Genomic DNA, 57,223 nt, shown 5'->3' with positions numbered 1-57,223 from the left:
ACATATATCGGCAGCTATCTTCATAGCCTTTTTTGCAATCTCCTCTATTGATATTCCTTCAACGTCAATCAAAGCTTTTGCTGCAGATAAAGCAAAATTTCCTCCAGAGCCAATGGCTGCAATGCCATCTTCAGGTTCAAGAACATCACCCGTTCCTGTAATGACCAATGAAATGGACTTGTCTGCCACGATCATCATAGCTTCTAATTTTCTTAGATATTTATCCATTCTCCAGTCTTTTGCAAGTTCAACACATGCCCTCATTAACTGTCCTGGGTGCTTATCAAGTTTAGATTCTAGCCTTTCGAAGAGAGTAAATGCATCAGCTGTTGCTCCAGCAAAACCGGCAATTACGGAATCACCAGAAAGACGCCTAACTTTTTTTGCTCCAGATTTTATAACGGTATGGCCTAGCGAGACTTGCCCATCACCTATTACTACTACATTTTTGTCTCTTCTAATTGACAGTATAGTAGTACCATACATTTTACTGCTGTCATGATGAATCATTTTTTTGTTATTTTAATTCGTTATATTATATTAAGATTATAACTTATAATATAGTACTTTTCTTATAACATTTAAAGTGTAGATGCAAAACATAATTCATCCAAATCTGGAAAAAGATATAAATAATTGGTTCAAAACAAAATTTAATGGTTTTACATTACCATTTTATAGCTCCATAGATCTTAGGAATTCAGGCTACAAAATTGCTCCAGTAGACGCCAATTTATTTCCTGCAGGGTTTAATAACCTAAGTGAAGTATCAAAAGCGATAGCAGCAAAATTGATAAAAAGCTACTTCGAAACAAAACAATATAAAAAGGCCCTTATAATACCGGAGAATCACACACGAAATAAAATGTATATAGAAAATGTATTTGCTATAGAAAAGGTACTGCAACTCGCAGGTTTTGAAACTAGAATTGGCCTCTTTCATAATGAAACGTACAATTTAATAGAACAGTATGAAACTGTTGTGAAAGAAAACTCTTTGCTGAAGACAACTTCAGGATTTGTGCCTGATATTATTATACTGAATCGTGATATGACGAGCCACATTCCAGACACGTTAGAAAACGTAAAACAAGAGATAGTGCCAAGTCCATTATATGGCTGGCACAGTAGGCAGAAATTTCAATATTTTGAAATCTATCAAAAATTAGTGTCCGAATTTTGTGGCGAATTTAAAATGGACCCATGGCTTATTTCTGTGCTTACAGAAAGCTGTAATGGAGTTGACTTTAATGATGATTCATCACTAGGAGCAGTAGCGACTAAAGTTGACCAAATATTATCTCTAGTGCAAAAAAAATATGAGGAATATGAAATAAAAACACAACCTTACGTTTTTATCAAAGCAAGCAATGGCACATATGGAATGGGCATTATAACAGCAACAAGTGGAAAGGAAATATTAAATCTCAATAAAAAAAAGCGTCATAAAATGAAAAAGATAAAAGAAGGAATAGCAATCAATAGTGTTATTATACAAGAAGGTGTACCAACTATTGACATATTTAAAAGTAGTTCTGCAGAACCGCTAATATACTATATAGGAGATACTCCAACATGTTACTTATACCGATGTAATAGCAGGAAAGATGTATATTCTAGCTTGAATTCCACTGACTGTGAATTTTATGACATCAGCCAAGAAAATAAAACTTTGCCACTTTGGAATATTGTTAGCAAATTAGCAGTGCTAGCATTGGCAGTAGAAATTAAGTCTTTTCATCTCTAATAATTAATTTCTACAATGCTGCCATTATGCTGAATATGGTGAGCGTCATCAAGTCCAGTAGAAGGATCAGTACCATTATTAGGTTGATTGACAAACTTATCGATGTTTGATACTAGATATGCTATGCTTAGTATCAAACTGACCGTAACAGTTAAGTTGAAATTATAGATTATGCCACCACCCAAGTCTATTGGTATGGTTGGAAGTTCCATTCTTTTTAATATGAAGCTTAACAAGCCCAATGACAAAGCGAATGTGCTAAAAATAACTTCTTTGCCATATTTAGCAGACTTTTCAGAATCCTTATTATCTAGATACTTCTTCCATGTATAATAACAGTTTATGCATTCTGAAAATAGAAATAGAACTGCTGATGTTAAGCTAATATAACTTATTACATCCTTGTTGTTTCTAGCTAAGAAATGAATGATTTTTGTCTGCATCAATATTCCTATGACACAGTTTGCCAAGAAGGCTAAGCTACCCACAACCTGTATTGGTTTTTCAGGTTCATTTCCCCCTTTACCATTCTGAAGTTTTTTAGATTTATATCCAGCTAAATTGAGACCAAAGTGAAGAGCAAATATTATTGATGTTGGTAGTTTTATGAACTTAGAAATATCTAATATAGTACAAATATTGGATCTGTTGTTATCAATAAACTCGCAACAGAATTGCAATGAAATTTTACACAATATGCCTGTTAAACCTACTGCAATACAATACATCTTTCTAATATCATGATTGTGAGCATCATGTATACTTTCTATAAATGTATTTGGCTTACCTTTTGGCATAAGTAGATAATAAAATAATAACTTTTTAATATTATACTATAAAAATCTAAAAAGAAAAGTGCTATAAATCAGTACTTTGAGAGTGATCTAAACATAAATCGGCCAAGCACTTGATAAATAAGAGATCAGTACTGAGAGTTGGTACGCGAAAGTAATATCCGTCTTTGATAATTGCTTTATACTCTATATCAAGTTCAACCAGTGTTTCAGAATGCTCAGAAACAAAAGATATAGGTGATAAAACTACAGGTATATTATCGTCTTTTGCGCGTGATAGCTCACTTTCAGTGCTAGGCTCCAACCATTTTACAGGGCCAACCTTACTCTGATAACATATTCCCCAATCAAGATCTTCAATATTCAATTTTTTTACTATTAATTTTACTGTTTTTTCTATCTGTGAAGCGTAAGGGTCGCCTTTTTTAATGATACTAAGAGGTAAGCTATGAGCCGAGAATAGGACTCTTGGCTTACCGATTTTGCTAGCTAATTTATAATATTTAGACGTCAGATTAACATGAGCTTTAATAAAGTCTTCATTGTCATAATAATGGTGAATTGTTTTTGTGTTACATTCCAGTTTGGCATTTTTTTGCCAATTCTCTATGGATGATAGAGTTGTGGTGGTTGAATATTGCGGATATAGTGGTAACAGAATGATTTCGTCAGGGTTGAATTGCTTTACGCTTTTAACAACTTCATCAGCAAATGGATGCCAATAACGCATGCAGATGAATATCTTATACACATGGTTTCCATCTTCATTTAATTTTAGTTCTAAAGCATCAGCTTGTGCTTTTGTATTCTCCAAGATTGGCGATTTACCTCCAATGTGCTCGTATATTTCTTGTGCAGTACTTTCTCGCCTTTTGGAGATAAACTTTGCTAAAAGGAAGCGAAAAGGATTTGGTAGATTTATTATTCTTTTATCGTAAAAAAGATTAAATAAGAAAGGACGGACCGCACTTAGTGAATCAGGTCCGCCTAGGTTAAATAAGATTACTGCCTTCTTCACTGACAGCACCTTTCTTCAGGTTTGCCTATAAAATCAGCTACACACTCATCAAGTTTAGTTACAGGCACTAAATTTCTTACACTGGCATACAATAGATGAGCAGATCTCTTCATGTTACTCTGTGTAGATGCAAAGCCTCTATCGAAAACCACATCAACACAAAAACTTGGCACTGCTTCAAGAAGTTCAACAGCAGCCAAAGATATCATTATGCAGCTTTGTAGAGCCTTCAGAAAAATCGTAAGGGGGAAAAGTAAAACCTTAACAAAAAGAGAGGGAGGACTTTCATTCATTAGTTGTCCTGGATTAGGAGAATTATATTCAATATGCTGTCTGTTTTTATCAAAGATAGGAAATTTTATAGTGTCTTTCTTAAATTCCTGCTCTATTTGTTCCTCGGTATAATTTTCATTATTAGTCATTTTTTTCAATAACTTTTCACGCAAGTAAAAGGTTCTCACAACAAAACATGTTGCAACCATCAGTGCAGCACATATAAGCGCACAATGCATGAGGTTCATCCCACCTATCATAGATGGTAATGCAAGACAAACAAATGGCACTATGATAGCCATTTCAAAAAATGGAATAGTATTCCTTTTTATTGCAAAAACAGCGCCTTCTTTTAATTTTGTATTATTGTGTAAGCTATACTCTAAATAACTCAAAAATGCCAAATTAAAAGTTAAAAATCCTTTTGTCCCACAAAAAATTGATGACTTGAATTGATTAACCCATTCTTTAGCAGTAAGTGTAGTTTCAATTGATTGTTTAACATTAGGATCGACTGGTTTGTTGTTTTTTTTATTACAACACCCCATAAAACACCTCCTTGATGGTTTATTCTTAACTATAAGTGAAAAATTGCTTTTATCAAATCAAAGTTTATAATAAAATAAATCTATAAATATACGATCTTAATATAAGGGAATGATATGGCAATTGAGAGAACACTTTCGATATTAAAACCTGATGCAGTAAAAAATAATATTACAGGCAGTATAAATTCTTATATTGAAAAATCTGGACTAAAAATTATAGCACAAAGAATGATGATGCTGACAAAAAAACAAGCAGAGCTGTTTTATGAAATTCATAAGGATAGGCCTTTTTTTGGAGAGTTGGTGGAATTTATGACTTCTGGGTCTGTGATAGTTCAAGTTTTAATCGGTGAAAATGCAGTCAGTAAATACAGGCAAATCATGGGTGCTACAGATCCAAAGCAGGCAGATAAAGGTACAATTAGGGGTGATTTTGCTGATGATATTAGTGAAAATAGAGTGCATGGTTCTGATAGTCTAGAGAATGCTCATAGAGAAATAGCTTTCTTTTTTGCTGAATGTGAATTGGTGTAGTTTTACTTTTTTACATATTAAATTTCTGAATTTTATGTTGAACTGTATAATATTAGCCCAATTTTTAGTTTAAGCAATATTAAGGGAAAGCTTTTTCATGCACAGTATAGATAATATTTAAAATGGATCATGTTGTTAACGCTTATAATAGATCTGAAGCTTCTATAGTTAGAGGAGAAGGAGTATATCTCTTCGATAAGGATGGTAAAAAATATTTAGACTTTGCTGCAGGAATTTCTACAACCTCTCTAGGGCATTGTCATCCATACATTACAGATAAACTGAAGGAGCAACTGGATTCATTATGGCACTGCTCTAATATTTTTACTATTCCTCAGCAGGAAAGGCTTGCTCAGCGTTTAACAGAACTTACCTTTGCCGATAAAGTTTTTTTCTGCTCAAGTGGACTTGAAGCAACAGAAGCTGCAATTAAATTTATTCGCCGCTATTTCTACTTAAATGGACAAGAAAAGCGCAGTCACATCATTACAATTGAAGGAGGTTTTCATGGCCGCAGTATTGCTGCAATTTCAGCTGGGGGAAATGAAAAATCACGCGAAGGTTTTGCTCCACTCCTTTCTGGTTTTGATAAAGTTCCACGAAATAACATTGAAGCATTAGAAAAGAAAATCAATAGCGAAACAGCTGCCATATTTTTAGAGCCCATACAAAGTGAAGGCGGAGTACATCCATTGGACGTAGAGTATCTTAAAAAAGTAAGAGAGATAACAAAAGCTCAAGGAATAATTTTATGCTTTGATGAAGTGCAATGCGGATATGGACGGATTGGCTCTCTATTTTACTATCAAAATATAGGAGTTGAACCTGATATGCTCACTTGTGCGAAGGCTATGGGTAATGGATTTCCTCTGGCTGCATGTTTAGTAAAAGATTATATAGCAGAAGCAATCACTCCAGGAACTCATGGGTCAACTTATGGAGGTAATCCACTTGCCATGACTGTTGGTAATGCAGTACTCGATGTAATGCTAAAGGAAGGCTTTTTTGACCATGTTAAGAAGGTCAGTAAATATCTAAAAGAAAAGTTGTTGCCTTTGACTGAAGAATTTCCGAAGATCGTTTCAGAAGTTCGTGGGGAGGGTTTATTGATAGGGATAGAGCTTAGAGTACCTTTGGCTGATAAAATTGTTAAACAATCTCTTGACAAAGGCTTAATAATGACTAAAATTTTAAATAATAGGGTAATAAGAATAACTCCTCCACTTGTTGTTGAGAATATGCATGTGAATGCAGTGTGTGATATATTTCATGATTTATTTTTTTATATTAAAGATATATAGACTTGCAAATGCTTCTTACAACATATAAAATCAACTCTGTTTCTATATCGCAATAACATCATACTTTAATGGATTGGTTATTGATTTCAGTATTGTCAGCAATTTTTTTCTTATTGATTTTATCGTTTTTGTTCTCAGGAGCAGAAATAGGGTTAACCTCAATTAGCCGATCCCGAGTGAATAAACTAAAGCTAGAAGGTAACAAAAAAGCCAAGATAATAGAGCTTTTGTTAGGTAAAAAAGAATTAACAATAGGAACAATATTACTGTGTAATACAATTATTAACATTACTTGCTCTGCTTTATTTACAGTAATATTTATAAATTCTTTTGGGAGTGAGGGCATATTTCTTTCAACATTCATGATGACGTTTTGTATTTTGCTATTTTGTGAAGTTTTACCAAAAACTTACGCCATGCAAAATCCTGAAAAATTTACATTACTTTCTGCTTATTTTATGCTGTTTTTTGTCAAGGTTCTTTCTCCATTGACATTAGGCATTCAGTTTATTGTCAATATCATTCTGAAGTTATGTGGGCTTCATAAGAATAGGGAGGTAATATCTGCAGCAGATGCAATGCGTAATATGATTACTCTTCACCGCAGTGAGGGCACTATGTTACAACAGGATTTAGATATGCTAAATAGTATACTTGATTTGGCTGAGACAGAAATATCACAAATTATGACCCACAGGAGAAACTTATTTTCTCTTGATATAGATCGAAACAAAGAAGAGTTAATAAGAGAGATTTTAACCAGTAGCCATAGCAGAGTACCTTTATGGCAAAAAGAACCAGATAATATTGTTGGAGTGGTTCACGTGAAAAATCTAATAAATGCCTTGCGTGAAAAGGATAATAAAATAGAGATTGCCAAAGTTATGTCAAAGCCTTGGTTTATACCAGAAAGTACGCCACTCAGTGTACAACTTCACAACTTCCGTAAAAACAGGAAACACCTTGCATTTGTTATTGATGAGTATGGAGCACTACAGGGAATCGTAACTCTTGAGGATATACTGGAAGAAATAGTTGGAGAAATTTCAGATGAACATGATTTGATCACAGAGAATTTTATAAAAAAGATATCCGATAATATGTATCACATAGAAGGAAAATCTACTATTAGGGATATTAATAGACAGTTACATTGGGATCTTCCTGATGAAGAAGCTACAACTCTAGCAGGTGTGATTGTAAACGAGATAGAGCGCATTCCTGAAGAAAATGAAGAGTTTTCCATGTACGGTTTTTACTTTAAGATTTTAAAAAAAGATAAAAATATTATTACTATGATTGAAGTACAAGTAAAAACTGATAATACTGTAGTAGCAATTAATTAGTTGGGTTCTATGGAAGATACAGTAAAAATAACGGCTGAAGATTTGAAGAGCTATATAGAGAGAATCGAAAAACTTGAACAAGAAAAGAGGGATGTGCAAGATCACATTCGTGATGTATATGCAAAAGCTGCAGATGAAGGTTGGGATATAAAAGTGATGAAACAGATTATTAGGCTAAGAAAGATGGATGATGATGACAGGGAGGAACAGGAAATATTACTTTATACCTACAAACGTGCATTGGGAATGAATTACGAAGGTGAATAGTAGGATTGTAATTGGAATAAGTGGAGCATCTGGTTCTATTTACGGTGTACGGATTCTAGAGGCACTAAAAAATACCAATCATGAAACTCATTTAGTGATCAGCAGTGCTGGAAAAATAACTATAGCTCATGAGATTAAAGAAAAACTTGAAGATATTATATCGCTTGCAGATTTTTACTATTCTGAAGAAAAAATAGGAGAAAAAATAGCAAGCGGCTCATTTAAAACCTCAGGTATGGTTATTGCTCCATGTTCTATGAAAACAATGTCTGAAATAGCATCGGGGGTGACTTCCAATCTATTAACAAGGGCTGCAGATGTAACTCTAAAAGAAAGAAGAAAATTAGTTCTTATGGTGCGAGAATCTCCACTACATCTTGGACATCTCCGAAATATGTTAAAACTAACGGAGATGGGAGCAATTATTGCTCCGCCGATGCCTGCTTTTTATATTAAACCAAAATCTTTGGATGATATTGTAAATCATGCTGTTGGTAAAGTATTGAATTTATTTGATATCGCATTACCTGACTTCAAGGAGTGGCAAGGAAATGTCAATTATTATTAACGGTAAAAAAATAGCAAATGATCTCTGTGAGGAGCTATCAAAAAAAATTGATATTTTAAAGAAAGAGTATAATGTTTTTCCTTGTCTTAAAGTAATTCTTGTGGGTAGCAATCCAGCAAGTCAGGTCTACGTTCGTAATAAACAAAGAAAAGCAGAATCAATAGGCATAAGTTCTGAAACTATTGTTTTGCCTGATAGTATCTCAGAAGATGAATTGATTGAAAAAGTTAATACATTAAATGAAGATTCATCTGTGCATGGAATTTTAGTTCAGTTACCTTTACCAAAGCACATCAGTGCAAGCAGAATAATTAATACAGTAAGTGTTGAAAAAGATGTAGATGGCTTTCATGATGAGAATGTTGGCAGGTTAGTTAAAGGTGAAAAAAATTGTCTGATACCTTGTACTCCCAAAGGTTCTTTGCATTTAATTCAGTCAGTTGAAAATAATCTGTCCGGTAAAAATGTGGTAATCATTGGCAGATCAAATATTGTGGGTAAGCCAATGTTTCACCTATTGTTGCAAGAAAATTGCACTGTTACCATCTTGCATTCACAAAGTAGGGATTTAGCTGATTATTGCTCTAAAGCGGATATAGTAGTTGCAGCAGTTGGAAAGCCAAATTTTGTTCAAGCAGATTGGATAAAAAAAGGTGCAATAGTGATCGATGTTGGCATAAATAGCGTTAACTTGGGAAATCAAAGTAAGCTTGTGGGTGATGTTGACTTTGAGGGAGTAAAAGAAAAAGTCAAGGCTATTACTCCAGTACCCGGGGGTGTTGGCCCAATGACAATAGCATTTCTTATGATGAACACTGTAATTGCTGCTTGCTTGCAGCGGGGAGTTGATGCTTCTGATTTCATTAATTGAGGGCATAAGAAAAATAGATACCCGTCTCTAGATAATAACATCGAATTTTTATCCAAATAGCAAACCTCTTTGCAGGATTATCTTATTCACTACAAGAAATATGCAATTTAGAACATTAAAAATTATAACGTATGCCTACTTCTATGATTGCATCTGGTATTTGTACTGGTGGCTTGAAGGCACTTAGTTGCCCACTTGCAGCAATAGCAACTGTAGCAACTATCTGCTGAGTAATTTCACAATCAACACCGACCTTCAGTTTATAGGAAATAGAACTCAGTATTTTGTCTACTAAAGATGAGTCAGTCTTTAGTTCGCTTGCTTCAACAGCTAGTAGAGCTGGAGCTTCTTGACTCTTTTCTTCCTCTTCCCTTTTATTATCGTTTTTTGTACCATCTCTATCCACAATGTTACCTGAATCACCGCTATCTGCAACATTTTTGCCTGTAGTTTCACCTGTACTACTGCCACCGAAGCCAAAAGAAGGCAATACTTGGATATATCCACCCAGTCCTATACTGGCATATAATTTAATGGGATCAATGTCAAAATCAGGGTAATAACGGTAATTTGCCAACAAACTAGTTCCTACTTTTCTTTTTACTTTATCAGTTATATCACTTATGTTAGCAAGAACCTCAAGTTCAAACTTAGAATTTTTGTCATAATTATAACCAAAAACAACGCTAGGTTTCATTTTAAAAATATCACCCCATCCAGCACCAAAGTTTAAACCTACATAGTACTGATCTTCGTACCGATCTTCGTACCGATCTTCTAACTCACTTGCACTACTACTAGCTGTACTTGCTAAAGATGAAGCAAGCAATATAGCAAACAATTTTTTCATTTTCATATTACTCATATGTAACATTCCTTAAAACATACTAAAATAAGTGTTCAAACATGCTAGCAGCAAGTTTTGAGCATTGCTTATGGTTACACCTAAACATGTACACAATGCCATCCAGCATTAAAAACTATGACGTACTCCTACTTCCAGCATCGCATCTGGTATTTGTTTTGCTTTTAAACCACTCAGTTGCCCGCCTACGGTTAAAGCAGCTGTACCAACTATCTGTGGAGCAACTTCATAATCAACACCAACCTTCAGTTTGTACGAAATAGCACCCAGTATTTTATCTAGTGTTTCAGTGCCAACAATGTCAAAAGGATATACTTGTAGATGTCCTCCTAAACCTCCACTGACATATAGTTTCACAGGATCAATGTCAACGTCAGGATAATAACGGTAATGTGCTAATAAACTAGCTCCCATTTTCTTGGTTGCCTTACCAAACATATCACTTACGTCGGTGAGAATCTCAAGTTCAAACTTAGAGCTTTTATCATAATTATAACCAAAAACTAAGCCAGGTTTTATTTTTAATCCAGTGCCCCATCCACCACCAAAGTTTAAACCTGCGTAGTACTGCTCTTTTGCACTATTACTAGCTGCTTTATTACTAGCTGCACCTGCTAGAGATGAAGTGAGCAAAACAGCTAAAACACACAATCCTTTTATTTTCATATAACTACCCATACAAAAAAATATATAATGCACAAGTATATATCCTTTATATTAAAAAAGATATAACCTCATATCAAAAAAAGTATACCTACGAAATTAGGGACATGCTACTCAAAATTTTTATATAACTATGTTTACTACCTTATTTGGTACAGCATATATAGTGCGAATTTTGCTTTGATCGATTTTGTTAGATACAGAACCTGTTGCTATTTTCTTCAATTCTTCTTGAGGTAAATCAGTTTCTACTTTGATAGTCGCACGCAACTTTCCATTAATCTGTACTGCCACAGTTACCATATTATCAATTAGTAGTGATTCATCAGCTTGTGGCCAAGGCTTTAGATATAGCATACCTTCGCCTCCTATTTTTTGCCATAAATTTTCAGCCAGGTGTGGCATGAATGGCTCAATTACTCTGATTAGTATGCATATACCTTCATCAATAAGAGATTTTCCAGTTTTTACGTCTATTTCAGCTATTAAATTTGTCATTTCACGAAACTTTGCTACCACACAGTTTAATCTGCAGTTTTCCAAGTCATCTGTAAGCCCTTGCAATAGTTTATGGATTTTTTTTCTGTACTCTAGGAGTTTACCTACAATGTTTTCATTGTCATAGTGTATGTTTACGGGCCTAAGTTGCACTACCATACGCCACAATTTATTTATGTAGCGAAAACAACCTTCCACGCCATCATCAGACCATTCCATATCTTTTTCTGGGGGGGTATCGGATAATACAAACAAACGAGCAGTATCAGCACCGTATTTTTCTATGATAAAGTTTGGGTCAACTGTATTCTTCTTTGACTTACTCATCTTTTCGACTTTTCCAACTTGGATCTTAGCACCCTTCGCAATCAACTCTTTTGCTTTTTCGGGAAAGAGCCATTTGCCATTCTCATCTTTATAAGTTATATGGCAGACCATTCCTTGAGTGATTAAAGTAGAGAAAGGCTCTTTAACGTCAAAATAGCCACATTTAGTTAAAGCACGGCAGAAAAACCTTGAGTAAAGCAAATGTAGAATTGCATGTTCTATTCCACCTATGTAATAATCAACAGGCATAAAACGATTACAAGTATCTTTATTAATCGATTTATTTTCACTGCAAAATGCAGCAAAATACCAAGAAGATTCAAAAAAAGTGTCAAATGTATCAGTTTCACGTTCTGCTTGCTTTCCGCACTTTGGACAATCAACAAATTTCCAGGTTGGGTGCTTATCCAGGGGATTACCACCACTTGTAAATTCTACATCCGTTGGTAGAACAACAGGGAGGTCTTTTTCTGGAACTGGAACAATTCCACAATCTTTACAATGTATAATAGGTATAGGACATCCCCAATAACGTTGCCTTGAAATTCCCCAATCGTGTAGACGATAGTTTATTGTTTTCTTACCTATTCCTTTTTCTTCAAGTTTTTTTATGATTACTTTTTTTGCCTCATTAATCATTAGTCCGTTTAAGAATTCAGAATTGAACATCACTCCATCACCGAAGTACGGTTCTTTTAAGATCTCTGTGGTCTCTTCACAAACTACAGGAATAATCGGTAAACCATACTTCTGTGCAAATTCAAAATCACGCTGATCATGTGCAGGGCAACCAAAAATCGCACCTTCTCCATACTCCATCAACACAAAATTCGCTACATAAAGTGGCAACTCTTTATCAAGAAATGGGTGTTTTACGTTTAATCCAGTGTAAATTCCTATTTTTTCATCAATTGTCATTCCAGCGCGTGACGCTGGAATCTCATCTTTTTCCTGGATCCCAGTGTCGAAGCACTGGGATGACAAAACTTCAGGAGCATTTGGAAGTATGATATCCTGCACAATAGGATGCTCTGCTGCTATTGCAAGAAAAGAAGCTCCAAATAAAGTATGAGGAGAAGTTGTAAAAATCTTTAATTTCTTATTCAGGCTAACTATTTCAAATTCTATAATTACACCTTCAGATTTTCCTATCCAGCGCTCTTGCATAGTTTTGACTTTTTCTGGCCAATTTTTTAAACTTTGCAGACAATGAAGCAAATCTTCAGCAAAATCAGTAATCTTTAAAAACCATTGGAATAACTTACGTTTTTCAACAACTGCACCTGATCGCCATCCTTTTCCATCAACCACTTGCTCATTTGCAAGCACTGTTTGGTCCACTGGATCCCAATTAACCCACGACTCTTTTCGATAGGCAAGACCATGCTTTAAAAAATCCAGAAAAAATTTCTGTTCGTGTTTGTAATAATCAGGCTCACATGTGGAAAGCTCGTGATTCCAATTGTAGGAAAGACCTATAGATTTTAGCTGTGCACGCATATTGTCTATATTCTCTTTTGTCCACGCTGCAGGGTTAATATTATTGTCCCTTGCTGCATTTTCAGCTGGTAATCCAAACGCATCCCAGCCAATTGGGTGCAAAACCTCAAATCCATGAGCTCTCTTGTAACGTGCTATAACATCTCCTATTGCATAGTTACGCAGGTGCCCCATATGAATCTTACCAGATGGATATGGAAACATTTCCAACACGTAACATTTCTTCTTTTTACTATCTTTGCTTACAGAAAAATCCCACTTATTTTGGTAGAATTTTTCAACGTTTTTAAAATCATATTTCATAAATTCAATCACAGTTTATATGTACTAAAGGATCGACTGCTTGACCATTATGCCTTATTGTGAAACACATCTGCGGATCTTTATCTTGTGTGCTTGATTTACCTGCAGATCCAATTACTTGACCTTGTTTTACTTTATCACCAATTTCAACTTGTATGTTTTTTAAATAGGAGTACATAGTCATGTAATTATCTTTATGTTCCACTATAATTAAATTTCCGTACCACCTCAGGCCTTTGCCTACGTATATTACTTTGCCAGGTGCAGAAGCAATAACCTTTGTTCCACTTTGAGCAGTAATTTTTATGCCATCTTGACATATTTTATCAGAAGAGGTAACTGCACCTTTAACCGGTATTACAAATTTACACATGCTTTGTGCATTATTGTTATATACCTTATCTACAAAGGCTTTTCTACTTTCTTTTCGCAGCGAAGAATCAACATTTTCTTTAATCAAATGATACTCCCTTGTGTACTCTAGGTCTCTTTTCCCATAAAATTCTTCGCCTTTAAGTAGTACAGGTGCAGGTTTTTGCAGGCCACAGCTTATCAGTATTGCTGATAATATAAAGAACAAGGCTATACGACACATACACTTATCTCTAGATATATCAACTTTCACAAAACTTTATAGTGTTTTTCGTCTATTTATTACTTTCTTCATTTATTTTATCAGTCAAATAGTCTCTTAAATCGGTAAGTTCTTGCAACAAATTTCTTGAATAATGATCAATTCTTACATCGTTACCAAATTCCTTTTGTACTCCTTTTATTGTATATCCTTTGTCATATAGCATATATTTTATTTTCTTTATTGCCTCTATACACTTATGATCATATAGTCTTCTTCCCTTCCGTTTTATGGGTTTAATTTGATGGAATTGACTTTCCCAGAATCTTAAAACATGCTGCTCCAAATGTAGTTCTTCAGCTACTTCTCCAATTGTGTAAAATAATTTTTCCTTATTCATCGGTTGTTTATTAATTTCTTCATCATTTTTGAAGGTCTAAAAGAAATTGATTTTCTCGCTTTAATTACTACCCTTTCCGATGTCTTTGGTATATTTCCTGGTCTTTCTTTCTTGTTTTTAACCAAAAATGTTCCAAATGAAGATATTTTTACTATTCCATCCTTTGCTAAGCTCGTTTTTATCTCATCCAATATATCATCTATTATTGCAATAGAGTCTTCTTTCGATAATCCAATTTCCTGGTTTATACATTCAGCTATTGTTGCCTTAGTTACTGTTGTGTCTTTTGTTGTCATAATTTATTACAGTATGTTAATATAATATAACAATCGACTCAAGATTCAGCTACTTTATTTTTATAGTATGTTTCTTTTGTAGCGTAATTAAAAATACTAGCAAATGTTAACATTGCAAATATTGTGAAAAGCGCCATTTGATGATCTGAAAAAAGTGCTAAAATTGACACTAAAATTCCACTCATAACAAACATAAATCCATTGATAATGGATGATGATGTGCTAATATACTTCTGCTCAACAATCTCACTACCAACAGTAAAATTAAGCATATGTCCTCCTGCAAAAAAACCAAACATTAACATACAAAAGTATATAATATGAACTGTTAAATTACCGCATAGTAAAATAATAGCTGAAATACTTTGCAATGTGGCAAAAGCAGAGATTACGTGCCTTCTATTTTTAAATAGATTTGAGATTAGATCTGCAATTGGAGCACCAACTGCAAGACCAAGCCACAATATTGCAGTTGCCACACCTAACTCCATTGTATTGAGTTCTAAGTTGCTTAGTAACCTTGGTGCCCACAGCATATTAAGCGCTAAAAATGTTCCAAAAGTAATAGCACCCACTATTGAGGTTATCCAGATATCTCTTAATTTTAGCACTGTTAGTACAGAACATATTACTGTTTTTATAGAGCTCTTTATTGTGTATTCCCCCAAATTTTTTTTTGAAAGTCCTTTCGGATAAAAAAACATAAGTACAAATATCGATACGCCAAATAATATTACGCATACAATAAGATTTTTCCAATCTGCACCTTCGGCAAGCAAGCTAGAGAAGCACATTTGAATCATCAAAGCAGAAAGACTTGAAATTGTCTGCACTAGTGAGAACATCAGTCCAAATTGAGTAAGGGGAAAATATGTGCTACTTACATGAGCAGCGCCAATAAAACCAAACGATGCTCCAATTGCGATCAAAAATTGAGATAAAATTAAATGGGCAAAATTGTCACTCTTGATAAGGACAAAAAAACCAAAGAGCATGATTGACAATGAGAAAAAATAAATTTTTTTGCTGGAAAAAACATTAAACATTGCCCCACTAAAAAATTGTGAGATAGCAAAAGTCCAAGTATATGCTGAATTAGCTAGTGCAACTTGCGCGATTGTGAGCCCAAGTTCTTTTTCAAGATTCACGCTTATAAAGGTGTAGATTATCTGCATATTGCTGAATACAACAATCAAGTTACTGATTAGCCAAATGAACCAAGCTTTATTTTCCATAAGATTTTTTATAAATAGTCCATTGATAATAAACCTCTTTTAGGCTCTGATTATTGTTAAAACAGTTGCAATTATAGTATGATATAAAAGCTATGAAACAACAAATTTGTTGTGAGATTTAATTTGTTAGAGTCTGTACATAATCTCAAGAAAGAAATAAGTTCAACAATCATTACCTATAAGATAAAAGGTGAAAATTTGAAATTATCATGAACTGGCTCATTTTTCTGCCACTTAGATGATGTTTTTTCAAATTGTTGATAAATCAAAGTCAGTTTAGCTATTAATTATTCATCTTTTTTCTAATTATGCAGTGGATCTATTATTAAACCTTTCAATAATACTTTTTATTTTTGCTGCCTCTTCAAACTCTAAATTTTCAGCATGCTTCAACATTTGTTTTTTCAAACTGCTTAGATCATTCTGACTAAAATCCTCAATCACCACTTTTTCCCGTAAAGTATTTGATATAGGCTTTATTATAGTTTTTGGTACAATATTATGCAGTGTATTATGCTCTGTCTGTTTCTTTCTTCTCCTTTCAGTTTCTTTCAGTGCACGATCCATAGAATTAGTAATTTTGTCTGCATATAAAATTACTCTGCCTTCAACATTTCGTGCAGCACGACCTATCGTTTGAATGAGCGAAGTCTCTGATCGTAAAAACCCTTCTTTGTCAGCATCTAAAATTGCAACCAATCCACACTCGGGAATATCAAGACCTTCCCGCAACAAGTTAACGCCAACAAGAACATCTATTTCTTTAGATCTTAATTTGCATATAATTTCAATTCTTTCCAGTGCACCAATATCTGAATGTAGGTAAGTTACTTTCATACTGAGCTCACTCATATGCTCAGCTAGTTTTTCAGCCATTTTTTTTGTCAATGTGGTAATTAGAATACAAAACCCTTTTTTTATCGTCACTTGTGCCTCATGAATCACATCATCAACCTGACTCCCTGTTGGTTTTATGATGCAGATGGGATCTGTCAGTCCTGTTGGGCGGATAACTTGCTCTATAAATGCGTGATTAGTCTTTTCTAATTCATATTTTCCTGGAGTAGCCGAAACGTAAATAGTCTGTGGCCGTATTGCCTCCCACTCTTCCAATTTTAATGGACGGTTATCAAAAGCAGAAGGTAGCCTAAAACCATAATCTATCAATTTCTTTTTACGTGCTTCATTACCGCTATACATTGCACCTATCTGGGGAACGGTTACATGGCTTTCATCAACAAATAAAATTACATCTTTAGGTAAATACTCAAACAATGTAGGCGGTGGATCTCCGGCTTTCATTCCGTAAAGATAACGCGAATAATTTTCAATACCTTTACACACTCCCGTTGCCATCATCATTTCAATATCAAAATTAGTACGCTGCTCAAGGCGTTTTGCTTCAACAATTTTGTTCTGTGAATAGTAATAATCCAGGCGTTCATGTAGTTCTTTTTTAATCAATTGAACTGCTTGCAAAAGAGTCTCACGTGATGTAGTGTAATAGCTATTTGGAAAAATGGTGACTGTATCTATGCGTCTGATAATATTGCCGTTCATGGCATCAATCTCAGAAATTTCCTCTATTTCATCACCAAACAATGATAAACGCCAAGCTTTATTTTCATAATAGGCAGGAAATATATCAATAATATCGCCGCGCACTCTGAAATATCCTCGCTCAAATCTGACATCAGAACGTTTATATTGGAGATTAACTAAATTATTCAGAAAGTCATTAACATGAATCTTATCTCCAGCACTTAAAGTCAAGGTCATGCTGAGATAGCTCTCAGGCGAACCAAGACCATATATACAAGAAACACTCGCAACTACAATCGTGTCCCTACGCTCCAAAAGAGAGCATATAGCAGAATAGCGTAGCATATCAATTCTTTCATTTATTAAAGAGTCTTTTTCAATATAAGTGTCTGTTTGTGGCGAATAAGCCTCAGGCTGATAATAATCATAATAAGAAATGAAGTATCCAACAGCATTGTGAGGGAAAAATCCTCTCATCTCCTCGTAAAGCTGCGCCGCTAAAGTTTTATTATGTGCCATAATTAATGCAGGCCTGTTTGTTCTTGCAATAACATTTGCCATAGTGAAGGTTTTTCCAGAGCCAGTAACTCCAAGCAAAACCTGATCTCTTTTATTACTATTTAACCCTGCAACTAAGTTGTCTATTGCCTGTGGTTGATCTCCAGCTGGCTGAAAATGTGTAACTATTTGAAATTCCATACCTTTATATTTTCATAATGTATTTATTACTATACAATACATTTGCTAGTGTAAATAAGGTATGAAAGAATGAACATAAAAAACTCTATTTTTTCTTTTTATAGAGCCTGCTCCAAATCCTGTTGTTGGTTAATACAAAAAACACCGTCAAAATTATAAAATATGTCACTATTTTTAGCCCAAGTTTATGTCGGCGCTCCAGTTCTGGCTCTGCTGCCCATTGTAAGAAATTTACCACATCATATGCCATATTTTCAACTGTGGCTTGCCTTGTACCATCATATTCTACCATTCCTTCAGAGAGTGGTGGTGCCATAGCTAACCTGCCTGTTGAAAAATATGGATTAAAATATAAACCGTTCTCATCATGTTCACCGTTTTGATAACCAATTAGTAGTGAATAGACATAATTTGCACCATCATGTCTTGCTTTGACAATTAATGATAAGTCCGGTGGAATTGCTCCATTGTTGCTTGCTGCAGCTGCTTCTTTTGTATCAAAAGGTGCAATAAAATAATCCGAAGACACTCCCGGCCTATCAAACATTTCACCCAAATCATTCGGACCATCTTTAACTTGGTAAGAGGCTGCAATTTGTTTTACATCCTCTTCAGAAAAACCAACATCTTGCAAATTACGAAACGCTATTCTATTCATTGAATGGCAAGCAGCACAGACTTCCTTGTATACTTTATAGCCACGCTGAATTGACTCTCTATCGAAAGATCCAGTAATTCCATCAAAACTCCAGTCGATTTTCTTATTTGGTAAAGGTTTAAACTCCTCTGCAGACAAAGAATTAGTGAGAAGTAATATACAAAATACAGCAACTTTAACCAACAGCATCACTTCATCTCCGGAACGGAATCGCTTATTGTTTTTGGTAATTTTTTTGGTTTCTCATACTTACTAAGTAAAGGTAAAACTATCACAAAATATGAAAAATAATAAAGAGTTGAGAGCCTACTTAAAGTAATGTAAGGCTCCTTAACTTCTTGTCCCCCAAGCCAGGCAAGAAATGCAAAATTTATTGCAAAAACCCAAAAAAATTTCTTAAATAATGGGCGATAAGCACCACTTTTAACCTTTGATTTATCAAGCCAAGGCAAAAGAAACCACACTAAAATAGATCCAAACATGGTAAGTACACCAATAAGTTTATTTGGAATTGAACGCAGCATCGCATAAAAAGGTAAGAAATACCACTCTGGCACTATATGTACTGGAGTTACCATAGGATCAGCCTCTATATAATTATCAGGATGCCCAAGATAATTAGGAGCATAAAAAACAAATGCAAATAAAATTATAAAAAATAAACCAAAAGTTATGCAGTCCTTTGCTATATAGTAAGGATAAAAAGGAATGGTATCCTTATCTGACCTGACTTCTATTCCACTTGGATTATTAGAGCCAAACCTATGCAGAGCAACAACATGCAACATAGCTAAAGCGATAATAATGAAAGGCATAAGATAATGCAGCGCAAAAAAACGATTGAGCGTTGGATTATCAACAGAGAAACTTCCCCATAGCCATATAACTATTTTATCACCAATTAAAGGTATAGCCGAGAATAAATTAGTTATAACTGTTGCACCCCAAAAACTCATTTGTCCCCATGGAAGAACATATCCCATAAAGGCAGTTGCCATCATTGCAAAAAATATAAATATGCCAATAAACCATACCATTTCTCGCGGTCTCTTATAAGATCCGTAATATAATCCACGCATGATATGAACATAGACCACCATAAAGAAGAGCGACGCCCCAACAGCATGAGTATAACGTATCAGCCATCCATAACTTACGTCACGCATTATACGCTCCACACTATTAAATGCATGATCAACATGCGGAGTGTAGTGCATGGCAAGAAATATACCTGTTATTATTTGTAAAATCAGCGCTATACCAGCTAAAGAACCAAAATTCCAAGCATAATTTAAATTTTTTGGTACTTGATAAGAAGCAGTATGTTTTAGAAAAGAAAATATAGGCAGTCTATACTCTATCCAACCTAATATACCTTTTTCTTCTATTATTTCTTTTTTGCTATCATCTTCCATAACTTAAAGCTTTGTCATCTTAACTCATTGTATTGTAACAATTTAACGCTAATAAACAATAAAAAGTTTAAGTTTAAAGAGTAGATTTCACAAAAACAAGCACTCAAATTTGAGTGCTTGTTTTAAAGGGATTTTTGATGACATACACCTTTAGATATTGTTGAATTGCTTAATGAACTTCGAGGACATTGATAAAGTTTTTCACACTTACTAAGTGCCGTCTCGAATTTTTTTTCTATAATGTCAAGTTCTCTTTCTTTATTTTTTTCTGCTGTCAAAGGTGAATCGTCTAGTGGCCTAAAATGTTGTTTTCTTGTGAACTTACTTATTGCTAAAGCAGTTAGCAGAACTGTTCCATTACAATCAATTTGTGAAGAACCAATAGGACTTCCAGTTAAATGTGCAACAGATTGCTGTACAGTAGGTAAAGCAGGAGCGCTGCTGAATAAGCAACTGATGGTGGTAGTTATCCAACTAAATATACTATTAATAAAAGAAGAAGGTTTTACTGCATTGCTTGCAGTGCTGCTAACTTCTTCAAAATTTTCTCTGATAAGAGTGAAGGAAGAATTCACTGTTCTACTTGCCAAGTCTGTGGTATTACTAACTTCCAATTCTATCTTGATTGCTTTGGTAGGGAACAATGAAAGATTCGCTGCACTACTTACAGAATCTGTGGCGTCATTAGCGTCTAACCCTACCTTAACACCTGCTTTTATAGAAGTTAATTTTGCTTCACAATCATCTTCAGTAGCACTGCTCAATACAGATTCTATCTCTTGAATTTTACTATTGCTATTACATCTATCTTTTCTATAACCTCCAACAACATCTAATGCTGTTTTGCCGTACTGACTTTGAATACTAGCATCAGCACCTCTACAGAGTAGGAGTTTTACCATATCTAAATGACAATGGTTAAATGCTAAGTACAAAGGTGTAAAGCCTTTATAATTTGTAGCATTGATGTTAGCATCACGATCAAGTAAAAACTGTGCTATTTCTAGTTTGCCATTAATAGCAGCAATGTGTAAGGGAGTACTCAAATATCGACTGCTAATAGTAGTATTAACATCAGCACCACTGTCACACAAAAACTGCAATACCTTTAAGTTACCTATGTAAGTAGCAGAATGCATAGGCTTCATACTATATTTTTCATTATTCAAAATCTCATTTTTTATGTGTCTATGTTCTGCCTCTTTAATATATTCTTTAACTTTCTCAAAATCATCTCTGTTTATAGCAGAAAATAATTTTTTTCTCAGGCTCTCAATTATTTCTTGTCTTTCCATCAAATACCTCCTAAAAGACAACGTTCCCGGCTCTATATCACACAATTTAGTATGTGCAAGTGAAATTTACAGAGAAAAAATTTCAATAGTTAAAAATTAGGTCTTCAGCAATCTATCACTTTAACTTTCGTACAAGACATGCTGAGCTTCCTTATTCAAATTTTTTTGCTCTTAATAAGAAGCAATATGCTTTAGAAAAGGAAATAAGGGATAAGTTTTGTAAATAAGCACTCGAATTCTAGTGCTTATTTTAACTGATTTAGAGGGACTTTTGATGCATACCTTTAGATATCGTTAAATTGCTTAATGAACTTTCAGGACATTGATAAAGTTTTTCACAACTACTAATTGCCGTCTCGAGTTTTTTTTCTATAATAGAAAGTCTTGTCAGAGGTGGATTGTCCAGTAGCCTTGAATACTTTTTCCCTGTGAACTTTTTGACCACTACATCAACTAGTAGAGCTGTTGCATTAAAATCAACTTGTGAAGAACCAATTGGGCTACCAGCCAAGTGATCAACAGATTGCTGTGCAGGAAGTAAAGTAGGAGCACTGCTGAATAAGCCATTGAGTGTGGCAGTGGTTACCCAACTAAATATACTATTAATAAAAGAAAAAGGTTTTACTGCACTGCTTGGTGCAGGATCTGGAGTATCACCAGCTTTCAATCCTATCTTAGTATTTGCCCTGGTGGAGGCTGAGAAAGGGTTCGCTGTACTACTTGCTGCATCTGGAGTATCACCAGCTTCTAATTCTAACTTAGTATTTATTCTAGCAGAAAGTAATAGTTCTGTACAATTATTTTTATGAAATCTTAACACAGCTAAGAATATTTTTTTTATGTCACAGCCATCACTGCAAAGACTTTCATAACCTGGAATAACCTCAAATGCTATTTTGCCATTTGTACTTCTAATGTTAACATCAATATTATGATCAAGCAGAACTTTTGCTATATCTAATCGACAATGATAAAGTGCTAAGTGTAAAGCTGTAAAATTTTGCATTCCTTGAAAGCTAGTGTTGCCGTGAATACAATCAAATACAACTTTCTCCATATCATATGTTACAATAATGGATACGGAAGGAACAATGCACGCATCACTCACAGCATTAACACGAGCACCATTGTTAATCAAAAACTGCAATATCTTTGAGTTAGCTCTGTAAGTAGCAAAATGTATAGGTGCCATGCCATATTGCTTACCATTAATAATATCATTTTGTACACCTTTAATCTTTGCCTTTCTAACACATCTTTTAACTTTCTCAAAATCAAGTTTGTTTATAGCAATAAACAATTTATTCCTTAACTCTTCTATTCTGTATTTTCGCATCAAATACCTCCTATCAGACAACGCCCTTGGCTTTGTATCACATGATTTAGTATTTACAAGTAAAATTTACAGAGAAAACAATAGTTAAAAATTAGGTCTTTAGCAATCTATCACGTGCTGCGTTTAACTTTTGTGCAAAATATTCCGAGCCTCCCTTGTCTGGATGGACCAGTTTCATTAAATTTTGGTATGCCTTATTGATTTCATTTTGGCTTGCCTCGGAATTCAGCCCCAGTATTTTTAATGCTTCATCTTTGGACATATTATCACCAGTGTAATTTTTGGTGTAACTTTTACTGCTGTTAAATTCGTTCAAAAACTTACTTAATATAGAGTTCATCATAAAACTTATGTTATTTCTCTTTGCCAAAAAGAGAAAAAATACAACAACGCTAGGTAAAACAAACGTGATTATTGTGAATATCAAAAAAAGGAAGAAGATGAATGACATGTATATTTTTTTATCATTTTATGATTAAATAGTAACAATTATAATTGTCATGGTAAATAACATGTTTATCCAGATTGAAGAAACACCAAACCCAAACACGCTGAAATTTCTTCCTGGTTTTGAAATTCTGAGCGAAGGAGAAACAGCTGATTTTTCAAATGCAGATGAAATAAAGAACTCCAAACTAGCAGTAAATCTTTTTCAAATAGAACATGTTGTAAGAGTATTTTTTGGTCATGATTTTATTTCGGTAACAAAATCAGATAGAATGAATTGGGATATAGTAAAGGTGGAAATTTTAACTACAATTATGGATCACTTTACTTCTGGTGGAAAAGCATTTGATAAAGAAGGAGTAAGTGATAATAAAATGCTAGAGGAAGAATTCTTTAATGAAAATGATATAGAAATTGTAAATAGAATAAAAGAATTGATGGAAAGTTATATTAAACCTGCAGTTGCTCAAGATGGTGGTGATATCAAGTTCCGTGGCTATAAAGACGGAATAGTTTACGTTGAACTGCAAGGAGCTTGCTCTGGGTGCCCAAGTGCTGCAATTACCTTAAAACAAGGAGTGCAGAATATGCTAAGCTATCACATACCAGAAGTTTCAGGTATAGAGACTATGCTATGACTAATCAAACAGTTAGAGGAACAAAAGATCTCCTGTTTGATGAATGGTACAAGTTTAAACACATAGAGCAAACAGCAAGCAGAATCTCAAGTTTATACGGCTTTTTACCTGTTCAAACTCCGATATTTGAATACACAGAAGTCTTTACAAAGACTTTAGGTGATAGCTCAGATATTATCACTAAAGAGATGTATACTTTTATTGATAAAGGGGGAAAGAGCATAACTCTGCGTCCTGAGTTCACTGCAGCTATTGTTAGGTTACTCATTGAAAAAAAACTGCAAACGCCGATAAAATTATTTTCAATAGGGCCTGCATTTCGCTATGAAAGACCGCAAAAGGGAAGACAAAGGCAATTTCATCAGATAAATTTTGAGGTTTTTGGCATAGAAGATCCAAAAGCTGATATTGAATTGATATCACTCGCTCAGCACTTACTAACTGAATTTGGCATCAATAAAAATGTAAAGCTGGAAATCAACTCTCTGGGTGATAGTGAAACAATAACTCAGTATAGAGAAGCTTTGATATCGTATTTAAAAAAGTTTCAAAATGACCTATCAGAAGATAGTCAAAATAGATTGATTAAAAACCCACTCAGAATATTAGACTCTAAGGATAAGACAGATAAAGAAATAATCTCTGACGCACCAAAAATCAGTGATTATTATACAAAAGAATCTTCATATTTCTTTGACCAGGTGTTAAATGGACTGCAAGCTCTTGGCATACCTTACACTGTAAATAGCAAATTAGTTCGAGGTCTAGACTATTATTGTCACACAGTATTTGAATTTGTCACAGAAGATTTAGGTGCACAAGGAGCAGTTTTTGCCGGTGGAAGATACGATAATCTAGTATCTTCAGTAGGTGGAAAACACACTCCAGCAATAGGATTTGCAGGGGGGATTGAGCGTATAATGGAATTAATCAACTATGCTGAAAAAAAAGAGAGGCCTATTTATATAATTCCAATCGGTGGAGAAGCTGAAGAACATGCTCTAACACTTGCAAGTGAATTACGCAGAAATGGTTTATATGTGATTTACGAATATAGTGGAACTCTAAAAACCCGAATGAAAAAAGCAAATCAAGCAAATGCAAAAGTTGTATTAATCTTTGGTGATGAAGAGCTAAGCAGTAAAACTTTAAAAATTAAAAATATGGACACGGGTGAAGAAAAAATGATTGCTCGCGATAAAACCGTAGAAAATATCTAATCAGAAGCAATAGGAGTGTTAGCTATAGAAGAAAATTCCTCTGCACAAGAATTTTTCATAGCGTTTAATATATCATAATCTGTAAAATCTAATTTTATCGGTGTAATAGTAATAAAACCTCCTTTTATTTTATCTACACTACCACTGCCTGAGTGTTCCCGAGACCAATTTAAGCTCAAAGAACCATTTAAGTTTTCAGTAAAAGTTAAATCACCATCAATGTTATATTCACCTTGTTCAGCAAATTCGACCCCTTTCACTTTTTCTGTAGCAGGAAAATTTATACTCATCACTATATCTTTAGGCCAACCAACTTTCATTAGCTTGCTGATAACCTTTGGTGCAAAAACTTTTGTATTGTTCCAGTCTATTTTATCATGATAAACTTGGCTCAGCGCAATAGAAGGTATAGATCTTGCAGCACCTTCCATTGCAGCACCGATTGTGCCTGAATAACAAATATCATCTCCGACATTTGATCCAATATTTACTCCAGATAATATTAAGTCTGGTTTCTTATTCATAATTTTATTTAACGCGATAATAACACAATCTGCGGGAGTACCAGACATACTAAACTCCCTTTCACTATGTTGGTTTATTCTAATAGATTGTTTCACTGGGTAATCAAGAGATCTTGCAGATCCACTCCTGTCAGTATCTGGTGCCACTATCCATACTTCCGATGCAAAATTGTGTGCAATTTCTTTAAGTAGTCTTATTCCTTCACTTTCAAAACCATCATCATTTGTTATCAATATTATCATATGTAATACTCACCTATCAAAGTATACTAATGAGGTTTGAAGTTTCTTTTCATAACCATAACAAAGAACCTGCTATAAATCAATAAGGAAAAATTAGAAGATGGCCAGATTGCCATCGTTTAGTTTGCTATGAGTTAACTGCAAATACCAATTTTAGCTTCACGCCTAACTCACAATCAAAGCTTAGGCAAGTCTCAGAGCTCTAAGCAGCAGAGAATCTTGTATGCCCTGCAAAAAATGCTTTCATCTTTTCAAGGTAAGTAGATGGTTCTGCAGGAACTTCTATCTCATTTATCTGATAAGATATTGCTGCATCTATGACTTCATCTGTTATTAATTCTCTCAGCCTTTGTTTTATCTGTCCTCTACGAATATGTTCTCCATAGTCATTATAAAACTTCACATATAACTCTTTCAATACAAATTCTTTTATAGCACTTCTCATATGAGAAATTCCATCCTTTACTTCATCATTTGCATTGCTCAAATCCACTTCAGAACCTGGCGAATATAAGTCATCAAAATTTTCTTTTAAAATCTTTATTTTAAAGTAGTGCTTATCTACAGATTGCTCAAGAAATTTTTTAGTAGCATTACCTGCCAACTCTCCTATTATCTGAGGTTCTAGTTGAGCTGCAAAATTATTTTCTGCTTCAAGGCCACTTAATGCATAAATGATACGATTAAGCATTCCAGGACCACATTGGCGATTACTTTCCTCAAAACGAACCAGCAATATGGATTTCAACAGCTCTACATCTGCATTTTGCTTTGTTGCTGCAATTAAAACTAAATTTATGGCCTGTGTTAATGTCAGTCCGGTTTTAGAATCTACCCATCTTACCCATTCTCCTTCTCTATAATTATCTACCTTCAAATAAGGTGCTATCAGTTCTTTCTGAGGATTTGTCAAACCTCTTATATAACTTTTAAATTCTTCATTCAGCTCGTTTGACGGACTACCATATTCTTTTTAATTTTTTGGCACACTCAATAACGCTTTGCTCAAAACTTCTAGTATGAACATTCTGATTACCAGTACCTACATCACTTACATTAAACAAAAAGCTCATTTGCTTTACACTTAAACCCAGAGGCGAGAAGAGCTTTATTAATGGATACTTTATTAACTCAAGAAGTGCTACTGGGATCAATAATATAGTATTAATAAGCACTAAACATATTCTAAGACCCAACGCTCTACTATTTGATAATGTTCTGCTAAGCTCTGATATCTTCGATGAACAATACAAAAATGGTAATTGGATACAATATATTGAGTATATAGAAAAAAATAAAATCTTATCTTTCAACCCTATTGTCGGGTCATTATATACTTCAGAAAAAATGTTATCATCACTATTTTCATTTTTGAAAGATTGATAGCTACTTGTAATCTTTTCTGTAAAAATAGAACAGAGCTTATGCAGTCCGTAGCACAAAACACAAGTGGCAAGTAAAACTGCAAGTGTTCCAAAAACAGCTAACACCTCACTTGAAGTTTTGGCAAGAAGGAATGCATAAAGCGCATCAATAAAGATCTCAAGTAAGTAGTCAAATAAAAAAATTGCTCCAATAGCAGCACCAACTAATAGAACATACCCACAAACAACCAAAAATGTTTTTAACCTCGGATTCATAAACCACTTCTTAATAACCTATTAATATACTTCTCATTATATGCTTAAATTAAAAAAATGCAAATTTTTATACAAAAAAGATCAATTGAAATTTTCGAGCTTCAGCTATATTGTTAATATATTCAGATAAAAATTAAACATTGTCGTGTCAAATAAAATAGGCTTTTTGGCTATTTTCGCCTTGGTGATCAGTAGCCAAATCGGCTCTGGAATTTTTATGCTCCCAATTAGCCTTGCACCATACGGCGCTTATAGCCTCATAAGCTGGGTTATATCAGGATTTGGTGCTATATCTCTTGCTTTAGTTTTTGCTTCACTCTGCGCAAAATTTCCAGAAACGGGTGGTCCTCATATTTATGTGAAACATGCCTTTGGCTCTACAGCAGCTTTTTTTGTTGGCTGGACATATTGGGTAAGCTCGTGGGTAAGCTCAACAGCTGTGACAATTGCAAGTATCGGTTATTTAGCCCCGCTTTTTCATAATGATATACAAGATATACGTTTGCTTTTAGAAATAACATTAATTTTAGCTATTATGCTAATAAACTTAAGGGGAGTAACTACTGCTGGGCATGTTGAGCTTCTGCTGACCATTGTTAAAATTATTGCACTTCTCGCAATACCTATCGCAGGGTTGTTTTTCTTTGATAAAAATAATTTTATTGTAAGCGAGGAAGTATCAAACTTTACAATATCACAAACTCTTGCTCGTTCTACACTCCTTACTCTATGGTGTTTTATTGGACTTGAATCAGCAACGGCACCTGCAGGATATGTCAATAATCCCTCTAAAACAATACCAAGGGCTATAGTGCTTGGAACAGTCTGTGTTGCTGTGATATATTTCATCAATAGTCTTTCAATTATGGGATTGATAAGTTGTAATGACCTAGCTAGTTCAAAAGCACCATATGTTGATGCGATAAAAATTATGTTTCCAGGTAATTGGCATTTAATTATTTCTGTTGTTGCCTTTATCGTTTCTGTAAGTAATTTAAATGCTTGGTTTTTAGCTGATGGACAGGTCACCTTAGGCCTTGCAAAAGACAAGTTAATGCCGCAATTTTTTGGCAAAAAAAATAAGCATGATGCTCCATTATGGGGAATAATACTCAGTACTTTGGGGGTGTTAGTTTTACTTATCCTAACGTCAAACAAAAGTTTTGCTGAGCAAGTAACTTCAATAATTGATATCTCTGTGGTGTCATTTTTGTTTATCTACTTAGCATGTAGCCTTGCTTTTCTCAAAGTTAATATACAAGACAAAAGCTACTGCAAATTTTTAATTGGAGGTGTGGCTGTATCTTTTTGCTGTTGGGTAATATACGAGACTTCTATAAAAACATTGTTAATATCAAGTCTATTCCCTTTAAGCGGAACACTTATTTATCTACTTTGGTATCATAAACTAAAAACTTAACTTAAATTTTTTATTTGCTAAAATTCTTAAGCTATACTACTGGCTTACATTAATAGAATTAAGAGGTATTGTGTCAAATAAAATAGGTTTTTGGGCTGTTTTTGCTTTAGTCATTAGTAGTCAGATCGGCTCTGGGGTTTTTATGCTTCCAATTAGCCTTGCTCCATATGGCGCTTATAGCCTTATAAGTTGGATGATATCAGGAGCTGGTGCTGTGTCTCTTGCGCTAGTTTTTGCTACGCTATGTGCAAAGTTTCCAGAAACAGGAGGTCCTCACGTTTATGTGAAACATACTTTTGGTCCTGCTGCAGCGTTCTTTGTTGGTTGGACATATTGGGTAATCTCATGGGTTAGTACAACAGCTTTAATAGTTGTGGGTGTTGGCTATCTTACACCATTTTTCCATGAAGATATCAAAAGTATGCGTTTATTTTTAGAGCTGTTGTTATTTACAATCATTACATTAATAAATTTAAGGGGAATAGCTACTGCAGGGCACGTTGAGTTTCTGCTCACGGTTGTGAAGGTTGCTGTATTGCTTGCAATACCTGTAGCAGCGTTGTTTTTTTTCGATAGAAATAATTTTATCATAAGTGAAGAAATATTAAGTCTTACAACATCGCAAATTCTTGCCCGCTCTACACTCCTTACTTTATGGTGTTTTATTGGACTTGAATTGGCAACAGCACCTGCAGGGTCAGTTGATAATCCAGCTAAAACTATACCAAAAGCTGTGGTGCTTGGCACAGTTTGTGTTGCTGTTATATATTTTATCAACAATTTTGCAATTATGGGATTGATCAATGGCAACAATTTAGCAAGTTCAAGAGCACCATATGTTGATGCGATAAAAATTATGTTTTCTGGTAATTGGCATTTAATTGTTTCTATAGTTGCATTCATTTTTTGTGTTGGCAGTCTAAACGCTTGGGTTTTATCTAGTGGACAAGTTGCTTTTGGTCTTGCAGAAGATAGACTAATGCCAAAATTCTTTGCTAAAAGGAACAATCATGGCTCTCCTTTTTGGGGAATAACAGTTAGTTCAATTGGAACTGCAATTTTACTAATTCTCACTTCAAACAACAATTTTGCCCAGCAGATTACGTCGATTATTGACTTTTCTGTAATTTCATTTTTGTTCGTTTATCTTGCGTGCTGTTTTGCCTTTCTAAAGGTTATTATACAGGAGAGGAGTTGTTATAAGCTTTTAATTGGTAGCATAGCAACAACCTTTTGTTGTTGGGTGATATTAGAAACCCCTGTAGGTACTCTGCTGACTTCGAGCCTGTTCACTGCAAGTGGCATACCCATTTATTTATTTTGGTACTGCAAAACTTCTGTGCAACAAATTCAGTAGTGAGAGATACACTTTAAATGGTTAATATTTATGGGCCAAGATTTTTTTTCTCTTTATCTACTTGTTCAATATTACCATTCTCAAGTTTGCTACCTACTTCTTCTGTGCGTTTATTATCTATGTAGATCTCATTTTTTGCTTTATTAGAAAGACCTATTTGCGATTGCAGTTTTTTATACTCTTCTTTTTCAGGCGTGAAAATTTTCACTAAAGATCTTCCTATTATTGGTATTGAACTTAAAAAATCTCTTAATCCAAAAGATTCTTGCTTCTTGTTTGAAAGATGCTGGTCTATCTTAGAAATTTTCACACCATACTTTTTATCATCAAAATTTATCGCTGGCTTGCTTTTTTTCGAAAGAACATTTTGAATCTCTAATCTATTGATTTTTTCAGGCTTTTGAAATGCAGATACTGCAGGTTTGACCTTAGTGTCATCATGTTTTTTACTCATTTCATTCTACCATGCAATATTACTAGTGTCTTATAATTATAACTAAATTATGGTTAATTGCAAGGTAAAAATATTAAAGTAATTGTAAATTTTATCAGTAAAAATATAATATAGTTTTAAAATCAGAGGTTTATTTATATGGGATGTAAGATTGCAGTTATTGGAGCAACAGGAAGAGTAGGATATGAGGTATTGACCATGCTTGCTGAGTTTCAAAAAGAGGGAAAATTTTCGATAGATTCTGTTGTTGCTTTTGCATCGAAAAAATCAAAGGGAAAAAAGGTGAGTTTTGGTGACAAAGAGTTAACAGTTTTATGCCTTGAGGATTATGACTTCGTTGGAACTAATATAGCCATTTTCTGTGCAGAATCTCATGTTTCTGAGAGATACGTACCAATTGCAACTGAGGCTGGGTGCGTTGTGATAGATAACACTTCCTACTTTAGGATGAAAGAAGGCGTGCCACTAGTTATTCCAGAGATCAACAAAGATAAAATTACGGAATATAAAAACCATAACATAATATCTAATCCAAACTGTACTACAATACAAATGTTGCTGGCATTACATTTATTACACAAAAAAGCAAAAATAAAGAGAATCGTTGCTTCAACTTATCAATCAACTTCTGGTATAGGTAAAGCAGCAATGGATGAGCTTTACAATCAGACAAAAAAAATCTTTATGAATGAAGCTAAAAAACCTGAAATATTTCCTAAGCAAATAGCATTTAATTGCATTCCTCATATAGGAGAGTTCATGGAAGATGGTTCTACAAAAGAGGAGTGGAAAATGCAAGAGGAGACAAAAAAAATTTTAGAAGAGGATATAAAAGTAACTGCAACTTGTGTACGAGTACCTGTTCTTGTTGGTCATGCTATAGCAGTAAATGTAGAATTTGATCAGCATATAACTGAAGAAGAAGCTCGTGAAATGCTCAGTGAAGACGATGGAGTTTTAGTACAAGATAAGCGCGAAGATGGTGGATATATGACTCAGATTGATGTTGTGCAAGAGGATGCCGTATACATATCGCGTATTAGACAAGACGATACCGTTAAACACGGATTAAATATGTGGATAGTAGCTGATAATCTACGCAAAGGTGCAGCACTAAATATAGTGCAGATCTTGGAGATCTTGATCAAAGAGCATTTATAGCTCAATAACTTAAATCTATATTGACATGTCCCATTTTACGCTTGTCCCTAACCTCTTTTTTCCCATATATGGTTAAACTAGCTTTTTCGTTGCTCAAATATTTGTGAGAATTATATATATCATTACCTATTATATTTTTTGTCATGCAAGGAAAGCGTAATACTACTTCCTGCATAGGTAATCCGCATATTACCCTCACCAGCTGCTCGAATTGACTAACGTTGCATGCATCCAAGCTCCAGTGGCAAGAATTGTGGGGTCTTGGGGCCAATTCATTAACTAGTAATTCATGATTTTGAGTGATGAAAAATTCAATAGCTAGGATTCCTACTACATCAAGCGCAGTTGCTATTTTCTTTGCAGTTTTTTGTACCTCTTGGGCTAATTTATTATCTATTTTAGCTGGTGCTATTGAAGTATTAAGTATTCCGTCAACGTGGTGATTCTCTGCTATAGGAAAAAAAGCTACTTTACCGTTTTTATTTCTTGCAACGACTATTGAAACCTCTTTCAGTAAATCAACACTTGCTTCAAGAATGTACTCTTTATTCCAATCGAAGGAAGCAAATTGCTTCAGTTCAGAATCATTTTCAATCACATATTGTCCTTTTCCATCATAACCCATTTCTGTTGTTTTTAGCCTCACTGGATAGCTAAAAGTTTCACTACTTTCTAGTAGCTGATTATAATTTTGTATACTTTTGTAATCAGCAGTTTTTATGCTTAAATCTCTAATAAAATCTTTCTCTCTCAGCCTATTTTGCGAAATGTGTAACGCCTTTTTGCCTGGATAAAAATCTGCGTGCAGCGACACAATATCAATTGCACTACATGGAATATTTTCAGACTCAATAGTGACTAAATCCACACTCTGTGCAAAAGATTCAAGTGCCCTCTTATCACAGAAGTCTGCTATTGTTAAATCATCAGCAACAGAACAAGCTGGATCGTTTTTAGCACTGGCAAAAATATGCGTTTTGTGCCCAAGTTTTATTGCAGCGATAGCAGTCATTTTACCTAATTGCCCACTTCCTATTATTCCTATCACTTTTTTATCCAGTGGATCTGTTTTGTTCATCATGTAGATTAATATTTCCTAGTTAGAGTACGATAATATGCTTGGAAAATCTATGAAAAAAGTGTATAATTGAAGTGTGTTAAATTTTTATCATGAACACTTTACGATGACCATGAAATACACACTTATTACTAATTCTGTTGAAGTTACAGTTTTGCCAATTTACATTGAAGAGCAATCCATTCCTTATGAAAATTGTTACGTATGGATGTATAATGTTAAGATAAAAAATAAAAGCTCATCAACCATTCAATTATTAAGTCGCTATTGGCGAATAATAGATCATAAGGGCAAAATAAATGAAATTGCCGGAGTTGGTGTTATTGGAGAACAACCTGTAATAAAATCTGGAGAGGTATTCAAATATACAAGTGGAACATACTTAAATACACCATCAGGAATAATGCAGGGTAAATATGAATTTCTGAACGAAGAGAGCATAAAAACCTTTGATGTTATGGTACCACCCTTTTCCTTAGATAGTCCATACGTTAACACTAGACCTCATTGATCATCAAGATAGTGTATTTGTTTAAGTGCATCTGAAACCAGTGCTTCTTGTTTTGTCATTTGAGCTTCCATAATGTCATCCGAGTAGCTGATACTGAGATCCAACTAAGTTGATAAACACGAAAGCACTGACCATTTTCTTCTATAGTTGTCTTTTTTCGTCTATCTTATTTTGTTACTCTGCTGAACAGATGCAAAATAGTTTATTTTTGATTCTTATCATCAAGTGTGAATAAGATTATTGTAGAGGTTAAACCTATAATAACTATCATTAACGAAAATGGGGCAGCTTCTCTATAACGCTCGTCGCTTACAAGTTCATATATTCTAGTTGATATAGTTTCAAAATTAAATGGTCTGATAATTAGTGTTGCCGTGAGTTCTTTTACCGTATCCATAAACACGAGCAGAAATCCCGATAGTATGCTTTTCTTGATAAGGGGAATATGAATATTCAGGCACGTGGAAATAGGCCCATGACCCATAGTATATGCAGTCCATTCAATTTCATTTGGTGTTTTTTTGAGTCCCGACTCTATCGCCTTGAAAGATATAGCAAAAAAACGAAATAAATATGAGTAAACTAATGCACCAATAGTTCCTACCAAGCTAATTTCCACAATATATTGAGTAATTAAAGAGGATATTCTGCTTAAAAACATTATTATGCTAATTGCAATAATTGCATTTGGAATTGCATATCCAAGAGAAATGAGACGTGCTATATTGCTTATTACCTTATTTTTACGTGCTGTATATCCAATAATTATTGCAATGCTGATCGAGATTAGCGCGGTAATAAATGATAAACTAATACTGTTTGTTATTATATTGTAAAATCTTGCTTCGTATATGAAAAAGCCTTTCTCTATGCTCCAATATATAAGTGGAATCATTGGTAAAATAAAGCCTATTAATATCGGCAATAAACACATAAGATAAGAAAAGATCAACGATATAGAACCGTTTATACTACGTTTATTGTGATAATCTGCATTAGTATTGATTGAAGAGTAAGATATTTCTCTTTTTTGTAGTTTTTTCTCGATAACTATTAGTGTTGCAACGAAAATCAGTTCTGCAACTGCCAAAACAGTAGTTGAATATTTGTCATGCAATAAAAACCAAGTACGGTATATTCCTGTCGTGAAAGTATCGATAGCAAGAAACTGTGGTGTGCCGAAATCTGTAATTACTTCCATTAGTACCAAGGATAACCCAGCTATAATTGATGGACGTATGGAGGGTATGATGACAGAAAACAGACTCTGTAATGAGGAGAACCCAAGTGTTGATGCAATAGTGACTGAGTTACTAACGCTCTTTAGACTTGAGCGGACCAACATATAAACGTATGGATATAGACTAAATCCCATTACTAATATTCCACCACCTAGGGATTTGATCTCGGGAAACCAATAGTCACCTTTGCCCAATTGAAAAGTATCTCTTAACAAGCTCTGAATCGGACCTGAAAACTCTAGCGTATTTACATAAACAAACGATACTATATATCCAGGAATTGATATCGGAAAGAATAAGGCAATCTCAAAAATTCTACTTCCGGGAAACGAAAAAAATGTAGTAAGCCAAGCTGGAATTACTCCAAATATAAAGGATATTAACCCTACTCCTACCATCAAAATCAACGTATTGAGTATATATTCAGGAAAAAGTCTACTAATTACCCATCCAGAGTTTGCTGATTCTGTAAATAGAATCGATATTAACGATAGTATAGGGCAGACAAATAATACACTTACTAAAAACAAGAATATATTTTTAAATACTCTCAGAAACATTAACTTGAATCTATATTTGATATTAAAATGTTATATGCAAAAACTAAAGATATCCAGTAATTAACAGCCGTCCTATTGAATATCTTCATAATTTTATATATTATGTTTTAAATCGATAAACTAATTAATTATGAGTTTTGTCATTGCAACTTTCTATCATTTTGTAAAACTCTCTAATTATTATGACATGAAAGATGAAATAAAAGTTGCATGCGACAATGTCGAATTAAAGGGTACTATACTCCTTGCAGAAGAGGGTATTAATGCAACCGTATCTGGTGAAAGAAACGCGATTGATAAAATATTCGATTTTCTACGTTCTGATTATAGACTAAGGGACCTTACATGGAAAGAGAGTGCAGCAGAATATCAACCATTTAGTAAGATGAAAGTGAGATTAAAAAGAGAAATTGTGAATCTTGGTGTAAGTAATCTCGATACTTCCGTTAGAGGTCAGTACATTGATCCAGATTATTGGGATGATTTTATCTCTCAACCTGATGTTTTAGTGATAGACACACGAAATGATTACGAAGTAAAACTAGGCAAGTTTAAAAATGCAATCAATCCACATACTCAGCGTTTTCGAGATTTTCCTCAGTGGGCAGAGTCTTTCTCTGAGAGTAAAGATCTGAAAGTGGCTATGTACTGCACTGGTGGAATCAGATGCGAGAAATCTACAGCATATATGAAAAGCCTTGGATTTAACGATGTTTACCACCTTAAAGGCGGTATTCTTTCCTACCTTGAAAAAACTCACAACAAAAGTGGTAGTTGGGAGGGCGAGTGTTTTGTTTTTGATGATAGAATTGCTGTTGATCACTCACTCGCCCCAAGTGATAAAATAAAATGCATATTCTGCTCAAGTAAAGTTTCAACTGATGAGCTGAAATCAGTTCCACGTGGCCAGGTAGTTTGCTCTGATTGTAAATCTTTAAGTATTGAAAGAAAGCTAGAATTTAATACGAACCTCTAAGAAAATTTGCTTATTGCACACTTACTAACCTCAATTTTATCAAGACATTTACCTACTACATAGCTCGCTCCAGCTCCAAGTAACGCACCAACTATAGCAAATGCAATCAACACTACACCAGAACCGCCAATAAGAGCTAAAGTGTCTTGCCATAAACAACATGCTGCAACTAGACCAGCAACTAAACCAATTCCTACACCTATGCACCTAAGTTTCATGTTATTACTAATATTGTAACCTCTTCTATGCTTTAGGCTATGACTAGTATTGTTACTTATCCAATCAAAGATTTTGACATTTGGGTTTTTGTCCATAAAATCGATAAGCTCACCTATTGTTTTGTTACGCAAACTATCTAAAAATATAATTTTATCTTCTACATATTGTTCAAATACATTTTTTTTACGTGTCATTTATTTTTCCATACTATTAGAATATGTTTTTACTACACTGCACATCTTAACAATTGGTAAATTCCCATATAAGAATAAGTAGATAATCTTACCACTATAGGTGGGACTAAAGCGCTATAAGATTAAATTCCTGAAAAATGTTGGTAAGAAGAGCTTTTCCAAAAACAATAAAGTTAAGAGTTGAAGAGATAGTAAAAGAGCGACTTACAGTTAATCCAATTGATTTTGGTGAATCGTTTTGTTACAAACTCAAAGGATACAGAAGACTGAGAACTGGTGATTATCGTATCATATAAATGCTGCAAAGTATGAAGTGTTTCAATAAAACACAGAAAAGACATTTATGAATCCTAGATTAATATCCTTCCAGTATTAACTTACTGTAACCTTTCCGGTTGAGCCACTGCGATTCTTTGCAACGTTTATCTCTAATTCGTTATTAGCGTCGATTTTATAGTCTGTAGAGTAGTAAAATTATAGGGGTATAGCAAAAAATGAGTTATTTTTGAGCTGAGCAAAGCCACCTAAGGTGAAGAGGAAGAAGGGCTGTATAATGAAATATACTATGCTTATAGGAAGGTTCTAACTTTTATAGATGTATTCTCTATGCTCTATTGCAGTAATTATTACTGTACGTTCTAATTTACTTATCCTATAAACCAAACGATAATCACCAGATCTTATTCTACGATGTCCTTTGAACTCACCGAGCAAGGGATCTCCTGCCTTCTCAGGAGAAAGTGTAAGACGCTCTTTTACGATTTCTTTTACCCTTGACCATATTGTCTTTGGAAGATTTGGAATGTCTTTGTGAACTACATTTTCCTCATAGCAGATTAAATACTTATCACCAGTTGATGTCTTCATGCCTGATGAATTTTGCATTTCGAGTGTCACGTTGAATAGCAAGTTTGGCTATTGCCATATCTTCTTCATTTTCAATTGCTTCTTGTATAAACTGTTCTGCTAGCTCTTGAGCTGATTGATTCTTTACTTTAGCTAAACGAGTAAGGTTTTTTAAAACTTTTTCACTAATGTTAATACTTGAATCAGCCATAAGTTTTACCAAAATCTACTAATAATTATACAACATTTTTCTAAAATTTTCAATAAAGAATGGATCAGGAAGGAGGGCTGTATAATAATATATTTATAATTTACTTATGTAACTTAACGAAGCAGAGTTTATTGAAAAACATGGTTCTTAAGTACCTTCAAAGCTTTCTCGTAAATGGTATCCCTATGTCCTATTGTAACGATAGTTACTTCATGTTTTTTGGTGTCTGTATAATACATGATACGATAGTCACCAACCCTTAGTCTTTTGAACCCTTTAAAGCTATGGTATAAAGGCTCACCAATGGATCGACTGTAAGGCGTTCCTGTATTGCTTTATTTACTCTTGATTCTATTTTTATCGGTAAAACTGGAAGATCTTTTTCAGTGACATTCTTCAAAAATTTAATCTTGTAGTCCACTTGATCTCCACTTTACATCTTTGTAATCAACTGTTTCTGCACCTTCAACATCACGCTCATCAGAAATTTTAGACACTAAAAAGTCTTCAATTTCAAGCTCGATTGCTTCTTTAAGTAGTTTTTCTGCTAATGCTTGAGCAGGTTGCTTAGTAAGTTCAGATAATTCAGCAAGATGCTGTAAAGTTTCTTTACTGAAAGCTAAATTAGCGTTTGCCATAAGTTTTACCAAGTTCTACTACTGAACAATTATACAACATTTTCATGAAATTTTCAATAAAGAATTGTTAAGGTGAAGAGGAAGGAGGGCTGTATAATTTGTTTTAACTTTCGTGAAAACTGTATTGAGAAATAACCATATCATTGTTAATATATTAATATTTATATGTTAAAATTGTATTAATTTTTTAATTAAGGAGAATATTATGTCTTATATTCAAGAGTATAAGGAGAATTTGGAAAAATGTCTTGATGACAACACAGAAAAGATTGGTAAGTGTGATAACGAATGTCATAAAAATTTCTTTAAACATCATTGGTCAGTGCCATATTCTTCAGAGGAATGTTCTAAAGCTTTAAAAAATTTAGGTTGTGTTAAAGTTGGTATAAGGCATGATTGCCACAGGTGGTGTGAGGACAATTACCAGGGCTTACTCTCAAGACCAGGGTGCAAATTAGAATGTGATGAATATGTATCTTCTAAGAAAGAGATTATAGGCTATCCTAAAGATTATTACCAGACTTTGAAAAAATGTCTTGATGATAACACAGAAAAGATTGGTAAGTGTGATAACGAATGTCATAAAAATTTCTTTAAACATCATTGGTCAGTGCCATATTCTTCAGAGGAATGTTCTAAAGCTTTAAAAAATTCAGGTTGTGTTAAAGTTGGTGTAAGTCATGATTGCCACAGGTGGTGTGAGGACAATTACCAGGGCTTGATCTCAAGACCAGCATGCAAGGAATGTTGTAATATGCAGGATAAATTCAAATTCTCTGGTGATACAAAGAATACATCAGAAGATATTGGAGATAACTTCTATATCCTCGAAGATTTAGTGTCTGTTCTGTAGCAGATACAGTAAAAAGCGTGAGGCTTCTCTTGTTTTCCGGAATTTTCAATAAAGAATTGTATTGACAAATTATGATAGGTTAAGTATACAAGAGTTTGCTGAGGTTAGGGAGAAATGACACATACTAAGTATAGTATTGCAAGATATTGTTAGGAATAGGGAAGGTATGCTGGCTACTGGATGTATTTCTATGATAACAACTACTCTTCGTCATCAAAAATCAAGAAAGCTCTGCAACTTGATAACTCTATTCTTTTATTGACGTAGATGACTCTGAAAAATTGCGAAGCTGAAGTGCTAATGCTATATGGTTATTACGTTCAAGAACAAAACGGAAAATCCTATGTTATACTAGAAATAATGTGCGGAAAAGGGGGGATTCGAACCCCCGACATATTTTCATATGTGCACGCTTTCCAAGCGTGTGCTTTAGACCGCTCAGCCACCTTTCCATACTTATTCATAATATTAAAAATTATGCTGCTAAACAACTGGTATATATGGTTCGCCACGGAAATTCACAGTATTGTTAAACTTGTTTTTGCACGTTAAAAACGCTTTATCACAACCTGCAAGTATCGAATATTTATCTCCGGTAGAAATTTGATATGGAGGAGAAGCAAATAATGTAACTACTTTATTTTTGTATTCTTTAACTACAACTTCAAATGTTGCTGAACTAAACACTCCGTGCTTATAATATCCATCGCTTTCGATTAAATTAGTGTCTTCAAATCTTCTTTCATCTATCACTTTAGTAATTGTGCTCATTCTACTAAACTTTTTAGCATCAGCTTTACATCTATCATCGCAAAATTGTGCCCTGCATACAGGAGAATATAGCTCTGTTATGCTTCTCTCAAGCTTTGTCGCAAGACCTCTAATTTCAGCGATAAACCTCCCACTATTTAATGTTACTTTACCAAAAGTTCCTGCATGCAAATTCATAATTCCCTGACTCAAATCTTTATAATTCACAAGAAATATTTCAATATTTGCAAAGTCATGCCTTCCTGATAAAACATCTTTTTCTTTAATATCAGCACTATTTAATATTCCTTCAATTTCTAGATTATCAGTTCTCAAATCGCTATTTAATATTATACTGCTGGCTATAAAACCGCTTGAAGATTTATAGAGTATATTATTGAGATTTAAATCTTCATCATAGTCAGTGAATCCCATTACCTCCCCACTTACAAGTGTTAATTTCCAGCAAGTAGCGATGGTAAGTAATTCTCCAGTTAAATGGTTTTTTAGTTTGGTTTGCATACTGCTTAATTGATTGAATTTGAAAACGTTCGATAGGTAAGGGATTATATCCATTATCTGAGTAGCCATAGGGTGTCATGCCAGCGCCCAGACTATTGGCATCCAGTTAAATTTACGAGTATAAAAGTAATGTTAAAATACAACGTTTCTGATGATGATGGAAAAATGGATCCCAGTGTAAAGCACTGGGATGACACCATTTACTATGCAAATTGCCACAATTTTCGTACAGCTGTGACTGGGATGACATTACTTATTGTGTGAATAAAATAAATACTCGTAGAGTTTATTACGCACTGGCTTATGTTTATTTGATCGATGAGTAAATGCTAACAGATAAGATACACACCACATTCAAGTTGTGGTGTGTATTACTAGAACAAATTAGAAAGAAAACTTCACACCAGTGAGGAGAAGAATTCCTTGGTTAGAAGGTACATCAGCATTATTTTTATCTTTCAGCGCACCTTTTTCATCAGTCATAAAATAATGTAAGGCTGCATAAGGAACAAACTTGCTCTTATTGCAAGAAGATAGATCATACTGAACACCAAGTGCAACATCATGAAGCATATCTTTATCATTCATTGTACTGCCAAAGTATGTCAAGCTTGTATAAACATTCTCATATTGATAACCAGCACCTGCAGTCCAATACATGGTGTCCTTGTCATTAAATTGCTTTAAGCCATTTTTTCTAGCAATATCAGTAGTCTCTTTATATTCTTTTGAAGTAGGGTTGAGTTCCTTGATACTCTTCGGTTGACCAGATTTGCCTAAATATGCAAAAGAAGCAGCGAATTTTATATTTTGACCTTCATCAATCTTATAATCAGCGCTTACACCCAAATTAACACCCATCAGGTCATTGTACTCTACAAATTCCTTATAAAGATGCTTATCTTTACTCGGTTGCTTTGAAACCCCATATTCACCAACTACGGAAGTTTTAACTTTTACATTATGTTTACTAAAGTCATATTCATATGATGCACCAGCACTTATTATATGCTGGTAATCTGGTCCAACATGTCTTAACGTTTCCTCATTCTTTACCCCTGTTACCTTATTACTTGAATCTTTGAGGAAATCTGGAGCTATTTCTTTTACAACGGATAAACCACTATCGTAGCGAGGTGAGTAGCTAAGACCAAATCTTGCACCCATATAATTTGGTGAGTAGTAAGCAGCTCTAAACGGCAATGTGGTCATAACGTCTTTGTTGTATTTTCCTGCCATACGGAAGGAGAGTTTTTCGCTCTCGCTCGAGAAGCTTTCAGTGTAAAGACGTGGTGTTACGTAAAATGGGAAGTTTGCAGCACTTCCTTCTAAGTTTACTTTTCTGAACCAGTCACTATCTGCAGCTCCATCAACAGTTGCAATTCTTGTTGCATCAAGTCTCATCAGAGACTCAGGACCAAACTGATAGCCAAGTTTCAGATCACCATATTTTGAATTCAAAAACACATGTGCACTTCTACCTCTTGCAGCATTCACGCCTTGTGAAGCTCCTTTACCTTCAGTAACTGGAACATGGAATTGTACATCGGCACCATAACGAAGACCAATATCCTCATTTTTATTTTCAGCTCTTAAGTGCAATATTGCATCTGAAATCATGCCCATGTTTTCACTGTAATCACCAATATTCCCTATCCCTTTAGGAAATATTGGATTTGCTCCTTTTATACTATCTGGAGTATTGTTAAAATAATCTGTAGATTTACCTGGCATAACATTATAATGGTTATAGCCACTTAGCCCATGGTTACCATAACCTTGAGAATCAACAACGCCACCGAAAGTTATTCTTAAACCATCCCCTTGATTGGTATTGATAATATCAATCCCACCAACTGAAACAACAGGACTTGCCTTACCTTTTTCCTCTGTATTGCTGTTAACAACTTTTACATTCTTTTTTATATCTTTAGCTTCAATTTTAGCATTCTTAGTTTTAGAACCCTTAATTTTTGACTTTTCTACATTAGAATTTTTAGTGCTTAGAGCTTTCGCCTTTGAATCCTCTATAAGCTTTGCTTTTTTCTCTTTTGCTAGCCTAATTTCATCTTTTTTCTTTTGTTTTGCTACTAATTTTAACTCTTCTTTTTTCTTCTTTTGTTCAGCTGCTAATTTTAACTCCTCTTTTTTCTTCTGCTCCTCAGCTTTTTTTCTTGGATCAGCATTACATATCCTGTCCATTTTTTCTTTTAGTTTCTTATTTGACGTCTTCATCACTTCCATCTTTCCAGAAGTTTTGATTGACTCGTTACTTTCTTGCTTTTTTACTTCCTTCATACTCTCGTCAGAAAAGTCAGCAGCAAAGCCACTGAAAGAACATAAAGTCAATAGAGAAGCTAGAGCAGTTCTAGTATAAATAGATTTTTTCATGAAGTGCCCCCAAAAAATTTTAAAATCATAACATAAATAGTATAAAGGTGTTGAAAATCCAACTTAAAGCAACCTTATAGCGAAAATAAAAGTAAAATGCAATACTTTAAAAGCAACTTTCTTAATACGCTCAACGTGTATATTAACCAAAATTTAGTACAGAGGTTTGCTTGTTAGTGTATTATAACTCTATACTTATTCTATGGAAGTAAAATTTACTCAAGTGAAAGTACATAAAGATTAAAATATTAATATAACTATTGACAATAATATTAGTTTATATTATAATTAGTGAATTATTGTTTTATTTTTAATAATTAAGGTATTTATGGATTTTAGTTTTTTACGAAATTGGTTTAGCACTACAGGTGCTGCTACAGGCTCAGAGCCAGGTAATACTGAACAGCCAGATTCTATTTCAGTAGATGATGGCAAATACGAGATGAAAGAATATGACGATGAATTTGAGATCATTGAAGATTATGAATTTATAAATCGTGCTGATCCAAATGAGCCATGTTCTTTACCTTCTGACTATAAAATAGATGAAAGTATTGTAAAAATTGCAGGATTTGATCGAGAGAAATTATTAGAAATGGGTAATTTCTGCAAGATAAGCTATGGCGATGATGATGGTAAATTAAGTAAAAAAAGATGTAACAACCTAGCTCAAAGAGTATACAAAACTGAATTTGAAATTGTAGAAGATTTTGAAATTGTTCCATCTACTGAAAAAATGTATAAAACTAGAGCTGAACTCATCAGCGAAGGTTATGAAATTATTCCATTTGGTAATAGCTTTGAAAAAGATGCTGGTCACGTTTTTATAAAAGGTAAAGAAATAACAATAGCTTACCATGGTACTCGTCTGAGCCAGAGTTTTAATGATGGAATTACTGATATAAATGTACTTTTTGCTACTTCGGAATTTTTACCTGAAGGTGGAAGAATTCATTGTGGTTTCTATAATTCATTTATGGATTCATGGCCTAATCTGTATGGCATTTTGAAATCTCATGCTGAAAAACAGGGATCAGAAATCAAGGATTTTAAAATTAATCTCACAGGTCACAGTATGGGAGGAGCTATTGCTAAGATAGCTGCTTTATGCCTCAATAAAACAGAAGGAGCTGAAGATGTTCATGTTGCAACTTTTGGTGATCCACGAGTTTTTGATCTTACTGCTAGTGAATTTTATAATGATGTTCTTCAAGAAAAAACCATTAGAGTAACTCAACATAGACAAGACCCAGTACCAGCGGTATCACCTGGTATTTGTGGTTATGCTCATGTAGGTGCACAATTGAGAATATCAGTACCTGAAGGATATTTTGTTCATCAAATAGATGGTTATCATGAAGCCATTAAAATAATGGATGAAAAGGATTTCCGATCGAACAATAACGTTTCTCTCTTTTATTACCCTTCGAGAATATTAAGTCGAATTAACTGTACAGTTTTAGGTAATGCTCAATATTATGCTGCTAATTTAGGTAATTATATTCTTGGTGGACAAAATTTTTTCGAGAAAGTAAAAAAGGAATACCAAGATAAAAACTTAGAAAATTTTTCTAAGCTTGAACAAGCAGAAGTTAAGCAAAGGGCACATCAAAATGTCTTTTCTACTACAAGGAGTTTATAACTACTATACAGAGCAATCATTAGATTGCTCTGTAGCATCTATTCATTTAAGTTCAATATAAAAATTTTCACCAGAAGTTATTTTCCATTCTTCTTTAAATTTCTTTAGGTGTTCTTTTTTTTCGCATTCTAAAAGCAGTTCTTCTATGCTCTTATTATAGCTTTCTGTAGTAATTCTTCCTTGATGATGCATAAACCTCAAATAAATCAAATAAGTGTTAATCACATCTGTTTCACAATAATCGCGAATCTCTTGTATTTTGCCACTATCATATAAGTCCATAACTTGTGAACCATCAACTCCAATCTTACCGGGAAGATTAAATGCTGCGCAAACTTCGTTCATCTTCATTCTTGCAGAAGCTCCAAAATCAGAGAGAGATTCAAGCAAATCACAATGCCAATCACTACTGTACCTCTGATTGTAACTATTCCACTTATCGCCAGCTTTGTGAAAATATTCTGCTTGAATGCCATGAACCATAGCACGGTACTTCAGTACCGGTATATCAAAAGTGCGTCCATTGAACGAAACTAGTCTTGGCTTTTTCTCTGATATGTAGTTAAAAAATCCCTTTACTAGCTCTTTTTCATTGGAGTTTACTGTGCCTCCAGATCTTATTTCTTGTAGTGTGAACATTTCATAACCGCTCTGGCGTGTTATATTACAAAGTAAAAAACTAATGACTACAACAAGGTGGAAGGGCTGACGCAGAAAAGAGTTTTGCCCGTTTGTTATTTCAAGATGATATTTTGTTAATGCGTTCCTCTTTTCTTCTACACTGCTATCATCACTAATATTTAGTAAATCCTTGCAGGAATTTACATCTGGTATAGTTTCAATATCAAATACTAACAAAGAATTAAGCATTACTTATATATTCCTCAGGGCGATCAGTCCAAGGTCGCACTTTTACGAACAAAAAGAGATGAACTTTACACTCAAATAACTTTTCCAATTCTGTACGCGCCTCGATATTAATTTTTTTTATGCTACTGCCGTCTTTTCCTAGCACTATTTTCTTATGATTATCTTTCAATACAAATATGATCTGTTTTATGACTAAACTCTTATCTTTTTTTTCCTCAAATTGTTCAGTTATAACAGCTGTAGAGTATGGCAATTCTTCACGTAGGTTCAAGAATAACTTTTCTCTCGTAATTTCCGCTGATAAAAAATCAGCTGAGGAATCAGTTATTTGATCTTTTTCATAAAACCAAGGGCCTATCGGTGCAATTTCAGACAAGTAACTAGTCAGATCAGAAAGTCCATCATTCTTCAGTGCCGAGATCGTAAAAATTTTTTCAAACTTATAAAGCAAATTTAGGTGCTCATGTGCCATCTTGAGCTCTGATTTCTTTACTAAATCAGTTTTATTGATAATCAAAATGCATCTGCCTTTTGTGCGCTCCAGTCGTGCAAATATCGTTTTTATTCTTTCTATATTTTTTAGGTAATTGTTTACATCAACAAGCAATAAAGTAATGTCACTATCCTTAACTGCTCCCCATGCAGATTTGACTAAAGCTTTTTCAAGATTTGTTTCTGCTGAAAACACTCCCGGAGAGTCAGTAAAAACAATTTGCGCATTGTTGCATATAGCAACACCCCTTACCTGTGTCCTTGTTGTCTGCACTTTAGGGGTGACAATTGCAATTTTCTTGCCTACGATGCTGTTAATTAGCGTTGACTTTCCAGCATTTGGCAAACCAGCTATCGTTACAAATAAGCATTTTTCTTCTTTCACAAAGGAAATTATAAAGAAAACTAAATGCTAACGTCAATTGATTATTTTGCAGGTAGATTGCACTCTTCCTCTTTTGAAGAAAAACGCTCAACTATAGGTGATATAATATAATCATTCACTTTTTCAGCTATTGGTTCAATAACACAAAATGTTACAAATACCCCTGCGATTACTGCTATGGGTGCTATCACCGCACCTGCTAAAGCTGCCGATCCCATTCCAAGCATTGCACCAGGGAAAACAGCAGTTGCAGCTGCAGCAAGACCAACTCCAGTTGCAAAGCTTGCAGCACATGAACAAGCACCAATAAAAAAACTTTCTTTGGAAAATTTTTCATTATAAATAAATTTACATGCAAGTAAGGCTGCCGAAACCGCAGCAATAATTCCACCCATTACTAAAGGTGATAAAGCTGTAAAACTGGTCCCAAACCTGTAAGTGCTCCTATTGATGTAGCTATACCTAAGGCAAATAACATTGGTTTAGTCTTGTTGTCCATATAATCCTCCTAAATAATAATTTTCTAAAAAGCTTTTAGCTACTTTTAGTATAGCTGAACTAGTTGAATAGGGGAAGGAAATTTTTTATGTTAAAATTAAAGAGCGGGAGAAGGGGTTCGAACCCTCGACCTCAACCTTGGCAAGGTTGCGCTCTACCAACTGAGCTACTCCCGCAGTTAAATTCTGCTTAGATTCTACTTCTAATTATAGGTACATATTACAATTTGTAAACCCTACATGCATGAAAATCATGAGAGCCAATTTTCTATGATCTTTTCGTATACTTAAAACTCATTTTTGATTATTGTATGTGTCATAAAACATATTAAATTTATGAGAATATTTATATATAAGGACGACCTGCCAGCCAGTGCAATACCGAATGATATAAAATCTATAGCTGTTGATACAGAGGCAATGGGGCTACTGCATAGCAGAGATAGATTATGCCTTGTTCAGCTCTCTTTCAATGATGGCAACGCTCACTTAGTTCAATTCAAAAACGATTATACAGCTCCAAATTTGAGAAAAATATTAGAGGATAAAAATATAACCAAAATATTTCACTTTGCGCGATTTGATGTGAGTATAATACATTACTACCTGCAAACTTGGGCACTGCCTTGCTATTGCACGAAAATAGCCTCACGTTTAGTTCGCACCTACACAGATAATCATAGCTTAAAAGAGTTGTGCTTAGAACTACTTGATATAAAATTAAATAAGCAACAACAATCTTCTGATTGGGGAAATGAAAATTTAACAGACAAGCAAAAAAGTTATGCTGCATCTGATGTTTTATATCTCCATAAAATAAAGGAAAAGCTAGATTTAATGCTAGAACGTGAAAATAGAAAAGAATTAGCCGAAAAGTGCTTTGAATTTCTTCCTACTCGTATTGAGCTAGATTCAATGGGTTGGGGGAGTGTAGATATCTTTAATCATCATATGTAATCACTTCACTTGAATCCAGAAAAATTTAGTTGATCAGCTGTTAATTGATACGCTATATTTATAAAAATTTAGGTATTTTATGAGTGATGATATTAAAGCGGTAAATGATCAAAATTTCGAATCTGAAGTTGCTAACCACAAAGGATTTGTGCTGGTAGATTTTTGGGCAGAATGGTGTGGACCATGCAAAAGTCTGATGCCACGTATCGAGCAATTGGCTGAGGATAGAAAAGGCAAGATCAAGATCTGCAAGTTCGACATAGATGGAGAAACTGAAGTGCCAAGTAAGTATGGAGTTCAATCTATACCTACTTTAATCATATTTCAAGATGGTAAGGAAATTGCACGCAAAATTGGCGCAATAAATGATTTACACAGTTGGGTTGATAGTGAAATAAGCGAGTAGACAAATTTCCTTTTGCGTGTATTATAGGTGTTGATAAAAGGGATTGTAGCTCAGTCGGTTAGAGCAGTTCGCTCATAACGAATTGGTCGTAGGTTCGAGTCCTACCAATCCCACCACTATTAATAAAATGTATCCGTTCAGCAAAGTAGCAAGATAAGGTAGACAGGTAAGAAAACTAAATGGGTGTCATTCCAGCGCGTGACGCTGGAATCTAGAAGAAAAAAAATGGATCCCAGTGTCTGGGCACTGGGATGACAACAAAAGAGCTACTCGAACGACAAAAGAGAGGCTACTCACATGATACCCTTGTTGATGCACAACTTTTGGTGCATCATGCACTGGCAGGACGGTGTCATTCCAGCGTGTGATCAGATTTTCTTATTGGATCCCAGCTGTCTGGTTATGAAAGAAATCTATTGTCAAAAAAAATTACTTCCGCGTATTTTCAATCTAATTATAATTAAAGTTAGAGATATTTTAAGAGCTCAAATTTGTCTGCAGACTTTCAATTAACTTTTCATAAAAAACGTAGCGTATCTTCTTCAGTGTATGTGAGTGCACACACATGCTTAATTTCTGTCGTATGTGCGCTGCATTTTTTTTAATCTTTTTTTTCACACAGGAGGATTTTATGTCCAAAATTCCAGATATTTGACCTTTACCTTAGCTAATAAAAACCAACTGGCGCCTTTGGTTTTTATAAAGAAAATCTAGGAAATAACCAAAAACTGTTTCCAGGCATAAATTTGCCATGTATACCTAAAAAGTAATGATATTAACATAATGTTCATATTTGTATGCTAATATTAGAATTATTTGAATTGGAGAATATTATGCAACAACAAGCATCAAACAGAGAGCAAGGGATTAAATTTAGATATAATCAATGTAAGGAGAAATGCCATTCCTACAAAACAAAACGGACAGACCAAGAATGTCTAGATGAATGCTATGAGAAGTACGTTTCTAAACTTTATCCACAAATTAGTGAGAAATTATTAGCTAGTGAAAACAATCTCTATGATGAAAGCACAGAATTATCACTTATGGCAGATACTCTAGATGCAATGTTTTTTTAATCACAAAAGAAACACTTATTTCAATATTTGCAGAGATGTTAGCTTTTTAGATATATTCTGACTTATTGAATAATTCTTTAAATTGGTAAAATACTGTTTCTTTTCCTCTATTTCTTTTTCACTATTCTTTCCACATATCGCTTCTGTTTTTATCTCTGGTTGTTTCTCTTGATTGAGAGAGCCCTTCTTTTCAAAATAATTATCTGTGAATTCTAAAAAGAGTGAAATCAGCTCAGGAAGATTGTATTTGTGTTCACTTGATGAGCACAATTCTGTAATCGAAGAAAAGTGAATATCATCTGCCTTAATAGGTAGTAACGATAGAAACTTATTCCAGCATTTTTTCATTATTCCAACTTCAGGTTCAAGGTTTTTTATTTTAGCTAAGTTGGCATGCTCCATAAAAAACTCTTTATATTGCTCAAAACCTTCAAAAGTTTCTTTTTTTTGGTAGTTTTTTTTCCTATGACTTTTTTCTATGTCAGCAATTTTAGTACCTATATTTGCCTGCTTACTAATAAAGCCATCGTTCTCTAAGTTAAAACAAATTGTGTATGGAGTAATGTCGTTTACTATTGTGTGTGGCTTAAAGTGCCAACCAAAGCATTTGAGTATGAATTTTATTATAGGAGGAAATAGCCATTTAGGTTTTGATATGTGTAGTAATTTCACTACAAGTTTTTTGAATGAGCTAAAGGATTTATTGATAATGCATCTTAAATGAATATTGTCATCTTTTTTAAACTTTTTATAAACCTCCGCAGCTATTGGTCCTCCAGCACAGCTTCCATACAGTACTATATTGTCTGGGTGAATGCCTTGCTTTAGAAGATCTGAAATGACTCCAATTCCTGCATTTACTCGATTTCGACCGTTTAAAGAATGGCCTTTGCTTTTTCCAGAACCAGGAAAATTAATAAGGTGAACATCCATACCTGCTTCAGCTGCCCAATTCCATTCACTTTTGTCTTCATTTGGCTCTTTTTCAAAAGTATATGTAAGCCCTGGAAAGTAAACTATATGCTTTTTCTTTCTGCTATCTGCACTGCTCTTCGAGTTTGACATCACTATCTTTTGAATTCGCATTCCATTTTGAACTTCTACGAACTCTTCCCTAATTTTTATTGTATTTTCTTCTGTTACTTTCATTTTGCGTTTTTCACTATATTGATTTAATAATACATGAAATTTTAGAAAAAATCAATTTTACTAAAAAATTAACTTACAGCGTATCTATCTTTATATTTATTGGAATTAAAGTAGTAGTGAGAAATGCCTCTTGACATTTGATAAACCTAAACGTAGCCTAAAACAATTTACTGTTTATTTATGACATTTGTTCAATTACTTAATAATCAATTAGATAGTTTACACTTATTAAAACACCCATTTTACGAGTCATGGAATGAAGGTAGCTTAAGCCTGCAGGCTCTGCAAACCTACGCTAAGGAATATTATCACCATGTTGCTGCTTTTCCTCGTTATATCAGCGGTATACATTCCTTGTGTCCGAATTTGAAAATGCGGCAAGTTTTACTTGGTAATTTAATAGAGGAAGAACAAGGCGACGAGAATCACCCAGAATTATGGCAGCGTTTTGCTGAAGGACTGGGAGTAGCACGTTCAGAACTTTGTGAAAATGCACAAATTAAGGAGACACGAGAATTAGTTGATGGTTATTTTGACATTGTAAAATCAGATTTTGCAGCAGGTCTTGGAGCTCTGTACGCTTATGAACGTCAAACTCCAGAGGTTTCTAAGTCTAAAATTGAAGGTCTGAAAAAACACTATTCAATAAATGATGAGCGTTCTCTCAAATTTTTTACCGTTCATATGGAAGCTGATGAGTGGCATTCTGAAGAATGTGCAAACCTTATTGCAGATTTAAACGAAGAAGAACAAGAGAAAGTTATGCAAGGCGCTGAAAAAGGAGCAAAACTCTTATGGGGTTTTCTTGATGGCATGATGAATGTTGATGTTTGTCATTAATTATAAGTAGATACTAAATTCAGTGGTAGCATGTAATCTTCTTATATCTGATTTACGGCTTTGGGTTCATTTGGGATGTAGTGCAGAAGAGAAGTTTTCTCCCCAATTGGTGAGTATTGACGTTGATTTCACTTTTAAATCTCCTCCTTCAGGGCTTACAACTGATCAACTTAAAGATACTATCTGCTATTTGGAAGTAGTGCAAAATATTCAATCTCTTGTTCAGGGCAAGCAATTTAATTTAATCGAGCATTTAACTCATGAGATATACAGAGCCATTAATAACCTTTTGCTGCGAAAGAAGCATATTATTTCTTCTGTCAGGGTGACTACTCACAAAATCGCACCACCAGTTCCTGGTGTGCATGGGGGCGTTTTTTTTACTTACTGTAATGAATTGCAAGAATGATCTATATTTCTATTGGATCAAATATAGGGAATCGCCTTTCCCATTTACAAAGAGCTACTGAGTTACTAAAGAAGCGCTATTTAAAAGACTTAAAGTCTTCGATCATTCTAGAAACTAAGGCTATTTTACTAAATGGTGCTCCACCTGATTGGAACAAGCCATTTCTCAACATGATTGTCTATGGAAGTTGTTCTTCTTCTCCTGAGGATCTACTAAAAGGCTTAAAACAAATCGAATGTGATATTGGTCGTCCACAAGTCTACGAAAAATGGGCACCTCGTGTTATTGATTTAGATATTTTGTTATGGGATGATCTAACGCTTGATATACCTGACCTTAAAATTCCTCACCCAGAATTAGTAAATAGACCATTTTTGCTCCACTTGATGGCAATGGTTAACAAAACCTTTGCTTTCAATGTTCAAGACTGTTTTTCAAAGAGTTTTACGCTTTCACCAAAGCTTATGGGTATCGTCAATATTACCCCTGATTCATTTTCAGATGGTGGTCTTTATTATGATGCGAATCGAGCAACCAAGCAGGCATTGCAGCTGGTATCAGATGGTGCAAGCATAGTTGATCTTGGAGCTCAATCAACAAGGCCTGGAGCTTCAATAAAGACGCCAGAGGAAGAGTATGAACGTCTAAAACCAGTACTTGATAATCTTAGCGACTATATGAAAAATGGTGATATTGAAGTCAGCATTGATAGTTTTTGGCCAGACGTTATTTTAAACGTTTTGAAGCACTACAATATTGCCTGGGTAAATGATCAGAAGGGAGATCTGAGTAGTAATACCTTAAAAGAAGTTGCTAGCAGTGGGTGTAGTGTCGTTATTATGCATTCACTTTCGATACCACCACATAAGGACAATATTATTCCACATGACACTGACCCAATTGATATCATAAATAATTGGGCAGAGAAGAGCATTAACAAACTACTAGGACTGGGTTTTGATGAAAATTCAATAATTATTGACCCTGGTATTGGTTTTGGCAAATCTATATATCAGAATATTCAGATTTTACGCAGTATAGAAACTTTACAAAATTTTGGCTGCAAGGTTTTAGTTGGCCATTCCAGAAAGTCATTTATTTCCTCTTTTTCCATAGAATCTCCCTCTAATAGAGATTTAGAAACAATTGCTACATCTGCTATACTGCAAAATAAGGTTGATTTCCTTAGAGTGCATAATGTACGCGACCACATGAGATTTTTTGTAGCCCAAGCTGTCTTAAAAGGATGAAGATTATTGGAATTATGGCTGTTGACCCTAATGGGGTAATTGGAATAAATAATGATTTGCCCTGGCGTTGTCCAAGTGAGTTTAAACATTTTTGTCAAGTGACCGACAAACAAATTATTGTGATGGGAAGAAAGACATTTGAAACCGTGCCTCAAAGCATACTAAAGAATCGTACACCTATTGTTTTCTCCCGTAACAAGTGTTTTAATAGAGGTCCAAAATGTACTGTTGTCTCTTCCATGCAAGAATTTCTGTCAATTCAAAGTAGTTCTCAAGTCTTTGTGATTGGTGGGGCACAAATAGCACACCTTTTTTTAGAGCATAACCTAATCTCAGAATTTATTATAACTGAAATTCACAAGCCCTATAAGGGTGATACATACCTCAATTTAGCATTTTTTGATGGATGGAATAAAACTATTCTCGTCAGAACAGAAGACTATACTATATTCAATTGTATCCGTTCAGCAGAGTAGTAAAATTATTAGCGTAAAAGTAATCAGCCTTTCTTACCAACAAAAACCTAGCATAACTTTTGTGCTCAAAAGATTTCTGGATTCCAGCATCAAGTGCTAGCCTGAAGCTTTAGCTATAAATATTAAGAAATTTACCAAACGAAGAAAAAAGGCAGAAGAATCCTCGTGTGACGAGTTTTATAATGTAAATTGGCGCTATAATAATGTTCTAACAAGCGCGTTTTGGCTGAATGTAGAAAAAATAAAAAAAGCCGCTATAATTTTTGTGTAATTTGCCAATAAATATTTGAGTTTTTTACTGATTTTGTGATTGAGCCTGCAGGTCAAAAATAAGGATAAATACTCTTAGTATCATAGTAAAGGGAATGATGAAATTTGTAAAGTAGTTTTCACTCAAATGACGCCCAGGCAAAAACTATATGGTTATGCAAAAAATCTATTTTTAAAACTGTTAATATAACATAGAAAAAACCTCACCTTCATTAATAATAGATTACTTACCAATTGGGTAGTCACCAGTGAAACAAGCATCACAATATTGCGGTGTAGCATTGTTACGTTTTTCTGCTTTAACAGCTCTGTATAGCCCATCAATACTCAAAAAGGCTAAGCTATCTACTCCTATACTTTCCTTTATCTCTTCTATAGATTGAGTCGCAGCAATTAAATCTTTGCAATCTGGTGTATCTATTCCATAAAAACAAGAGTGCTTAATTGGTGGACTTGAAATTTTGAGGTGAATCTCTTTTACTTCTGCATCCTTTAGCATAACTATTATATTTCTGAGCGTACTACCACGCACTATACTATCATCTATTAAAATTATGTTTTTGCCTTTCAAAGTGTGCTTATTAGCATTGAATTTTAATTTTATTCTAACTTTACGTACTTCAGCGGTGGGTTGTATAAAAGTTCTTCCTATGTAATGATTACGAATTATCCCCAGTTCCATAGGTAATCCTGAATGCTTTGCATATCCAATAGCTGCAGGTATTCCAGAATCAGGTATTGGTACAACCATATCTACATTGTTTTTTGGTGGGCTCTCTTCTGCAAGTATTCTTCCTATTTCTTTTCTTATATCATATATGGACCTCTTCTCCATTATGCTGTCTGGTCTCGAGAAGTAAACGTATTCAAAAATACAAAAACTTGATTTTTGCTGTGGGAAAGGAAACATTGAGGCTAGCTTACTATCCGAACTGATGGTAACTAATTCGCCTGGTTCTATTTCTCTAATAAACTCTGCATTTATTATATCAAGAGCACAAGTTTCAGATGCAAGAACGTAAGAACCGTTTAACTTTCCTAAAACAAGAGGCCTGATTCCAGATGGATCACGTACTCCAATAACTACTTCTTGATTGATTGCCACAAAAGAATAAGCACCTTGTATTTGCTTTAATGCATATATAAAACTCTCTAAAAAGCTATCTTTTTCACTGCTTGCTGTCAGATGCACTACTACTTCTGTATCAATATCTGACTGAAAAACGCACTCTTGTTTAATTAATTGTTCGCGTATCGGAGAAATATTAATTAAATTACCATTATGTGCTATGGCAAAATCCCCAAATTTGCCACTTTTGCCAAACATGGGCTGCACTCCAAATTTACTACCACTTGTTGAGTATCGAACATGACCTATTGCACAATCCCCAGGTAAGGATTTCTTTATTTCATCTATATCATCAAATACACTGCTCACTTGGCCTTGAAAGTGATAAGAGTGCAGCTTATCGTTGTTACTGGTTACTACGCCAAAAGACTCTTGACCTCTATGCTGCAAAGCGTGGAGAGCAAGTATAGAGTTAAAAGCAGCACTTTGGTTATAACTTATGCCAAATACCCCGCACTCCTCATGTACTTCATCAAGCATGAAAAATATTAAATAAAGCCTGATTGTACTTTAGTAGAGGCAAAGTACAAGAATTTTATTTGTTAATCCCTTTCAAAGTTGAAGCTTTCTACGGTAGTTTTGATGTATACCAGAAAGTAGGTTATATGCAATTAACCAATTTTGAGATTTTTGACAATTTTTTAGCACTGAAGAGAAAAAGATATTTTTATTGACTTATCTATGTATTGAAGTAATCACTAAAAAGTTTTAGTGGTTATGGTATATAATATGTCTAAGCAAGTAGGTAAACAAGGTGAAAGTAATCTTATTTTAGAGCCTGAACAGTTCTCTAACAGCTTCTTCAATAGTCAACAGAGTAGTTCATCAAATCCAAAATTACCGACTATAAGTCGTAAAGATAGGCATATGGATTTAATCAAGAAAAGGTACTCAAAAAACAAAGATGTTGCAGAATATCTAAGAAGTTATGACTTTATTAAAAGAGCAGAAGAATTGTCAATAATTTATCTTTTTGAGCGAGACTCATCTTCTACGAAATTGCAAATACCATTGATTACAGATGAACAAATTCTAGTTAAAAAATTTTGTGATGAGATGATAAAAGGTATAACAGAACACGATGAGCAAGAAAGCGTTTTAAAGTACATGGAACGCATAATAGAGGGTTATTTAAATCAAGGAATAAGATTAAACTCATATTACGGTAAGGATAATAAGACTGTAACAAATTTTATATTTGAAAAAATGGAAGAATTAATTAATCGCTTTCATGCAAATCCACACAATTCAACTACAAAAAATATCATACAAAAGATCACTCGTAATTTAGTGTTAAAAGGTGGGGTAGAAAAAGGATTATCTTTTTATAGCGATATTGAAGGCGGATATTACGGCTCTAATTATTTAAATGATCTTAACGAACAATGTAAGAGTAAGAAAAAAATGCTAGAGGGTCTAGCATATGAAGGTATTGTGAAAGAAAATAACAAGCAAATTGATAAATATGATCTTGAAGTAGAAGTAGATAATAAATATTTTTATATTAAGTATCCACAAGGTAGTATTGTTGAAACTGCGAGAACTTTAAATAATGAAAAAGCTAAGGATTTAGAAGTTGGCATATTTCAGATTGAGGAAAGTATAGTAAAAGTTGAAATTACAGAAGATGGAAAAAGAAATTACACAGATATCTTAAAAGGTGGTATTGAAATATTTTTTACTACTAAAATAGGAGAGATTAGTATTTATCTACGGAAAGATGGTAACAAAATGGTAGTAGAAATTGATGAGAAAAGCAAAATAAGGTTTAGCAAGTTAGAAAACAAATCAAGCTTTGGAGGGAATTGTCTTATACAGGGGAAAAGTGTTTTAGAAGTTATGGGCAAGAGTTTTGAAAATATTCCTGAGGAGTTAACTCAGACTATTAAAAACGTTCCATCTACTAGTCTTATGCAAACATGTTTACAACAACAAGAAAACTCTAATAGGGAATTAAATTAATGTATTTTTAGGATAATAATTAAGAAATTAATTATAAACATTCATACGCATTCGATTGTAGTAGAGGATATGGGGCAGCAATTAGCACAAGAACTAAAGGCAAATGTGGTTGGTTGTCAAATAGTGATTGATTAAATCAATTTAGAGAGGTAAATAGCAGCTTTGCAGCTTGTTTTTATGAACAAAGATAAAACGTTGTAGCCAAGTGCGCTTTCGGCATTGTGCTGAATTGCAATATCTCTGTGCTCTAATTCCTCATCGCGAAATTTACTTATAGTTTCTCTTAATTCCCCATCTTCTAAATGTAAGACTTGCTCCTTGTAGTGCTCTCCGATCACTTCTTCAACTGCAGCAGTGCAAGCCATAGCGGCTTTTTTACCCATCATGGCAGTTACAACACCAAGTGATACCCCTAAAGCACCCCAAACTGGCAACAAAACAGT

Annotated in this window: 62 protein-coding genes and 3 tRNA genes (2 of these 65 cut by a window edge); 26 read left to right on the top strand and 39 right to left on the bottom strand. The window is 34.2% G+C overall.

What is annotated here, in order from left to right; genetic code table 11:
* Positions 1–510 carry the 5' portion of an ATP-dependent protease subunit HslV gene (hslV, locus tag OOK82_RS05090; protein ID WP_010406442.1) on the bottom strand. It extends 45 nt beyond the left edge of the window, so only the first 510 of its 555 coding nucleotides appear in the window; the start codon lies at positions 508–510; its stop codon lies beyond the left edge, outside the window.
* A gap of 82 nt (positions 511–592) precedes the next feature.
* Here hslV and gshA point away from each other — a divergent pair, with 82 nt between their 5' ends.
* The gene (gene gshA / locus OOK82_RS05085; RefSeq protein WP_264704531.1) at positions 593–1,747 is read left to right on the top strand and encodes a glutamate--cysteine ligase; all 1,155 of its coding nucleotides are present in this window, start codon (positions 593–595) and stop codon (positions 1,745–1,747) included.
* Here gshA and OOK82_RS05080 read toward each other — a convergent pair.
* From OOK82_RS05080 to OOK82_RS05070, 3 genes are all read right to left on the bottom strand, one after another.
* Positions 1,744–2,544, bottom strand: a complete 801-nt coding sequence (locus OOK82_RS05080; RefSeq protein WP_006014617.1) for a hypothetical protein — start codon at positions 2,542–2,544, stop codon at positions 1,744–1,746. The genes gshA and OOK82_RS05080 overlap by 4 nt on opposite strands.
* Positions 2,545–2,605: 61 nt before the next feature.
* Positions 2,606–3,559 (bottom strand): ferrochelatase, encoded by a 954-nt coding sequence (gene hemH, locus OOK82_RS05075; protein WP_264376054.1) that lies wholly within the window; start codon positions 3,557–3,559, stop codon positions 2,606–2,608.
* Positions 3,556–4,380 (bottom strand): hypothetical protein, encoded by an 825-nt coding sequence (locus OOK82_RS05070; protein ID WP_264336351.1) that lies wholly within the window; start codon positions 4,378–4,380, stop codon positions 3,556–3,558. The genes hemH and OOK82_RS05070 overlap by 4 nt, the downstream gene beginning before the upstream one ends.
* Positions 4,381–4,494: 114 nt before the next feature.
* Here OOK82_RS05070 and ndk point away from each other — a divergent pair, with 114 nt between their 5' ends.
* The 6 genes from ndk to folD all read left to right on the top strand — a co-directional run bounded on the left by ndk (position 4,495) and on the right by folD (position 9,267).
* Complete coding sequence (gene ndk / locus OOK82_RS05065; protein ID WP_149168695.1) at positions 4,495–4,914, top strand: nucleoside-diphosphate kinase; 420 nt, start codon at positions 4,495–4,497, stop codon at positions 4,912–4,914.
* Between the two features lie 122 nt (positions 4,915–5,036).
* Entirely contained in the window at positions 5,037–6,215 is a 1,179-nt protein-coding gene (locus OOK82_RS05060) for an aspartate aminotransferase family protein (RefSeq protein ID WP_015587994.1), read from the top strand.
* 68 nt (positions 6,216–6,283) lie between these two features.
* Complete coding sequence (locus tag OOK82_RS05055) at positions 6,284–7,561, top strand: HlyC/CorC family transporter (RefSeq protein ID WP_264686848.1); 1,278 nt, start codon at positions 6,284–6,286, stop codon at positions 7,559–7,561.
* Between the two features lie 9 nt (positions 7,562–7,570).
* Complete coding sequence (locus OOK82_RS05050; protein ID WP_064085427.1) at positions 7,571–7,828, top strand: DUF2312 domain-containing protein; 258 nt, start codon at positions 7,571–7,573, stop codon at positions 7,826–7,828.
* On the top strand, positions 7,821–8,396 hold the full coding sequence (locus tag OOK82_RS05045) for a UbiX family flavin prenyltransferase (protein ID WP_010406412.1): 576 nt from the start codon (positions 7,821–7,823) through the stop codon (positions 8,394–8,396). Before OOK82_RS05050 ends, OOK82_RS05045 begins: the two co-directional genes overlap by 8 nt.
* On the top strand, positions 8,380–9,267 hold the full coding sequence (gene folD / locus OOK82_RS05040; protein ID WP_064085426.1) for a bifunctional methylenetetrahydrofolate dehydrogenase/methenyltetrahydrofolate cyclohydrolase FolD: 888 nt from the start codon (positions 8,380–8,382) through the stop codon (positions 9,265–9,267). The genes OOK82_RS05045 and folD overlap by 17 nt, the downstream gene beginning before the upstream one ends.
* Before the next feature lie 115 nt (positions 9,268–9,382).
* Here the strand turns inward: folD and OOK82_RS05035 are convergent, their stop codons facing one another.
* The 13 genes from OOK82_RS05035 to OOK82_RS04975 form a co-directional block, all read right to left on the bottom strand.
* Positions 9,383–10,123, bottom strand: a complete 741-nt coding sequence (locus OOK82_RS05035) for a cell envelope biogenesis protein OmpA (RefSeq protein WP_264704660.1) — start codon at positions 10,121–10,123, stop codon at positions 9,383–9,385.
* A gap of 117 nt (positions 10,124–10,240) precedes the next feature.
* On the bottom strand, positions 10,241–10,798 hold the full coding sequence (locus OOK82_RS05030) for a hypothetical protein (protein WP_264704530.1): 558 nt from the start codon (positions 10,796–10,798) through the stop codon (positions 10,241–10,243).
* A gap of 120 nt (positions 10,799–10,918) precedes the next feature.
* A complete protein-coding gene (gene leuS / locus OOK82_RS05025) occupies positions 10,919–13,423 on the bottom strand; it encodes a leucine--tRNA ligase (protein WP_264704529.1) in 2,505 nt (834 codons plus the stop codon).
* A gap of 4 nt (positions 13,424–13,427) precedes the next feature.
* Positions 13,428–14,018, bottom strand: a complete 591-nt coding sequence (locus OOK82_RS05020; protein ID WP_007302156.1) for a murein hydrolase activator EnvC family protein — start codon at positions 14,016–14,018, stop codon at positions 13,428–13,430.
* Between the two features lie 52 nt (positions 14,019–14,070).
* On the bottom strand, positions 14,071–14,397 hold the full coding sequence (locus OOK82_RS05015; protein WP_010402982.1) for a MerR family transcriptional regulator: 327 nt from the start codon (positions 14,395–14,397) through the stop codon (positions 14,071–14,073).
* On the bottom strand, positions 14,394–14,693 hold the full coding sequence (locus OOK82_RS05010) for an integration host factor subunit alpha (RefSeq protein ID WP_007302154.1): 300 nt from the start codon (positions 14,691–14,693) through the stop codon (positions 14,394–14,396). The genes OOK82_RS05015 and OOK82_RS05010 overlap by 4 nt, the downstream gene beginning before the upstream one ends.
* Before the next feature lie 38 nt (positions 14,694–14,731).
* The gene (locus tag OOK82_RS05005) at positions 14,732–15,928 is read right to left on the bottom strand and encodes an MFS transporter (RefSeq protein ID WP_264376050.1); all 1,197 of its coding nucleotides are present in this window, start codon (positions 15,926–15,928) and stop codon (positions 14,732–14,734) included.
* 306 nt (positions 15,929–16,234) lie between these two features.
* Positions 16,235–18,169, bottom strand: a complete 1,935-nt coding sequence (gene uvrB / locus OOK82_RS05000; RefSeq protein ID WP_010402971.1) for an excinuclease ABC subunit UvrB — start codon at positions 18,167–18,169, stop codon at positions 16,235–16,237.
* Between the two features lie 85 nt (positions 18,170–18,254).
* A complete protein-coding gene (locus tag OOK82_RS04995) occupies positions 18,255–19,016 on the bottom strand; it encodes a cytochrome c1 (protein WP_264376048.1) in 762 nt (253 codons plus the stop codon).
* On the bottom strand, positions 19,016–20,242 hold the full coding sequence (locus OOK82_RS04990) for a cytochrome b (RefSeq protein WP_264376047.1): 1,227 nt from the start codon (positions 20,240–20,242) through the stop codon (positions 19,016–19,018). Before OOK82_RS04990 ends, OOK82_RS04995 begins: the two co-directional genes overlap by 1 nt.
* A 122-nt stretch (positions 20,243–20,364) precedes the next feature.
* The gene (locus OOK82_RS04985) at positions 20,365–21,537 is read right to left on the bottom strand and encodes an ankyrin repeat domain-containing protein (RefSeq protein WP_264686855.1); all 1,173 of its coding nucleotides are present in this window, start codon (positions 21,535–21,537) and stop codon (positions 20,365–20,367) included.
* Positions 21,538–21,796: 259 nt separating this feature from the next.
* The gene (locus OOK82_RS04980; protein ID WP_264686856.1) at positions 21,797–22,873 is read right to left on the bottom strand and encodes an ankyrin repeat domain-containing protein; all 1,077 of its coding nucleotides are present in this window, start codon (positions 22,871–22,873) and stop codon (positions 21,797–21,799) included.
* A 91-nt stretch (positions 22,874–22,964) separates the two neighbouring features.
* Positions 22,965–23,216 carry a DnaJ domain-containing protein gene (locus OOK82_RS04975; protein ID WP_236607909.1) on the bottom strand — a complete coding sequence of 84 codons (252 nt, stop codon included), beginning with the start codon at positions 23,214–23,216 and terminating at the stop codon, positions 22,965–22,967.
* A gap of 169 nt (positions 23,217–23,385) precedes the next feature.
* Between OOK82_RS04975 and OOK82_RS04970 the strand changes: the two genes are divergently transcribed.
* Positions 23,386–23,958, top strand: a complete 573-nt coding sequence (locus OOK82_RS04970; protein WP_006015115.1) for a NifU family protein — start codon at positions 23,386–23,388, stop codon at positions 23,956–23,958.
* A complete protein-coding gene (hisS, locus tag OOK82_RS04965) occupies positions 23,955–25,178 on the top strand; it encodes a histidine--tRNA ligase (protein WP_064085321.1) in 1,224 nt (407 codons plus the stop codon). Before OOK82_RS04970 ends, hisS begins: the two co-directional genes overlap by 4 nt.
* Here the strand turns inward: hisS and surE are convergent.
* From surE to OOK82_RS04950, 3 genes are all read right to left on the bottom strand, one after another.
* On the bottom strand, positions 25,175–25,945 hold the full coding sequence (gene surE / locus OOK82_RS04960; RefSeq protein ID WP_264686858.1) for a 5'/3'-nucleotidase SurE: 771 nt from the start codon (positions 25,943–25,945) through the stop codon (positions 25,175–25,177). The two genes, hisS and surE, sit on opposite strands and share 4 nt — an antisense overlap.
* A 202-nt stretch (positions 25,946–26,147) precedes the next feature.
* Positions 26,148–26,858 carry a hypothetical protein gene (locus OOK82_RS04955; RefSeq protein ID WP_264704528.1) on the bottom strand — a complete coding sequence of 237 codons (711 nt, stop codon included), beginning with the start codon at positions 26,856–26,858 and terminating at the stop codon, positions 26,148–26,150.
* A 46-nt stretch (positions 26,859–26,904) separates the two neighbouring features.
* A complete protein-coding gene (locus tag OOK82_RS04950) occupies positions 26,905–27,585 on the bottom strand; it encodes a hypothetical protein (protein WP_264686860.1) in 681 nt (226 codons plus the stop codon).
* Between the two features lie 145 nt (positions 27,586–27,730).
* On the opposite strand from OOK82_RS04950, the gene OOK82_RS04945 reads away from it, so the two are divergent.
* Together OOK82_RS04945 and OOK82_RS04940 are read left to right on the top strand one after the other, a co-directional pair.
* Positions 27,731–29,005 (top strand): APC family permease, encoded by a 1,275-nt coding sequence (locus tag OOK82_RS04945; protein WP_029237623.1) that lies wholly within the window; start codon positions 27,731–27,733, stop codon positions 29,003–29,005.
* A gap of 70 nt (positions 29,006–29,075) precedes the next feature.
* Positions 29,076–30,362, top strand: coding sequence for an APC family permease (locus tag OOK82_RS04940; protein WP_264686861.1), 1,287 nt, complete (start codon positions 29,076–29,078; stop codon positions 30,360–30,362).
* 28 nt (positions 30,363–30,390) lie between these two features.
* Here OOK82_RS04940 and OOK82_RS04935 read toward each other — a convergent pair whose 3' ends face one another.
* A complete protein-coding gene (locus tag OOK82_RS04935; protein WP_264375113.1) occupies positions 30,391–30,816 on the bottom strand; it encodes a hypothetical protein in 426 nt (141 codons plus the stop codon).
* A 138-nt stretch (positions 30,817–30,954) separates the two neighbouring features.
* Here OOK82_RS04935 and OOK82_RS04930 point away from each other — a divergent pair, with 138 nt between their 5' ends.
* On the top strand, positions 30,955–31,977 hold the full coding sequence (locus OOK82_RS04930; RefSeq protein ID WP_264704527.1) for an aspartate-semialdehyde dehydrogenase: 1,023 nt from the start codon (positions 30,955–30,957) through the stop codon (positions 31,975–31,977).
* A gap of 1 nt (position 31,978) precedes the next feature.
* On the opposite strand, the gene OOK82_RS04925 is transcribed toward OOK82_RS04930, so the two are convergent.
* Positions 31,979–33,055 carry a 5-(carboxyamino)imidazole ribonucleotide synthase gene (locus OOK82_RS04925; RefSeq protein ID WP_010402894.1) on the bottom strand — a complete coding sequence of 359 codons (1,077 nt, stop codon included), beginning with the start codon at positions 33,053–33,055 and terminating at the stop codon, positions 31,979–31,981.
* 106 nt (positions 33,056–33,161) lie between these two features.
* On the opposite strand from OOK82_RS04925, the gene apaG reads away from it, so the two are divergent.
* On the top strand, positions 33,162–33,566 hold the full coding sequence (apaG, locus tag OOK82_RS04920) for a Co2+/Mg2+ efflux protein ApaG (RefSeq protein WP_010402892.1): 405 nt from the start codon (positions 33,162–33,164) through the stop codon (positions 33,564–33,566).
* 202 nt (positions 33,567–33,768) lie between these two features.
* Here the strand turns inward: apaG and OOK82_RS04915 are convergent, their stop codons facing one another.
* Positions 33,769–35,367, bottom strand: coding sequence for an ABC transporter permease (locus tag OOK82_RS04915; RefSeq protein WP_017532203.1), 1,599 nt, complete (start codon positions 35,365–35,367; stop codon positions 33,769–33,771).
* 130 nt (positions 35,368–35,497) lie between these two features.
* Between OOK82_RS04915 and trhO the strand changes: the two genes are divergently transcribed.
* Positions 35,498–36,343 carry an oxygen-dependent tRNA uridine(34) hydroxylase TrhO gene (gene trhO / locus OOK82_RS04910; protein WP_264686862.1) on the top strand — a complete coding sequence of 282 codons (846 nt, stop codon included), beginning with the start codon at positions 35,498–35,500 and terminating at the stop codon, positions 36,341–36,343.
* On the opposite strand, the gene OOK82_RS04905 is transcribed toward trhO, so the two are convergent.
* Positions 36,340–36,756 (bottom strand): hypothetical protein, encoded by a 417-nt coding sequence (locus OOK82_RS04905; RefSeq protein ID WP_007302133.1) that lies wholly within the window; start codon positions 36,754–36,756, stop codon positions 36,340–36,342. The genes trhO and OOK82_RS04905 overlap by 4 nt on opposite strands.
* Before the next feature lie 137 nt (positions 36,757–36,893).
* Here OOK82_RS04905 and OOK82_RS04900 point away from each other — a divergent pair, with 137 nt between their 5' ends.
* Positions 36,894–37,052, top strand: coding sequence for a type II toxin-antitoxin system RelE family toxin (locus OOK82_RS04900; RefSeq protein ID WP_007302132.1), 159 nt, complete (start codon positions 36,894–36,896; stop codon positions 37,050–37,052).
* A 286-nt stretch (positions 37,053–37,338) separates the two neighbouring features.
* Here the strand turns inward: OOK82_RS04900 and OOK82_RS04895 are convergent, their stop codons facing one another.
* The 5 genes from OOK82_RS04895 to OOK82_RS04875 all read right to left on the bottom strand — a co-directional run bounded on the left by OOK82_RS04895 (position 37,339) and on the right by OOK82_RS04875 (position 38,451).
* Positions 37,339–37,641: a type II toxin-antitoxin system RelE family toxin gene (locus OOK82_RS04895; protein ID WP_264376629.1), complete on the bottom strand. Its 303-nt coding sequence runs from the start codon at positions 37,639–37,641 to the stop codon at positions 37,339–37,341.
* Positions 37,604–37,813: a DUF6290 family protein gene (locus OOK82_RS04890; protein WP_007302130.1), complete on the bottom strand. Its 210-nt coding sequence runs from the start codon at positions 37,811–37,813 to the stop codon at positions 37,604–37,606. The genes OOK82_RS04895 and OOK82_RS04890 overlap by 38 nt, the downstream gene beginning before the upstream one ends.
* Before the next feature lie 128 nt (positions 37,814–37,941).
* Positions 37,942–38,052 carry a hypothetical protein gene (locus OOK82_RS04885; RefSeq protein WP_264686865.1) on the bottom strand — a complete coding sequence of 37 codons (111 nt, stop codon included), beginning with the start codon at positions 38,050–38,052 and terminating at the stop codon, positions 37,942–37,944.
* Between the two features lie 20 nt (positions 38,053–38,072).
* A complete protein-coding gene (locus OOK82_RS04880) occupies positions 38,073–38,234 on the bottom strand; it encodes a hypothetical protein (RefSeq protein ID WP_264686866.1) in 162 nt (53 codons plus the stop codon).
* Positions 38,218–38,451, bottom strand: a complete 234-nt coding sequence (locus tag OOK82_RS04875; protein ID WP_264686867.1) for a hypothetical protein — start codon at positions 38,449–38,451, stop codon at positions 38,218–38,220. The genes OOK82_RS04880 and OOK82_RS04875 overlap by 17 nt, the downstream gene beginning before the upstream one ends.
* Before the next feature lie 205 nt (positions 38,452–38,656).
* On the opposite strand from OOK82_RS04875, the gene OOK82_RS04870 reads away from it, so the two are divergent.
* Entirely contained in the window at positions 38,657–39,304 is a 648-nt protein-coding gene (locus OOK82_RS04870; protein WP_264704526.1) for a hypothetical protein, read from the top strand.
* Between the two features lie 365 nt (positions 39,305–39,669).
* Here the strand turns inward: OOK82_RS04870 and OOK82_RS04865 are convergent.
* The 3 genes from OOK82_RS04865 to OOK82_RS04855 all read right to left on the bottom strand — a co-directional run bounded on the left by OOK82_RS04865 (position 39,670) and on the right by OOK82_RS04855 (position 42,967).
* A tRNA-Ser gene (locus OOK82_RS04865) sits at positions 39,670–39,756 on the bottom strand.
* Between the two features lie 31 nt (positions 39,757–39,787).
* A complete protein-coding gene (locus OOK82_RS04860; RefSeq protein ID WP_264704525.1) occupies positions 39,788–40,576 on the bottom strand; it encodes a DUF2163 domain-containing protein in 789 nt (262 codons plus the stop codon).
* A 384-nt stretch (positions 40,577–40,960) separates the two neighbouring features.
* A complete protein-coding gene (locus OOK82_RS04855) occupies positions 40,961–42,967 on the bottom strand; it encodes a WD0745 family porin (protein WP_264704524.1) in 2,007 nt (668 codons plus the stop codon).
* Between the two features lie 328 nt (positions 42,968–43,295).
* Here OOK82_RS04855 and OOK82_RS04850 point away from each other — a divergent pair, with 328 nt between their 5' ends.
* Positions 43,296–44,609 carry a lipase family protein gene (locus tag OOK82_RS04850; RefSeq protein WP_264704523.1) on the top strand — a complete coding sequence of 438 codons (1,314 nt, stop codon included), beginning with the start codon at positions 43,296–43,298 and terminating at the stop codon, positions 44,607–44,609.
* A gap of 42 nt (positions 44,610–44,651) precedes the next feature.
* On the opposite strand, the gene OOK82_RS04845 is transcribed toward OOK82_RS04850, so the two are convergent.
* From OOK82_RS04845 to OOK82_RS04830, 4 genes are all read right to left on the bottom strand, one after another.
* A complete protein-coding gene (locus OOK82_RS04845) occupies positions 44,652–45,479 on the bottom strand; it encodes a 3'-5' exonuclease (RefSeq protein WP_264704522.1) in 828 nt (275 codons plus the stop codon).
* Complete coding sequence (gene era, locus OOK82_RS04840; protein ID WP_264686872.1) at positions 45,472–46,356, bottom strand: GTPase Era; 885 nt, start codon at positions 46,354–46,356, stop codon at positions 45,472–45,474. Before era ends, OOK82_RS04845 begins: the two co-directional genes overlap by 8 nt.
* Positions 46,357–46,397: 41 nt before the next feature.
* Entirely contained in the window at positions 46,398–46,751 is a 354-nt protein-coding gene (locus OOK82_RS04835) for a hypothetical protein (protein WP_264704521.1), read from the bottom strand.
* A gap of 206 nt (positions 46,752–46,957) precedes the next feature.
* A tRNA-Gly gene (locus tag OOK82_RS04830) sits at positions 46,958–47,030 on the bottom strand.
* 159 nt (positions 47,031–47,189) lie between these two features.
* On the opposite strand from OOK82_RS04830, the gene OOK82_RS04825 reads away from it, so the two are divergent.
* From OOK82_RS04825 to OOK82_RS04810, 4 genes are all read left to right on the top strand, one after another.
* Entirely contained in the window at positions 47,190–47,810 is a 621-nt protein-coding gene (locus OOK82_RS04825; RefSeq protein WP_007302121.1) for a ribonuclease D, read from the top strand.
* 79 nt (positions 47,811–47,889) lie between these two features.
* Positions 47,890–48,216: a thioredoxin gene (gene trxA / locus OOK82_RS04820; RefSeq protein ID WP_007302120.1), complete on the top strand. Its 327-nt coding sequence runs from the start codon at positions 47,890–47,892 to the stop codon at positions 48,214–48,216.
* Positions 48,217–48,255: 39 nt separating this feature from the next.
* Positions 48,256–48,332 (top strand) — tRNA-Ile (locus OOK82_RS04815).
* A gap of 717 nt (positions 48,333–49,049) precedes the next feature.
* Positions 49,050–49,295: a hypothetical protein gene (locus tag OOK82_RS04810; RefSeq protein ID WP_264704520.1), complete on the top strand. Its 246-nt coding sequence runs from the start codon at positions 49,050–49,052 to the stop codon at positions 49,293–49,295.
* Between the two features lie 15 nt (positions 49,296–49,310).
* Here the strand turns inward: OOK82_RS04810 and OOK82_RS04805 are convergent, their stop codons facing one another.
* Positions 49,311–50,444, bottom strand: coding sequence for an alpha/beta hydrolase (locus tag OOK82_RS04805; RefSeq protein ID WP_264375098.1), 1,134 nt, complete (start codon positions 50,442–50,444; stop codon positions 49,311–49,313).
* A gap of 180 nt (positions 50,445–50,624) precedes the next feature.
* Between OOK82_RS04805 and OOK82_RS04800 the strand changes: the two genes are divergently transcribed.
* Genes OOK82_RS04800 through OOK82_RS04785 form a run of 4 tightly spaced genes read left to right on the top strand, consistent with a single transcriptional unit; the run spans position 50,625 to position 53,419 of the window.
* Positions 50,625–51,284, top strand: a complete 660-nt coding sequence (locus tag OOK82_RS04800; protein ID WP_052264774.1) for a CADD family putative folate metabolism protein — start codon at positions 50,625–50,627, stop codon at positions 51,282–51,284.
* A 22-nt stretch (positions 51,285–51,306) separates the two neighbouring features.
* Positions 51,307–51,693 carry a dihydroneopterin aldolase gene (locus OOK82_RS04795; protein ID WP_143689820.1) on the top strand — a complete coding sequence of 129 codons (387 nt, stop codon included), beginning with the start codon at positions 51,307–51,309 and terminating at the stop codon, positions 51,691–51,693.
* A complete protein-coding gene (folP, locus tag OOK82_RS04790; RefSeq protein ID WP_264704519.1) occupies positions 51,690–52,943 on the top strand; it encodes a dihydropteroate synthase in 1,254 nt (417 codons plus the stop codon). Before OOK82_RS04795 ends, folP begins: the two co-directional genes overlap by 4 nt.
* Complete coding sequence (locus tag OOK82_RS04785) at positions 52,940–53,419, top strand: dihydrofolate reductase (protein WP_264704518.1); 480 nt, start codon at positions 52,940–52,942, stop codon at positions 53,417–53,419. Before folP ends, OOK82_RS04785 begins: the two co-directional genes overlap by 4 nt.
* 493 nt (positions 53,420–53,912) lie before the next feature.
* On the opposite strand, the gene purF is transcribed toward OOK82_RS04785, so the two are convergent.
* The gene (gene purF, locus OOK82_RS04780; RefSeq protein WP_264375095.1) at positions 53,913–55,298 is read right to left on the bottom strand and encodes an amidophosphoribosyltransferase; all 1,386 of its coding nucleotides are present in this window, start codon (positions 55,296–55,298) and stop codon (positions 53,913–53,915) included.
* A 249-nt stretch (positions 55,299–55,547) separates the two neighbouring features.
* On the opposite strand from purF, the gene OOK82_RS04775 reads away from it, so the two are divergent.
* A complete protein-coding gene (locus tag OOK82_RS04775) occupies positions 55,548–56,780 on the top strand; it encodes a hypothetical protein (protein ID WP_264686876.1) in 1,233 nt (410 codons plus the stop codon).
* A gap of 131 nt (positions 56,781–56,911) precedes the next feature.
* Here the strand turns inward: OOK82_RS04775 and OOK82_RS04770 are convergent, their stop codons facing one another.
* Positions 56,912–57,223, bottom strand: the 3' portion of a protein-coding gene (locus tag OOK82_RS04770; RefSeq protein WP_007302313.1) for a demethoxyubiquinone hydroxylase family protein. 216 nt of this gene lie beyond the right edge of the window; 312 of the gene's 528 nt are visible here — the last part of the coding sequence; its start codon lies beyond the right edge, outside the window; the stop codon is at positions 56,912–56,914.

Source organism: Wolbachia endosymbiont (group B) of Apotomis betuletana, assembly GCF_947250475.1.
Taxonomy (GTDB): domain Bacteria; phylum Pseudomonadota; class Alphaproteobacteria; order Rickettsiales; family Anaplasmataceae; genus Wolbachia.
Note: the sequence above shows the minus strand (reverse complement) of the source record. Positions and strands in the feature narration are given on the sequence as shown.

What these genes read in the sequence shown, in the direction of transcription:
- gshA (WP_264704531.1), top strand. Translation starts at nt 593, where the DNA reads ATGCAAAACATAATTCATCCAAATCTGGAAAAAGATATAAATAATTGG.
- OOK82_RS05080 (WP_006014617.1), bottom strand. Translation starts at nt 2,544, where the DNA reads ATGCCAAAAGGTAAGCCAAATACATTTATAGAAAGTATACATGATGCT.
- OOK82_RS05070 (WP_264336351.1), bottom strand. Translation starts at nt 4,380, where the DNA reads ATGGGGTGTTGTAATAAAAAAAACAACAAACCAGTCGATCCTAATGTT.
- ndk (WP_149168695.1), top strand. Translation starts at nt 4,495, where the DNA reads ATGGCAATTGAGAGAACACTTTCGATATTAAAACCTGATGCAGTAAAA.
- OOK82_RS05060 (WP_015587994.1), top strand. Translation starts at nt 5,037, where the DNA reads ATGGATCATGTTGTTAACGCTTATAATAGATCTGAAGCTTCTATAGTT.
- OOK82_RS05055 (WP_264686848.1), top strand. Translation starts at nt 6,284, where the DNA reads ATGGATTGGTTATTGATTTCAGTATTGTCAGCAATTTTTTTCTTATTG.
- OOK82_RS05050 (WP_064085427.1), top strand. Translation starts at nt 7,571, where the DNA reads ATGGAAGATACAGTAAAAATAACGGCTGAAGATTTGAAGAGCTATATA.
- folD (WP_064085426.1), top strand. Translation starts at nt 8,380, where the DNA reads ATGTCAATTATTATTAACGGTAAAAAAATAGCAAATGATCTCTGTGAG.
- OOK82_RS05035 (WP_264704660.1), bottom strand. Translation starts at nt 10,123, where the DNA reads ATGAAAATGAAAAAATTGTTTGCTATATTGCTTGCTTCATCTTTAGCA.
- OOK82_RS05030 (WP_264704530.1), bottom strand. Translation starts at nt 10,798, where the DNA reads ATGAAAATAAAAGGATTGTGTGTTTTAGCTGTTTTGCTCACTTCATCT.
- leuS (WP_264704529.1), bottom strand. Translation starts at nt 13,423, where the DNA reads ATGAAATATGATTTTAAAAACGTTGAAAAATTCTACCAAAATAAGTGG.
- OOK82_RS05020 (WP_007302156.1), bottom strand. Translation starts at nt 14,018, where the DNA reads ATGTGTCGTATAGCCTTGTTCTTTATATTATCAGCAATACTGATAAGC.
- OOK82_RS05015 (WP_010402982.1), bottom strand. Translation starts at nt 14,397, where the DNA reads ATGAATAAGGAAAAATTATTTTACACAATTGGAGAAGTAGCTGAAGAA.
- OOK82_RS05010 (WP_007302154.1), bottom strand. Translation starts at nt 14,693, where the DNA reads ATGACAACAAAAGACACAACAGTAACTAAGGCAACAATAGCTGAATGT.
- OOK82_RS05005 (WP_264376050.1), bottom strand. Translation starts at nt 15,928, where the DNA reads ATGGAAAATAAAGCTTGGTTCATTTGGCTAATCAGTAACTTGATTGTT.
- uvrB (WP_010402971.1), bottom strand. Translation starts at nt 18,169, where the DNA reads ATGGAATTTCAAATAGTTACACATTTTCAGCCAGCTGGAGATCAACCA.
- OOK82_RS04995 (WP_264376048.1), bottom strand. Translation starts at nt 19,016, where the DNA reads ATGCTGTTGGTTAAAGTTGCTGTATTTTGTATATTACTTCTCACTAAT.
- OOK82_RS04990 (WP_264376047.1), bottom strand. Translation starts at nt 20,242, where the DNA reads ATGGAAGATGATAGCAAAAAAGAAATAATAGAAGAAAAAGGTATATTA.
- OOK82_RS04985 (WP_264686855.1), bottom strand. Translation starts at nt 21,537, where the DNA reads ATGGAAAGACAAGAAATAATTGAGAGCCTGAGAAAAAAATTATTTTCT.
- OOK82_RS04980 (WP_264686856.1), bottom strand. Translation starts at nt 22,873, where the DNA reads ATGCGAAAATACAGAATAGAAGAGTTAAGGAATAAATTGTTTATTGCT.
- OOK82_RS04975 (WP_236607909.1), bottom strand. Translation starts at nt 23,216, where the DNA reads ATGATGAACTCTATATTAAGTAAGTTTTTGAACGAATTTAACAGCAGT.
- OOK82_RS04970 (WP_006015115.1), top strand. Translation starts at nt 23,386, where the DNA reads ATGTTTATCCAGATTGAAGAAACACCAAACCCAAACACGCTGAAATTT.
- hisS (WP_064085321.1), top strand. Translation starts at nt 23,955, where the DNA reads ATGACTAATCAAACAGTTAGAGGAACAAAAGATCTCCTGTTTGATGAA.
- surE (WP_264686858.1), bottom strand. Translation starts at nt 25,945, where the DNA reads ATGATAATATTGATAACAAATGATGATGGTTTTGAAAGTGAAGGAATA.
- OOK82_RS04950 (WP_264686860.1), bottom strand. Translation starts at nt 27,585, where the DNA reads ATGAATCCGAGGTTAAAAACATTTTTGGTTGTTTGTGGGTATGTTCTA.
- OOK82_RS04935 (WP_264375113.1), bottom strand. Translation starts at nt 30,816, where the DNA reads ATGAGTAAAAAACATGATGACACTAAGGTCAAACCTGCAGTATCTGCA.
- OOK82_RS04930 (WP_264704527.1), top strand. Translation starts at nt 30,955, where the DNA reads ATGGGATGTAAGATTGCAGTTATTGGAGCAACAGGAAGAGTAGGATAT.
- OOK82_RS04925 (WP_010402894.1), bottom strand. Translation starts at nt 33,055, where the DNA reads ATGAACAAAACAGATCCACTGGATAAAAAAGTGATAGGAATAATAGGA.
- apaG (WP_010402892.1), top strand. Translation starts at nt 33,162, where the DNA reads ATGACCATGAAATACACACTTATTACTAATTCTGTTGAAGTTACAGTT.
- OOK82_RS04915 (WP_017532203.1), bottom strand. Translation starts at nt 35,367, where the DNA reads ATGTTTCTGAGAGTATTTAAAAATATATTCTTGTTTTTAGTAAGTGTA.
- trhO (WP_264686862.1), top strand. Translation starts at nt 35,498, where the DNA reads ATGAGTTTTGTCATTGCAACTTTCTATCATTTTGTAAAACTCTCTAAT.
- OOK82_RS04905 (WP_007302133.1), bottom strand. Translation starts at nt 36,756, where the DNA reads ATGACACGTAAAAAAAATGTATTTGAACAATATGTAGAAGATAAAATT.
- OOK82_RS04900 (WP_007302132.1), top strand. Translation starts at nt 36,894, where the DNA reads ATGTTGGTAAGAAGAGCTTTTCCAAAAACAATAAAGTTAAGAGTTGAA.
- OOK82_RS04895 (WP_264376629.1), bottom strand. Translation starts at nt 37,641, where the DNA reads ATGCAAAATTCATCAGGCATGAAGACATCAACTGGTGATAAGTATTTA.
- OOK82_RS04890 (WP_007302130.1), bottom strand. Translation starts at nt 37,813, where the DNA reads ATGGCTGATTCAAGTATTAACATTAGTGAAAAAGTTTTAAAAAACCTT.
- OOK82_RS04885 (WP_264686865.1), bottom strand. Translation starts at nt 38,052, where the DNA reads ATGTATTATACAGACACCAAAAAACATGAAGTAACTATCGTTACAATA.
- OOK82_RS04875 (WP_264686867.1), bottom strand. Translation starts at nt 38,451, where the DNA reads ATGGCAAACGCTAATTTAGCTTTCAGTAAAGAAACTTTACAGCATCTT.
- OOK82_RS04870 (WP_264704526.1), top strand. Translation starts at nt 38,657, where the DNA reads ATGTCTTATATTCAAGAGTATAAGGAGAATTTGGAAAAATGTCTTGAT.
- OOK82_RS04860 (WP_264704525.1), bottom strand. Translation starts at nt 40,576, where the DNA reads ATGCAAACCAAACTAAAAAACCATTTAACTGGAGAATTACTTACCATC.
- OOK82_RS04855 (WP_264704524.1), bottom strand. Translation starts at nt 42,967, where the DNA reads ATGAAAAAATCTATTTATACTAGAACTGCTCTAGCTTCTCTATTGACT.
- OOK82_RS04850 (WP_264704523.1), top strand. Translation starts at nt 43,296, where the DNA reads ATGGATTTTAGTTTTTTACGAAATTGGTTTAGCACTACAGGTGCTGCT.
- OOK82_RS04845 (WP_264704522.1), bottom strand. Translation starts at nt 45,479, where the DNA reads ATGCTTAATTCTTTGTTAGTATTTGATATTGAAACTATACCAGATGTA.
- OOK82_RS04835 (WP_264704521.1), bottom strand. Translation starts at nt 46,751, where the DNA reads ATGGGTGGAATTATTGCTGCGGTTTCGGCAGCCTTACTTGCATGTAAA.
- OOK82_RS04825 (WP_007302121.1), top strand. Translation starts at nt 47,190, where the DNA reads ATGAGAATATTTATATATAAGGACGACCTGCCAGCCAGTGCAATACCG.
- trxA (WP_007302120.1), top strand. Translation starts at nt 47,890, where the DNA reads ATGAGTGATGATATTAAAGCGGTAAATGATCAAAATTTCGAATCTGAA.
- OOK82_RS04810 (WP_264704520.1), top strand. Translation starts at nt 49,050, where the DNA reads ATGCAACAACAAGCATCAAACAGAGAGCAAGGGATTAAATTTAGATAT.
- OOK82_RS04805 (WP_264375098.1), bottom strand. Translation starts at nt 50,444, where the DNA reads ATGAAAGTAACAGAAGAAAATACAATAAAAATTAGGGAAGAGTTCGTA.
- OOK82_RS04800 (WP_052264774.1), top strand. Translation starts at nt 50,625, where the DNA reads ATGACATTTGTTCAATTACTTAATAATCAATTAGATAGTTTACACTTA.
- folP (WP_264704519.1), top strand. Translation starts at nt 51,690, where the DNA reads ATGATCTATATTTCTATTGGATCAAATATAGGGAATCGCCTTTCCCAT.
- OOK82_RS04785 (WP_264704518.1), top strand. Translation starts at nt 52,940, where the DNA reads ATGAAGATTATTGGAATTATGGCTGTTGACCCTAATGGGGTAATTGGA.
- purF (WP_264375095.1), bottom strand. Translation starts at nt 55,298, where the DNA reads ATGCTTGATGAAGTACATGAGGAGTGCGGGGTATTTGGCATAAGTTAT.
- OOK82_RS04775 (WP_264686876.1), top strand. Translation starts at nt 55,548, where the DNA reads ATGTCTAAGCAAGTAGGTAAACAAGGTGAAAGTAATCTTATTTTAGAG.